47 protein-coding genes (2 of these 47 cut by a window edge) are annotated in these 57,671 nt (G+C 42.3%); 15 read left to right on the plus strand and 32 right to left on the minus strand.

Annotation, left to right across the window (positions count from 1 at the left end):
- On the minus strand, window positions 1-275 hold the start of the coding sequence (locus ACFPIK_RS12130) for a sensor histidine kinase (RefSeq protein WP_377915599.1). It extends 1,069 nt beyond the left edge of the window; the window shows 275 of its 1,344 coding nt (coding positions 1-275); its start codon is at window positions 273-275; its stop codon lies beyond the left edge, outside the window.
- Entirely contained in the window at window positions 265-1,647 is a 1,383-nt protein-coding gene (locus ACFPIK_RS12135) for a sigma-54-dependent transcriptional regulator (protein ID WP_377915601.1), read from the minus strand. The genes ACFPIK_RS12130 and ACFPIK_RS12135 overlap by 11 nt, the downstream gene beginning before the upstream one ends.
- A gap of 235 nt (window positions 1,648-1,882) precedes the next feature.
- Between ACFPIK_RS12135 and ACFPIK_RS12140 the strand changes: the two genes are divergently transcribed.
- Window positions 1,883-2,308, plus strand: coding sequence for an FKBP-type peptidyl-prolyl cis-trans isomerase (locus ACFPIK_RS12140; RefSeq protein WP_377915603.1), 426 nt, complete (start codon window positions 1,883-1,885; stop codon window positions 2,306-2,308).
- 338 nt (window positions 2,309-2,646) lie between these two features.
- On the opposite strand, the gene ACFPIK_RS12145 is transcribed toward ACFPIK_RS12140, so the two are convergent.
- The 4 genes from ACFPIK_RS12145 to rsfS form a co-directional block, all read right to left on the minus strand.
- Complete coding sequence (locus ACFPIK_RS12145; protein WP_377915605.1) at window positions 2,647-3,477, minus strand: hypothetical protein; 831 nt, start codon at window positions 3,475-3,477, stop codon at window positions 2,647-2,649.
- Window positions 3,474-4,250 (minus strand): UDP-2,3-diacylglucosamine diphosphatase, encoded by a 777-nt coding sequence (locus ACFPIK_RS12150; RefSeq protein WP_377915607.1) that lies wholly within the window; start codon window positions 4,248-4,250, stop codon window positions 3,474-3,476. The genes ACFPIK_RS12145 and ACFPIK_RS12150 overlap by 4 nt, the downstream gene beginning before the upstream one ends.
- A 63-nt stretch (window positions 4,251-4,313) precedes the next feature.
- The gene (ftsH, locus tag ACFPIK_RS12155) at window positions 4,314-6,395 is read right to left on the minus strand and encodes an ATP-dependent zinc metalloprotease FtsH (protein WP_377915609.1); all 2,082 of its coding nucleotides are present in this window, start codon (window positions 6,393-6,395) and stop codon (window positions 4,314-4,316) included.
- Window positions 6,396-6,462: 67 nt separating this feature from the next.
- Window positions 6,463-6,810 (minus strand): ribosome silencing factor, encoded by a 348-nt coding sequence (rsfS, locus tag ACFPIK_RS12160; RefSeq protein WP_377915611.1) that lies wholly within the window; start codon window positions 6,808-6,810, stop codon window positions 6,463-6,465.
- A gap of 60 nt (window positions 6,811-6,870) precedes the next feature.
- Between rsfS and ACFPIK_RS12165 the strand changes: the two genes are divergently transcribed.
- Window positions 6,871-7,635 (plus strand): biotin--[acetyl-CoA-carboxylase] ligase, encoded by a 765-nt coding sequence (locus tag ACFPIK_RS12165; RefSeq protein WP_377915613.1) that lies wholly within the window; start codon window positions 6,871-6,873, stop codon window positions 7,633-7,635.
- Window positions 7,636-7,711: 76 nt separating this feature from the next.
- Window positions 7,712-9,031, plus strand: a complete 1,320-nt coding sequence (ahcY, locus tag ACFPIK_RS12170) for an adenosylhomocysteinase (protein ID WP_377915615.1) — start codon at window positions 7,712-7,714, stop codon at window positions 9,029-9,031.
- Between the two features lie 48 nt (window positions 9,032-9,079).
- Here the strand turns inward: ahcY and ACFPIK_RS12175 are convergent, their stop codons facing one another.
- On the minus strand, window positions 9,080-9,880 hold the full coding sequence (locus tag ACFPIK_RS12175; protein ID WP_377915617.1) for a hypothetical protein: 801 nt from the start codon (window positions 9,878-9,880) through the stop codon (window positions 9,080-9,082).
- Between the two features lie 79 nt (window positions 9,881-9,959).
- Here ACFPIK_RS12175 and ACFPIK_RS12180 point away from each other — a divergent pair, with 79 nt between their 5' ends.
- Window positions 9,960-10,832 (plus strand): SDR family oxidoreductase, encoded by an 873-nt coding sequence (locus ACFPIK_RS12180; RefSeq protein ID WP_377915619.1) that lies wholly within the window; start codon window positions 9,960-9,962, stop codon window positions 10,830-10,832.
- A 50-nt stretch (window positions 10,833-10,882) separates the two neighbouring features.
- Here the strand turns inward: ACFPIK_RS12180 and ACFPIK_RS12185 are convergent, their stop codons facing one another.
- Window positions 10,883-11,935 carry a PAS domain-containing protein gene (locus tag ACFPIK_RS12185; protein ID WP_377915621.1) on the minus strand — a complete coding sequence of 351 codons (1,053 nt, stop codon included), beginning with the start codon at window positions 11,933-11,935 and terminating at the stop codon, window positions 10,883-10,885.
- A 77-nt stretch (window positions 11,936-12,012) separates the two neighbouring features.
- Here ACFPIK_RS12185 and ACFPIK_RS12190 point away from each other — a divergent pair, with 77 nt between their 5' ends.
- Complete coding sequence (locus ACFPIK_RS12190) at window positions 12,013-12,624, plus strand: hydrolase (RefSeq protein ID WP_377915623.1); 612 nt, start codon at window positions 12,013-12,015, stop codon at window positions 12,622-12,624.
- Window positions 12,625-12,661: 37 nt separating this feature from the next.
- On the opposite strand, the gene ACFPIK_RS12195 is transcribed toward ACFPIK_RS12190, so the two are convergent.
- Window positions 12,662-13,153 carry a DUF4494 domain-containing protein gene (locus ACFPIK_RS12195; RefSeq protein WP_377915625.1) on the minus strand — a complete coding sequence of 164 codons (492 nt, stop codon included), beginning with the start codon at window positions 13,151-13,153 and terminating at the stop codon, window positions 12,662-12,664.
- Between the two features lie 200 nt (window positions 13,154-13,353).
- On the opposite strand from ACFPIK_RS12195, the gene ACFPIK_RS12200 reads away from it, so the two are divergent.
- Window positions 13,354-15,618 carry a patatin-like phospholipase family protein gene (locus ACFPIK_RS12200; protein ID WP_377915627.1) on the plus strand — a complete coding sequence of 755 codons (2,265 nt, stop codon included), beginning with the start codon at window positions 13,354-13,356 and terminating at the stop codon, window positions 15,616-15,618.
- A gap of 27 nt (window positions 15,619-15,645) precedes the next feature.
- On the opposite strand, the gene ACFPIK_RS12205 is transcribed toward ACFPIK_RS12200, so the two are convergent.
- Complete coding sequence (locus ACFPIK_RS12205) at window positions 15,646-16,125, minus strand: Mpo1 family 2-hydroxy fatty acid dioxygenase (RefSeq protein ID WP_377915629.1); 480 nt, start codon at window positions 16,123-16,125, stop codon at window positions 15,646-15,648.
- Window positions 16,126-16,200: 75 nt separating this feature from the next.
- On the opposite strand from ACFPIK_RS12205, the gene ACFPIK_RS12210 reads away from it, so the two are divergent.
- The 3 genes from ACFPIK_RS12210 to ACFPIK_RS12220 are packed head-to-tail and all read left to right on the plus strand — an operon-like array spanning window position 16,201 to window position 19,440.
- Complete coding sequence (locus tag ACFPIK_RS12210; RefSeq protein WP_377915631.1) at window positions 16,201-17,328, plus strand: NAD(P)/FAD-dependent oxidoreductase; 1,128 nt, start codon at window positions 16,201-16,203, stop codon at window positions 17,326-17,328.
- A gap of 52 nt (window positions 17,329-17,380) precedes the next feature.
- A complete protein-coding gene (gene nhaC / locus ACFPIK_RS12215) occupies window positions 17,381-18,838 on the plus strand; it encodes a Na+/H+ antiporter NhaC (RefSeq protein ID WP_377915633.1) in 1,458 nt (485 codons plus the stop codon).
- On the plus strand, window positions 18,835-19,440 hold the full coding sequence (locus ACFPIK_RS12220; RefSeq protein ID WP_377915635.1) for a 3'-5' exonuclease: 606 nt from the start codon (window positions 18,835-18,837) through the stop codon (window positions 19,438-19,440). The genes nhaC and ACFPIK_RS12220 overlap by 4 nt, the downstream gene beginning before the upstream one ends.
- Here ACFPIK_RS12220 and ACFPIK_RS12225 read toward each other — a convergent pair.
- Window positions 19,427-20,041: an IMPACT family protein gene (locus ACFPIK_RS12225; protein ID WP_377915637.1), complete on the minus strand. Its 615-nt coding sequence runs from the start codon at window positions 20,039-20,041 to the stop codon at window positions 19,427-19,429. The genes ACFPIK_RS12220 and ACFPIK_RS12225 overlap by 14 nt on opposite strands.
- Window positions 20,042-20,124: 83 nt before the next feature.
- On the opposite strand from ACFPIK_RS12225, the gene ACFPIK_RS12230 reads away from it, so the two are divergent.
- Genes ACFPIK_RS12230 through ACFPIK_RS12240 form a run of 3 tightly spaced genes read left to right on the plus strand, consistent with a single transcriptional unit; the run spans window position 20,125 to window position 22,409 of the window.
- Complete coding sequence (locus ACFPIK_RS12230; RefSeq protein ID WP_377915639.1) at window positions 20,125-20,565, plus strand: sugar 3,4-ketoisomerase; 441 nt, start codon at window positions 20,125-20,127, stop codon at window positions 20,563-20,565.
- Window positions 20,555-21,466 carry a hypothetical protein gene (locus ACFPIK_RS12235; protein WP_377915641.1) on the plus strand — a complete coding sequence of 304 codons (912 nt, stop codon included), beginning with the start codon at window positions 20,555-20,557 and terminating at the stop codon, window positions 21,464-21,466. The genes ACFPIK_RS12230 and ACFPIK_RS12235 overlap by 11 nt, the downstream gene beginning before the upstream one ends.
- Window positions 21,459-22,409, plus strand: a complete 951-nt coding sequence (locus ACFPIK_RS12240) for a glycosyltransferase (protein ID WP_377915643.1) — start codon at window positions 21,459-21,461, stop codon at window positions 22,407-22,409. Before ACFPIK_RS12235 ends, ACFPIK_RS12240 begins: the two co-directional genes overlap by 8 nt.
- Here ACFPIK_RS12240 and ACFPIK_RS12245 read toward each other — a convergent pair whose 3' ends face one another.
- Genes ACFPIK_RS12245 through ACFPIK_RS12265 form a run of 5 tightly spaced genes read right to left on the minus strand, consistent with a single transcriptional unit; the run spans window position 22,410 to window position 29,461 of the window.
- The gene (locus ACFPIK_RS12245; protein ID WP_377915645.1) at window positions 22,410-23,681 is read right to left on the minus strand and encodes a M16 family metallopeptidase; all 1,272 of its coding nucleotides are present in this window, start codon (window positions 23,679-23,681) and stop codon (window positions 22,410-22,412) included.
- The gene (porV, locus tag ACFPIK_RS12250) at window positions 23,681-24,895 is read right to left on the minus strand and encodes a type IX secretion system outer membrane channel protein PorV (protein ID WP_377915647.1); all 1,215 of its coding nucleotides are present in this window, start codon (window positions 24,893-24,895) and stop codon (window positions 23,681-23,683) included. The genes ACFPIK_RS12245 and porV overlap by 1 nt, the downstream gene beginning before the upstream one ends.
- On the minus strand, window positions 24,892-28,122 hold the full coding sequence (porU, locus tag ACFPIK_RS12255) for a type IX secretion system sortase PorU (protein WP_377915649.1): 3,231 nt from the start codon (window positions 28,120-28,122) through the stop codon (window positions 24,892-24,894). The genes porV and porU overlap by 4 nt, the downstream gene beginning before the upstream one ends.
- On the minus strand, window positions 28,119-28,751 hold the full coding sequence (locus tag ACFPIK_RS12260; protein WP_377915651.1) for a CDP-alcohol phosphatidyltransferase family protein: 633 nt from the start codon (window positions 28,749-28,751) through the stop codon (window positions 28,119-28,121). Before ACFPIK_RS12260 ends, porU begins: the two co-directional genes overlap by 4 nt.
- A gap of 56 nt (window positions 28,752-28,807) precedes the next feature.
- Window positions 28,808-29,461, minus strand: coding sequence for an MBL fold metallo-hydrolase (locus ACFPIK_RS12265; protein ID WP_417281686.1), 654 nt, complete (start codon window positions 29,459-29,461; stop codon window positions 28,808-28,810).
- A 37-nt stretch (window positions 29,462-29,498) separates the two neighbouring features.
- On the opposite strand from ACFPIK_RS12265, the gene ACFPIK_RS12270 reads away from it, so the two are divergent.
- From ACFPIK_RS12270 to ACFPIK_RS12280, 3 genes are read left to right on the plus strand one after another with little or no spacing between them, the layout of a single operon-like run.
- The gene (locus ACFPIK_RS12270; protein WP_377915655.1) at window positions 29,499-30,563 is read left to right on the plus strand and encodes an NAD(P)/FAD-dependent oxidoreductase; all 1,065 of its coding nucleotides are present in this window, start codon (window positions 29,499-29,501) and stop codon (window positions 30,561-30,563) included.
- Between the two features lie 21 nt (window positions 30,564-30,584).
- On the plus strand, window positions 30,585-33,884 hold the full coding sequence (locus ACFPIK_RS12275; protein ID WP_377915657.1) for a biopolymer transporter Tol: 3,300 nt from the start codon (window positions 30,585-30,587) through the stop codon (window positions 33,882-33,884).
- Window positions 33,885-33,895: 11 nt separating this feature from the next.
- Window positions 33,896-34,774, plus strand: coding sequence for a YicC/YloC family endoribonuclease (locus tag ACFPIK_RS12280; RefSeq protein WP_377915659.1), 879 nt, complete (start codon window positions 33,896-33,898; stop codon window positions 34,772-34,774).
- A 41-nt stretch (window positions 34,775-34,815) separates the two neighbouring features.
- Here ACFPIK_RS12280 and ACFPIK_RS12285 read toward each other — a convergent pair whose 3' ends face one another.
- The 16 genes from ACFPIK_RS12285 to ACFPIK_RS12360 form a co-directional block, all read right to left on the minus strand.
- Window positions 34,816-35,484, minus strand: a complete 669-nt coding sequence (locus ACFPIK_RS12285) for an energy transducer TonB (RefSeq protein WP_377915661.1) — start codon at window positions 35,482-35,484, stop codon at window positions 34,816-34,818.
- A gap of 184 nt (window positions 35,485-35,668) precedes the next feature.
- Window positions 35,669-36,349, minus strand: a complete 681-nt coding sequence (locus tag ACFPIK_RS12290; protein ID WP_377915663.1) for an energy transducer TonB — start codon at window positions 36,347-36,349, stop codon at window positions 35,669-35,671.
- Window positions 36,350-36,415: 66 nt separating this feature from the next.
- Entirely contained in the window at window positions 36,416-36,787 is a 372-nt protein-coding gene (locus ACFPIK_RS12295; RefSeq protein WP_377915665.1) for a VanZ family protein, read from the minus strand.
- Window positions 36,788-36,796: 9 nt separating this feature from the next.
- The gene (gene gcvH / locus ACFPIK_RS12300; protein WP_377915667.1) at window positions 36,797-37,174 is read right to left on the minus strand and encodes a glycine cleavage system protein GcvH; all 378 of its coding nucleotides are present in this window, start codon (window positions 37,172-37,174) and stop codon (window positions 36,797-36,799) included.
- A gap of 53 nt (window positions 37,175-37,227) precedes the next feature.
- Entirely contained in the window at window positions 37,228-44,166 is a 6,939-nt protein-coding gene (gene sov, locus ACFPIK_RS12305) for a T9SS outer membrane translocon Sov/SprA (RefSeq protein ID WP_377915669.1), read from the minus strand.
- A gap of 201 nt (window positions 44,167-44,367) precedes the next feature.
- Entirely contained in the window at window positions 44,368-44,964 is a 597-nt protein-coding gene (gene ruvA / locus ACFPIK_RS12310) for a Holliday junction branch migration protein RuvA (RefSeq protein ID WP_377915671.1), read from the minus strand.
- A complete protein-coding gene (locus ACFPIK_RS12315; protein WP_377915673.1) occupies window positions 44,961-47,246 on the minus strand; it encodes an NADP-dependent malic enzyme in 2,286 nt (761 codons plus the stop codon). The genes ruvA and ACFPIK_RS12315 overlap by 4 nt, the downstream gene beginning before the upstream one ends.
- Before the next feature lie 21 nt (window positions 47,247-47,267).
- Entirely contained in the window at window positions 47,268-48,365 is a 1,098-nt protein-coding gene (locus tag ACFPIK_RS12320; protein ID WP_377915675.1) for a DUF4837 family protein, read from the minus strand.
- 104 nt (window positions 48,366-48,469) lie between these two features.
- Window positions 48,470-49,867 (minus strand): LysM peptidoglycan-binding domain-containing protein, encoded by a 1,398-nt coding sequence (locus ACFPIK_RS12325; RefSeq protein WP_377915677.1) that lies wholly within the window; start codon window positions 49,865-49,867, stop codon window positions 48,470-48,472.
- Between the two features lie 11 nt (window positions 49,868-49,878).
- The gene (gene gatA, locus ACFPIK_RS12330; RefSeq protein WP_377915679.1) at window positions 49,879-51,306 is read right to left on the minus strand and encodes an Asp-tRNA(Asn)/Glu-tRNA(Gln) amidotransferase subunit GatA; all 1,428 of its coding nucleotides are present in this window, start codon (window positions 51,304-51,306) and stop codon (window positions 49,879-49,881) included.
- Between the two features lie 19 nt (window positions 51,307-51,325).
- Window positions 51,326-51,523 (minus strand): twin-arginine translocase TatA/TatE family subunit, encoded by a 198-nt coding sequence (gene tatA / locus ACFPIK_RS12335; protein ID WP_377915681.1) that lies wholly within the window; start codon window positions 51,521-51,523, stop codon window positions 51,326-51,328.
- Window positions 51,524-51,634: 111 nt separating this feature from the next.
- Window positions 51,635-52,873 (minus strand): murein hydrolase activator EnvC family protein, encoded by a 1,239-nt coding sequence (locus ACFPIK_RS12340; protein ID WP_377915683.1) that lies wholly within the window; start codon window positions 52,871-52,873, stop codon window positions 51,635-51,637.
- A gap of 6 nt (window positions 52,874-52,879) precedes the next feature.
- A complete protein-coding gene (gene lolB1 / locus ACFPIK_RS12345; protein WP_377915685.1) occupies window positions 52,880-53,617 on the minus strand; it encodes a lipoprotein insertase outer membrane protein LolB1 in 738 nt (245 codons plus the stop codon).
- Entirely contained in the window at window positions 53,610-55,337 is a 1,728-nt protein-coding gene (locus tag ACFPIK_RS12350; RefSeq protein WP_377915687.1) for a tetratricopeptide repeat protein, read from the minus strand. Before ACFPIK_RS12350 ends, lolB1 begins: the two co-directional genes overlap by 8 nt.
- Window positions 55,338-55,431: 94 nt before the next feature.
- Window positions 55,432-56,940, minus strand: coding sequence for a lipopolysaccharide biosynthesis protein (locus ACFPIK_RS12355; protein WP_377915689.1), 1,509 nt, complete (start codon window positions 56,938-56,940; stop codon window positions 55,432-55,434).
- Between the two features lie 15 nt (window positions 56,941-56,955).
- Window positions 56,956-57,671, minus strand: the 3' portion of a protein-coding gene (locus ACFPIK_RS12360) for an enoyl-CoA hydratase/isomerase family protein (RefSeq protein WP_377915691.1). The gene runs 67 nt beyond the window's last position; the window shows 716 of its 783 coding nt (coding positions 68-783); its start codon lies off the right edge, out of view; its stop codon occupies window positions 56,956-56,958.

Consider the following 57,671-nt stretch of genomic DNA (forward strand, 5'->3'; position numbering starts at 1 on the left):
TTGAATTCGATATGCAGATCATCTGTCTCTGTCCCGTCAAACTTGACCGGATAGAGTTGGGTGTATTTGTCTTGCTTGATGTTGTCCAGAAAAAGACGCACTTTTTTAAAGGAACTCTCAGAATATCTAAGCAGAAAAACGATCTGGAATACAACCAAAATGAGGAAAAGGGAAATCATAAAGACTCCCCACTCTCCCGAAATGCCAAAGGCAAGGAAAAACAAGGATGCTGCCATCAAGGCAATCCTGCCCAGCAAGCCGACTTTATAATCCATATTTTTCCAGTCTTCTGTAAAGTGAAGCTCGGGTAAGACCGAGTTCCTTGGCGGCTTTGGAGATGTTTCCTCCGTTTTTGTCAATGGCCCGCTGAATGGTGCTACGCTCCATATCGTCCAAATTTAAGGTGGCAGCGGTGGGTGCCTTTTCGGAGGAAGGTTTGGCGGAAAGGAAGAAGAAATCTCTGGAATCCAGTTCGTTGCCCTCAGCCATGATGATTGCTCGCTCGATGGCGTGCTGAAGTTCACGGATATTTCCCGGCCAAGAATAGCGCTGCAACAGCTCCATTGCAGCCGGTTTGAAGCCGGTGAAATTCTTTCTGTATTTCTTAGAATACTGCTTCAGAAAATGAGTGGCAAGTTGTGGAATGTCATCCTGACGCTCGCGGAGTGGAGGAAGAAATATCTCCACGGTATTGATTCGGTAAAGTAAATCTTGGCGGAAGGTATGGTCCTGTACCATTTCGTGCACAGGCATATTGGTCGCGCAGATCAGTCGGATATCGACTGGAATGGGTTTGTTGGTACCGATTCTTGTTACCTCTCTTTTTTGGAGGACTGTCAAGAGCTTGGACTGTAAGGGCATAGAAAGGTTGCCGATTTCATCCAGGAAAAGCGTGCCTTGGTCAGCCACTTCAAAGCGGCCCGCACGGTCATCTTTGGCATCGGTAAAGGCACCTCGCTTATGTCCGAAGAGTTCGGATTCGAAAAGTGTCTCGGTAATTGCCCCCATATCCACTCCGACGAAGATTTCATCTTTTCGATGAGATCGGTCGTGTATTGCTCTGGCGATGAGTTCCTTTCCCGTTCCGTTTTCTCCCAAAATCAACACATTAGCATCTGTCTGTGCTACTTTGTCGATGATGGAAAAGATGTTTTTCATCGAAGCCGAGCTTCCGATAATGTCGGAGTAGGGCTTCTTAAGATCTGTTTGTAGGGCTTTTTGCTTTTTTTGAAGTTGGTCCACTTCATTGTAGCTTTCTTTCAGTTTTAACGCAGAATGGAGCGTTGCGATGAGTTTTTCATTTTGCCAAGGCTTGAGGATAAAGTCTGTAGCACCTTCTTTCAATGCTTGAACGGCCATTTCCACGTCGCCAAATGCTGTGATCAAAATGACCACGGCTTTTGGATCGATTTCCTTGATTTGGCTCAGCCAATAAAAACCCTCTTTACCCGAAGTGGTGTCTTCCCGGAAGTTCATGTCCAACAGGATGACATCAAAGCTGTTGTTGTTGATCAAAAAAGGAATCCTGCGTGGATCTTTTTCGATCATGACTTCTTTGGCGTGCTTTTTCAAAAGCATTTTCGCGGCAAAGAGCAAGTCTTCGTTGTCGTCGATGATCAGGATTTTTCCGAGGTTTTGCGCTTCCATGGTTGATTGTTTGGAGGTACTTGGGGGAAAATGATGCCAAGTGGATTTAAAGGCAATTTGGATAGATTTTTCGGATAAAGTGTTCGAATTTGTACGATTTTATACTGTTTTCGGACACACTGTCCGCTTTGATCCCACTTTTTGACTAGGCTCTCCTATTTTGAACCCCCAGCGGAAATCCTGCTGCAAATTGTGCGTTTATCTCTACCTTTGGGCTTCACAAAAAGACAAGCACATGCAAGCAAAGAAGGGGGACTCAGTAGCGGTCCACTACACCGGAAGGTTGGATGATGGGAGCATTTTTGACTCCTCTGTATCCAGGTCGCCATTGAGTTTTACATTGGGAGACGGAAATATGATCAAGGGATTTGATGCGGCCGTGTACGGCATGGTGATCGGAGATAAGAAGACCGTGACCATTCCAGCTGCCGAGGCATATGGAGAGCGTCGTCAGGATATGATGATTGATGTGCCGTTGAACCAAGTCCCACCACATATTCAACCAGAAATCGGGTTGCAATTAACGCTTCAAGGAGAAGGAGGTCATCCGATGCCGGTGACTGTGGTATTTGTGGATGAGGAAAAAATCACCTTGGATGCCAATCACGAGTTAGCGGGTAGGGATCTGATTTTTGACATTGAACTGGTCTCTATCAATTGATTTGATGAGTAAAAAAATGACAGCCGACCGGGGAAACTCGGTCGGTTTTTTTATTTTTTGCCACTAAGGCGCTGAGGCATCAAGAAAAAATTTCATTTGGACTAAATAGAAAAACTAAGTCAACCAGGTGTCTACTGTGGTTTTGAGAAAAGGGTTTTTGCCACTAAGGCGCTAAGGCATCAAGAAAAAACTTCATTTGGACTAAATAAAAAACTAAGTCAACACGGTGTTTACAGTGGTTTTAAGAAAAGAGATTGTGCTTAGAAAGCAATAAGGAATGTAGGATTGATACCGAAATGGACTGAGAAGGTTTTTCTTTCCTAGGCTTTAAAAACCAATCATTTCAAATTTTTCAGTTCTTGAGGCAGGTCAAAAATCTGTATCGCCGTATCGGTTTGTATTACCAAGATTTCCTGACCGATTTGGATGGATTTAGCTTGTGCAACTGGCACTACTCCATGATCTGACACTTCAAGTGTGCGTAGCGAAATGCTCTTGAGCAGATCTTCTTCCAACCAAAAAATCCGCTCTTTGTAAAATGTAAGCTTCTGATCTACTTGGATAGTTAGCTTTTGTATAAAATTCCCCTGATTGTCAAAAATGAAAATCCCCGAATCTGGAATGTTGAGGTAAAGTCGGTTTTTGATTTCCCTGATTTCGCGGACATTCAATGTGGGAGAATCTAATATCAGATTGAGGGGTTGGGATTGGATAATTTGCTTTTGCAGGTAATTGAGACTTTTTAGGGAAAGATCTGATTCATCCCAAATCCAGATGATGTTATTATTTCCTAAAGTAGCTGCTTTAGGTAGGGTGATATCATTTAGAAGAAAAGTGTTTTCCGCAAGTGGATTGAGAAAGCGGTCAAGTATCCGGTATTCCTGAAGGTCTGCTGAAAAGCTGAAGATGTTTACCGTCCAAGCGGCTTCAAGTTGCTGCAATTTTCCCTGCCGAGGAGGAGAAAAGAGGTTAAGTTGATTCCCTTTTTGGTCAAAAAGGAAGATATCACCTGTTTGGCTACTTACAAAAATCTGATCTCGAGAATCTAAAGAAATCAAATCAGGTTGGCTGATGGTAAGGATAGCTGTTGGAGTGGTCCAGCTGATTTTTTCCTGTGCGTTCAAAAGCCCGGGAAGTAAAATCATTACCAACCAAATCAGCTTTCTCATTTTTCAAAAGATTTTAATTTGGCTGTATTACCGTCAAATTCGAGGTAGGTATTTTGGCTCACCCATTCCCCGAGATTGAAGTAAGTTGCATTTTTCCCAACCTCCAGTTCAAGTGGCAAGTGGCGGTGTCCAAATATGTAGTAGTCGTGATGCACTCTTTTTTCTACCTCTTTGCAGTATTGCCAAAGCCACTCATCTTCGCCTAAAAAATGATTCTCATTTTTCGAACTATTCGTGATCCGGCTATGTCCTGACCAAGCTTTTGCAAGACGGATGCCCAAGTCAGGGTGAAGCCATTTGAAAAGCCATTTGGCAAAGGGATTTGTAAATAACTTTTTCAGGATTTTATAGGTTTGATCTCCCGGTCCTAATCCATCTCCATGGCCTACCAGGATTTTTTTACCTTCGACCGTGATCTCAATGGGATGGGTATAGACAGGAATTCCTAATTCCACCGTAAAGTAATCCTTCATCCATAGGTCGTGATTTCCTGTAAAAAAAAGCACAGGAATGCCTCGGTCACGAAGTTGGGAGATCTTGGAAATAAATGGAATGAATCCTTTTGGGATCACTTCCGCATATTCAAACCAAAAGTCGAAAATATCACCAACCAAGAAAACGGCAGCGGCCTCTTCGGAAATTTGATCCAGCCAGCGGATGATTCGTTTTTCTCTGGCTTTACTTGCTTGATGGCTGGGTGCTCCCAAATGAAAATCAGATGCGAAAAATAGTTTTTTACCGTGAAGGGGAAAGTCCAAAATGGGGGATAGCATAGACTAAAGATAGGGTCGGAGAACAAAAATAAAAAAGCCCCAAGTGGTTTGGGGCTCTTTGTATTAATTTTCTGTTTTTTCGTCTGTTACAGGAGGGGCAATTTCAGGAGTTTTCTCCTCTGCTGTTGAAGTTGCTGCCTCTGGTTCTGGTTTTGCTTCAGATTCCACTACTGCCTCCTCAACGACTTTATCTTTTTTATTGGTAAAGGCTTGATAGGTAGTTTCCTTTTCGAAAGGACGCTTGCCGATGAGTTTTTCCAAATCTGATTGGAAAAGGATCTCTTTCTCAAGAAGCTCTTTTGCTAAGGTTTCTAACTCAACTTTATGGTGTTTTAGCAAGTCTAACGTTCGGGTGTAGGCAAACTGGATCAACTTGCTAACTTCCTGATCGATCATCTCCGCGGTAGCTTCAGAATAAGGCTTGGTCATTTTGTATCCATCCGCTTTGCTGTCGTAGAAGGAGATATTTCCAAGTTTCTCATTCATGCCATACACGGATACAATCGAATAAGCCATTTTGGTAATGCGCTCTAAGTCACTAAGTGCTCCCGTGGATATTTTTCCAAAGATGATTTCTTCAGCAGCTCTACCACCAAGTGTCATACACATCTCATCGATGAGTTGCTCGGTTTGATAGAGGAATTGCTCTTTTGGAAGGTATTGCGCATAGCCTAAGGCTGCCACTCCACGTGGTACGATTGATACTTTAACCAATGGATCTGCATGCTCCAAAAACCAGCCAGCCACTGCATGACCAGCCTCGTGGTAGGCCACGATTTTCTTTTCTTCCGGAGAGATGATTTTGTTTTTCTTTTCCAATCCACCAATCACACGGTCTACTGCATCTTGAAAATCCTGCATATCGACTGCTGCTTTGTTTCTTCTTGCAGCGATCAATGCCGCTTCATTACACACGTTGGCGATTTCGGCGCCTGCAAATCCCGGAGTTTGTGCTGCCAATTTTTTAGCATCTACATCTTCAGAGATTTTGATTGGCTTCAAGTGAACTTTGAAGATTGCCTCTCGGCCTACAATATCTGGCTTGTCAATGGATATCTGACGGTCAAATCGTCCTGGTCTCAATAAGGCACTATCCAGTACATCTGGACGGTTGGTAGCTGCCAGTACGATGACGCCTGAGTCGGTTCCGAAGCCGTCCATTTCTACCAGTAGCGAGTTAAGCGTATTTTCACGCTCGTCATTTGATCCTGGCATTTGACCTTTGCCTCTTGAACGACCGATCGCATCGATTTCGTCGATGAAGATGATACAAGGTGCTTTTTCCTTTGCTTGCTTGAACAGGTCACGTACCCGTGCTGCACCCACACCCACAAACATTTCCACAAAATCAGAACCTGAAAGTGTAAAGAAAGGCACACCTGCTTCCCCAGCCACCGCTTTTGCAAGCAAAGTTTTACCGGTACCTGGAGGGCCTACGAGAAGTGCTCCTTTTGGAATTTTTCCTCCCAGCTTGGTGAATTTGGATGGGTTCTTTAGAAATTCTACAATTTCCTGAATTTCTTCCTTGGCTTCATCAAGGCCTGCTACGTTGTCAAATGTGATTTTTACTTTGTTTTCTGCATCAAAAAGCTGTGCTTTTGATTTGCCGACATTGAAAATTTGTCCACCTGGGCCAGAAGGACCTGCCATTCGGCGCATCATAAACCAGAAGAACACGAAAAGAAGGATCAGAAAGCCAAAGCTTCCGAAATAGTTGCTCCAGTTCTCTTCATTGGTGACAGAAGCTCCTATTCGCTCTCCTTCCGGTTTCTCACTTTCCAAGGCTTGGAAATCTGTCTGGAACTTGTCAGAGGTGGTGACTTGTAAGGAATAATGAGGTCCAGCTGGGTTGAAGAAAGAAGAATTGGCCTCTAGTTCGGTTTTGTATTTGCTGTTTTGGAGTGCAGCTGGTTTCAGCGTAATATCGACACGATTCATGTTGCGGACGATGACCACTTTGGCCACATCTCCTGCGCGATACATGTCTTCGAATCTTTTTTGGGTGATGTCTATAACGGCGCCTCGCTGTTGGATCCAAGTAAGTCCCAAAAGAACCATCACAGCAGCAATAATCAACCAAAGTTGAAAATTGGGCTTTTGTGGGGCTTTAGGGGTGAAATTTTTATTCTTATTTTTTTCGCTCATCGCTTTTTTGATAATTCTTTAAACTTATGCTAAAACGGATTAAACACCCGAAAGTTCATGGTTATATTTATCGGATCCGGGTGGTTTTGGCATCTCCCCATAGCTCTTCCAATCCATAAAATTCTCGCTTTTCTTTAAGGAAAATATGGGCTACCACATTGACATAATCCATGAGAACCCACTGTCCGTTTGATTTTCCTTCTACTTTCCAAGCGGAACTTTCACCCGCTTTGTAAACTTCTTCTTCGATTGATTTGGAAATGGCGTCAATTTGAGTGTCCGAATTTCCAGAACAAATCACAAAAAAATCAGCTACTGTATTTTTGATTGTTCTCAGGTCCATCACCAAGATGTCAGAAGCTTTTTTTTCTTCCATTCCTTTGACGATTACCTTGCTCAGCGCTTCTGCTGTCATAGTATTGAGTTAATTTTACGCCTCGGCTGATTTCTATTTAACTAACCGAACTGAAAATTAATGTATAAAATTCTTGCCAACACGATTTTTTTGGGGAAAGATGTTCTTTTCCTGCCAGAGTGTCACTCGACCAATGACATCGCTCTACAACAGATCAGGCAAGGTAAGGCAAGAGAGGGTAGTATTGTCATTTGTGAGCATCAGACTCAGGGTAGGGGACAGAGGGGAAATTCATGGGAGACCACAGGAGGAATGAACCTTACGTTCTCCCTGGTACTTCAACCTGCTTTTTTGGACCTGAGTGAGCAGTTTTATCTCAATATGATGGTTTCCAATGGTATCAGAAATTTGCTTCAACAATATATTCCCGATTTAAAAGTAAAATGGCCTAATGATCTGGTGGTTCCAGGAGTGGGTAAATTGGGAGGAATCCTGATCGAAAATGTGGTGAGTTCAGGTGGATGGGAGCATGCTGTGGTAGGAATAGGACTGAATGTAAATCAAAATTCTTTTTCTGTTTCTTCTGCCTGTTCTTTGGCGAGTGTGACAGGGAGTCAGTTCGATCTACAGGAGATTTTTAGACTTTTAATTGTCTATTTAGAACAATCCTATTTGGCGCTAAAAAAGAATAAGTTGATGGAGATCAAAATGGAATATTTGCAGCATTTATACCTGATGGGGCAATGGGTGCAATTTAGTGCTTCCGGTGCTCCATTTAAGGGAAAAATTATAGGGATTGATCCTTCGGGAAGCTTAATGATCGAATTGGAGGGCGGTAAAATCAAGGCCTTTGGATTGAAGGAGATCACATTCCCTAAATTTTAATCACATTTCCGAATCACGATTTTATCTGATAACTTTGCGGCCAATTCAAGATTTTAATTCTTTAACAATCAATCACATGTCAGAAATCAAATCTGAAAAATTTATCCAGTACAAAGTAAAAGACATCTCCCTAGCTGAGTGGGGAAGAAAAGAAATCAGATTGGCAGAAGCCGAAATGCCGGGTCTGATGGCCCTGAGAGCTGAATTTGGTCCTTCGCAGCCTTTGAAAGGTGCGAGAGTAGCAGGCTGTTTGCACATGACTATTCAGACTGCCGTGTTGATTGAGACCTTGGTCGCTTTGGGTGCTGAGGTGACTTGGTCTTCATGTAATATTTTTTCTACTCAAGATCACGCTGCGGCAGCTATTGCAGCGGCAGGTATTCAAGTGTATGCCTGGAAAGGCCAAACTGCTGAAGAATTTGACTGGTGTATTGAGCAGACGCTATTTTTTGGAGAAGAAAGGCAGCCATTGAACATGATTTTGGACGATGGAGGTGACTTGACCAATATGGTGCTTGATCAATATCCTGAGTTGGTCGCTGGGATCAGAGGACTTTCTGAAGAGACTACCACTGGGGTACACAGATTGTATGAGCGCATGAAAAACGGAACGCTTCCTATGCCTGCGATCAACGTAAACGACTCTGTGACCAAATCCAAATTTGACAATAAATATGGCTGTAAGGAATCATTGGTGGATGCGATTCGTCGTGCTACCGATGTGATGATGGCTGGAAAAGTAGCTGTAGTGGCCGGTTATGGTGACGTTGGAAAAGGTTCTGCTGCTTCTTTGAGAGGTGCTGGTGCCCGTGTAATTGTTACAGAGATCGATCCGATTTGTGCGCTTCAGGCTGCAATGGATGGATTTGCTGTCAAGAAAATGGCTGATGCGGTGAAAGAAGCTGATATTGTGGTGACTGCTACAGGCAACAAGGATATCATCACAGGTGAGCATTTCAAGTCAATGAAGGACAAGGCGATTGTTTGTAACATCGGCCACTTTGACAATGAGATTGATATGGCTTGGTTGAACAAGAACTATGGCCATACCAAAAACGTGATCAAGCCTCAGGTGGACCTTTACGAGATCGATGGTAAAGAAATTATCGTATTGGCTGAAGGTCGTCTGGTAAATCTTGGCTGTGCAACAGGTCACCCATCATTTGTAATGTCAAATTCCTTCACCAATCAGACCTTGGCTCAATTGGAGCTATGGGCAAATTACAAGAGCTATCAGCCTGGTGTCTATGTACTGCCCAAACATCTTGACGAAAAAGTGGCAGCGCTTCATTTGGCAAAGTTGGGCGTGGAATTAGATACCCTTTCTTCGGATCAAGCTCAATACATTGGTGTAGAGGTATCAGGTCCATTCAAGCCTGAGTACTACAGATACTAAAATCAAAAGGATTTATACTTGAAAACCCGGATGAAAGTCCGGGTTTTTTTATGGATTGAGTAGGAAAATTCGGCCATCAGGCAGAATAGCGGTTACGTTTGGATTACATCCAGTGGGGGTTTGGTAAGTGGTAGTGTAGACCACATCTCTTTCGATGCCTCTAGCTATTTTTATGGATTCTTTACCTGTCTGTGTCAAAAACCAACCTTGCCTGTAGCAGGCAAAGAGTTGTTCTTTTGGCTCAGTAATTACTAGATTAAAATTACGTCCAGCGGGATTTATACCTTCTAAATTTCCACGTGTGCTGAGCGCAAAAGGTCTAAAATTAGCCCTGGAAACAGAATGATTTGTTTTTCCTTTAATCAGGAAAGCGAGGTTTTTGGGTAATTCGATTTCTAAATTTTCAAAGCTAGCCTCTGTTTCATTGGATGTGATAGCCCTGAATTGCCTTGTTCCCGAAACCTTAATTCCTTCCACACTATATTCTTCATAGGTCATGATCCAAGTCGGTGAACTGGTATTTGAAAGAGTGAAGTCAAGAATGATTTTGCCTGTTCTTGTTTTGTTGTTTTCTTGTGTGCATTCGAGAGGCTTGGAATAATCTAAGGTGATGATTCTAGATTGCAAGCTTCGATCGATGGTCGGACATCCGGGGAGTTCGGCAGAACTGATTCGGAAATAATCCTGATAGGAAATGTTTCCAAGGTAAATACTTTCCGAAAATGCTTTCGAAAGCTTGAAATGCTGGAGGGCCTCTACACTTAAGTCAGTGGAAATGGTCCTGCTTTCTTCTTCGGTGCAGGAGGAGGCCAAAAGGACGAAAAAAAGGAAAATATACAACCGTGCCATAAGATTTGTCTGCTTATTGTTTCCTTTCAATTTCCGCGCCTGAATACTAACTTGGGAAAAATCCAAATAAGCTAAAGACATGAATTTTACAGACGGTATGTTGAAAGAAGGCTCACTTAAGGGTAAAAATATACTCATTACAGGAGGGGGCACGGGTCTTGGTAGATCAATGGGGGAGTACTTTTTAGAGTTAGGAGCAAATTTGGTGATCACTTCAAGAAAGCTGGACGTACTTCAGGAAACAGCTAAAGAGATGATGGCAAAAAAAGGAGGAGAAGTGTTAGCTCTCTCCTGTGACGTAAGGGATATCGCTCAAGTAGAGTCAATGTGGTCAGAGTCTGTAGCAAGGTTTGGAGAAATTCATGTGGTGTTAAATAACGCTGCAGGTAATTTTATTAGCCCTACCGAGCGATTGTCAGTGAATGCATTCAATACTGTTTTGGATATTGTCCTAAAAGGTACTTCCCAAGTTACTTTGACTGCAGGCAAGCACTGGATTGCCAATAAGCAACCGGGTGTGTTTTTAAATATTGTCACAACCTATGCATGGACAGGTTCGGGCTATGTGGTTCCTTCGGCGGCTGCCAAAGCAGGTGTACTGGCGTTGACAAGGTCCTTGGCAGTGGAATGGGCGAAGTATAGTATCCGATCTAATGCGATCGCTCCAGGTCCATTTCCTACAGAAGGGGCATGGAGCAGGTTGTTGCCAGGAGATTTGGTAAAAAAGTTTGACCCCGCCAAAAAAGTACCAGTAGGAAGAGTAGGAGAGCATCAGGAGCTAGCCAACCTTGCGGCATATTTGGTTTCTGACTTTTCTGCTTATGTCAACGGTGAAGTGATGACCATAGATGGAGGAGAATGGCTAAAAGGTGCCGGAGAGTTCAATAATCTAGATATGATACCTCAAGAGATGTGGGATATGATGGAGGCAACCCGAGGAAAAAAGCAATGAGCCCCAAAGTGATTTGGGGCTATCTGAAGTCAAAATGGCAAATCAGGAATTTAGGACTCTTGGTTTTTGATACCTCGTTCCCAGGTTTCATTTTGCTGGACAGATTCTTTAATACTCTTTTTCAAAGAAGTGTCCAGCATCTGGGTTTCTTTTTTAAGGATTGACAAGAGCTTTTTAGTCTCAAGGGAATTGTCCTCCAGGTCTAAGATTTCTAAAATGCCAAGGATATTTGCCACTCTTGCTCTAAGTGAGTGCGACTGATGAAAGGCTAAGTCTCTTAAGAAATAATGATGTTCTTTAAGCCAGATCTCTTGTTTCTTTTTTTCGGTAATATCGATCAGTAAGCCTTGAATTTTTATGGGCATACCTACTTCATTCCATTGGGTAGTCCTGCCAAAACCAATTACCCAAACGGTTTGCTTTCCCTTGGAAATTAGCCTAAACTCTTTTTTGAATGGCAAGTCTCCTGAAGAATGAGTATGGGCATCCAGACTTTTGACAAGACTTAAGTAGTCATCTGGATGGATGTGTTTTCTCCATGAGATTTTACCAGTAGCCTCTATTTCTTTTTGATTGTAGCCCAAAATATGGGCTAATCCATTGCTGATCGATTCTTCTTTTTTTGTCGGATCAAAATCCCAAAATCCTAAAAGTTTGTTTTCCAATAAGGTATTGAGTAGTTCATTGGATTGATTGGTTCCTTCGATAAACTCTCCAATTCCTAAAGAATAAGGTTTAAGTGGCTCCAGTGGATGTCCAATACCCAAACATGTCCCGTGTTCATGAGAGATGAAAAAAAATTCCCATTTAGTAAGTGAGGTAGTGTCTTCAGGGTGATTGATTTTTTGAAGCTCAACTGTAAATGAAAGGTGATTATTCTTCCATGCCTTTTGCCTTTGACTTTCGTATTTTGACCAATCTGAAGACAGAAAGCAATCTGGGAAGAAAATTTGCTTTTCTTTAGAATCAAAAAGTGACGGAACAGGGCCTATTCCGGAATGGGTAGAAAGCACTCTTCCGGACTTATCCAAGGTGACCTGCAGATAATAATCTGAGGACAATACCAGATTCTCTAGAAGCTTTATGGATTTTAAATCCTGCATTCTGCCTGTTTCCTTTAGTTGAGATAGATAACAAAAATATAAAAATATATTTCGAAATACATAAATATATATTTAAAATGCAAGAAAGTGTTTTGTATTTAAATCGACAGGAATTTGGAAAGGCCGAAAATTCGGGTAAAATACTTTCTCCTGAGGAAGCAAAAGGGATTTTGGATGATTGGGTCAAGAATGACCGACTCAAAGTGCACATGAAACAAGTCGCACACTTGATGGGGGCTTATGCAAAAGAGTTGGGATTGTCCGATTTGGAAGTAGCGATGTGGTACCAGTCTGGCCTGCTTCATGACGCAGATTGGGACCAGTGGCCAGATCAGCATTGCCGAAAAATCATCGAAGAACTTGAATGCAGGAATGTGGATCCGGCTATGATCCGTGCCATAGCCTCTCATGGCCCCCGATATTTTGGGGTGGAGCCTGTGTCACTCATGGATAAGATGCTTTATGCGTTTGATGAATTGAGTGGATTTGTACATGCGTACTCCCTAATGCGCCCGGAAGGATATGTGGGAATGGAGGTAAAAGGTGTCAAAAAGCGGCTCAAGGACAAGACTTTTGCTGCTCAAGTGAGCCGCGAAGATATTCAGGATGCGGCTGAGCGGGCAGCGATGACAGTGGAGGACTTGATCTCCTTTGTCATTTCGCACCAGGCCAATGCAGATTTGAGCTAAAAAAATGACCGCAGGCTGATGTCCTGCGGTCTGAGATTTAGATTTCTTCCTCCTGATTTACAGGCCGAAAATTCCCCGGAGGCAATTGATCTTTGACTTCATCTTTTTCAAAAGGAAAAACTTCAATTATTGAGCTTTCGGTGATGTCAGGCACACGAAAACTAACTAGCATATTGCTCAAACTTTCTTGGATCCGATCATAAGCTTGCTTTACATCTTCTGCTGTGACGATCATGTATTGAATCACTTTCTTTTCTTTTCCACTGTCCCCGTCAGCAATTAAGTATGTGACTTTGCACTTGTGCCAGATGTCGGCATCCTCGTAGTAAAACACGTCCACAATGTTGCTTTTACTGATGCCAGTTACTTGAAAATCACCTCTTATCTGAGATCCTAGTCGATCATATAAGATGGCTTCTGCCTCAGTAAAGGAGACAGCATCAACCAAATATTGCTCTGAAATGCTTTTCAAAAGACCATCTTCGGTCTCTTTCGCATATTTTACTTTACACAAAAACCAAATTCTCATGCTTACATTTTTTAACCTTCGAATCTACCTTATCTGCGCCTATCCCTCCATAAAAATGACAGATTAATTTTCTTTTCCTATAGGAAAATTCAGGCAGTCCTTGATAGCCAGTTATCTAGCTTTAAATGTTCATTTGATAGCCCCTCTTCATTTGGAATGCGAGTCCAAAATGAAGTAACTTATTTCGACAATAAACCCCTATGAAAGATCGGATTCTTTACAGCTTTCCTGTTCAGTTATTATTACTGCACTTAAGAAAAAATCTAGCCTTACTTCTGATTTGGGGACTTCTTATTTTGATTGTAAGCGAAAACTTTGGAGTGGTATTGGGTATTCCTTTTCTGTTTTTGGATCCGGAATATCTCCATGAGGTTTCTTGGTTAAGTTTTTTCTTGATGGGAATAGGCTTGGCCATGTTTACCATGGCGTTTCACATGACTACTTATATCCTGGAAGGCCGTCGTTTTAAGTTTTTAGCTGTTCTCAGACGTCCATTTATTCATTTTTGTGTCAATAATTCTATCGTTCCTTTTGCATTTTATCTTTTCTACACCATCAGATTTGTAGCTTTTCAACTCAATAATGACCTTCCATCGGATTGGGATGTTGTGTCCCTTTATCTTGGATTTGCTATAGGGAGTATCCTCGCGTATGCTTTGATATTCTCGTATTTTGGACTTACCAACAAGGATTTCTTTTTGATTTTTTCAGAAAGCGTGGATCAGCGTTTCAGAAAAGCCAGATCCGGAAAAAAAGGTTTGCTCAGCAAATTCAAAACATCCGAAAAAGAGGTCAATACAGTGAAGTATTACCTTAATCTCAAGCTTAACCTTTTAGAGGTCAGTCCTGATATTTCAAAGTTTGAAACGGCCCACCTCTTAAGGGTATTTAATCAAAATCACCTACATCTGTTCTTTATCCAGGTGTTTTTGGTTTCGCTAGTTTGGTTTTTGGGAATTTTCAAAGAGCAGGAGATTTTGCAATTTCCTGCTGCAATGAGTGCAATGCTTTTGCTGTCTATCCTGGTGATGGCAGTTGGTGCTATTAGCTTCTGGTTAAGAAAATGGGCTACGTTTGTGGTTTTTTCTTTGATCCTCCTTGCGAATTATTTTTCTAATTTTTCCTTTTTAAACAGGCCACATGAAGCGTTTGGATTAGACTATTCAGCCCATGCGGCCTCATATACCTTGGGTAGATTGGATTTATTGACTCATCAGGATACTGTCGAGAAAGACAAAGAGAATGTGATTCGGATTTTGGAAAACTGGAAAGCTAAATTTCCCAATGATTCTTTACCTAAGTTGGTGATCGTTTCGGCCAGTGGTGGCGGACAACGTGCCGCCCTTTGGACTTTACGCGTTTTACAGGAAATTCATAAAGTTACCCATGGGACTGTGACCAGTCGGTCGGCACTTTATACCGGTGCTTCGGGCGGGGTGTTGGGAGAAGCTTTCTTTCGAGAGCTCTATCTCCGCTCCCAGACTGATCAGTTATTTGATCCTTCGGACTCCATTTTTCTGGACCAAATTGCCTCTGATAATCTAAATCCGATCATTTTTACCCTATTGGTAAATGATCTTTTGATCCGAAATCAAAAATTTGACTACCGGGGGCGTGGATATCTTAAGGATAGAGGTTTCGCTTTTGAAGATCAGCTCAATAAAAACACCAAGGGCATTTTAGATAAGCCTTTAAAGGACTATCGAGAACCTGAAGCCAAGGCTCAAATTCCCATGATGCCGGTGACTGCCTTGATTACCAATGATGGCAGAAAGTTGGTCATTTCTCCTCATTCGATGTCTTTTTTGGGAGTATCTGCGGAAGGGATTTCCGGAAAAGCTGAGAAAAAACAATCCATTGATTTCCGAAGGTTTTTTGAAAATCATGATCCGGATAATCTACGTTTTTTGAGTGCTCTGAGAATGAGCGCTACATTTCCATTTGTCACTCCCAATGTGGAGCTTCCCTCCAATCCGGTCATGAAGACAATGGATACAGGCCTTTCTGATAATTTTGGAATACAAGATGCGCTACGATTTGTCTATGTGTTCAAAGATTGGATTGCTCAGAATACAAGCGGTGTAGTGATGATCACAATTCGGGATTCGGAAAAAAACACAGAGATCCCTGCCAAGGAATTGCCGCGAATTCTAGAAAAAGTCTTTACTCCCTTGAAAAATATTTATGTGAATTGGGATAATGTGCAGACAATTCAAAATGAGGTACTATTCAATTATTTGTCGGAATCGATGCCTTTTGGGGTGGAGCGGATAGAGTTTGAATATGCTCCTTCAAAAATCCTTACTGATTCGTCGAATGGTTACTCGGATAGTAGTCCTCGTGCTTCGCTTAACTGGAGACTGACGGCAAGTGAGAAAAAGTCGATTGTGTCAAGTTTGAATACTAGAGATAACATGCAATCCTTAAAAAGATTAGTGGAATTATTTGGTGACCAAAAAAAATAAGGGCCAGTCAACTGGCCCTTATTTTTTTCAATATACGATTCCTATCCGCTTGTAGATGAAGTGCATCAGCCAAGCAGGTCCAACCATAAGAAATTGCAAATCCTTAAAGAAGGAAGGTTTTTTTCCTTCGATTTTGTGTCCATAAAACTGGAAAATCCAAGCGATGACAAATATTCCAAGGCTGATAAAGGGGAGTTTGCCGGGGAATGTTAGTGCCAGGAAATTGGCAAGAGCTAGGCAAAATGCAGAGAACAAAAACATCCCCAAAGTCAAAGGCACAGAAAGAGATAGGTAGTAAAACAAAACCAATATGATGGCAAAAGTTGCCCAGTTTGCAAAATATCCCATAAATGGGAGCAGTTCGGCTAAAAACCCTGATGGGATACTAAATATCAAACCAACTATGCTGAAAAAAATGGCAGGAACACAGATCCAATGGATCAGTTTATTCGTGTTATTTTGGTGGCTTTCTCCATATTCTGAAAGCAATTCGTCAATTTTTCTCATGGTTTTTTGGGTTTAATTAAGCTAGATTCGGCACAAATTAACCAACTCGCGTCAAATATTAAATCTTCTCAAATCATGTTGAGTTATTGGGAGCAAAAAAACTTTTTAACCTATGACCTGATTGTGGTTGGCGCCGGATTTACCGGGTTGTCAGCTGGCATTCATTTCAAAAAGGAATATCCTAAAGCAAAAGTCCTTATTCTAGAAAGAGGAAATTTTCCAACTGGTGCGAGCACCAAAAATGCAGGATTTGCCTGCTTTGGGAGCTTGACAGAGATTTTGGATGATTTTTGGTCAATGTCGCCGGATGAGGTCGTTGAACTTGTAGAAAGAAGGTACCATGGACTGAAGCAGATCAAAAAGCACTTTGGTGAGAAAGCACTGCGCTATCAGCATCGAAATGGATATGAAATCTTAGATCAAGATTCCCTTAAGGCTGTCGAACAAATCGAGGAAATCAATCACTTACTGAAGAAAGTATTCAAAAAAGAAGTTTTTTCATTGGTCAAAAACCCACTCAAATTTGGCTTTTCTGACCAAGTTAAAGCGGTCATCAAAAATAGATTTGAAGGCGAGCTGGATCCCGCTGCTTATTTAAATTCACTTTGGGAAAAAGCGGGAAGTCTTGGAATTAAGATTCTCACGGGCATTTCTGTCGAAGAGATTGATCAAGAGTCAGGAAGTCTAAAAGCTATTGGATCCATTGGTCAAGAACACCTTGAATTCAGAGCAAGAAAAATTGCCGTCTGTACCAATGCATTTACCAAAAAACTGTGGAAGGATTGCCCGATGGAACCGGGGAGAGGATTGATTTTATTGAGCAAACCTCTTGGTTTTGATTTACCCTGGAAAGGGGTATTTCACATGGATAAAGGCTATGTTTACTTCCGGGAGGTCGATGGACGTCTTTTGTTGGGAGGCGCGAGGAATAAGGACATCAAAGGAGAAAACACAACTGAGTTTGGTGTCAATCAGGCAATCAGATCCCATTTAGATCGATTGGCCAAGGAAGTAATTTTACCCTATCGTGAGTTGGAATGGGACATGGAATGGACTGGAATCATGGCCTTTGGCCCAAAGAAATCTCCTATCATCCAGCAAATTGGTCCAACTACTGCAGTTGCCGTCCGATTGGGAGGAATGGGAGTAGCTATTGGCTGGCAGGTCGGAAAAGAGTTGTCTGAACTACTTTCAGAAATGTAATTGGTTTTTTTTCTTTAGATTCAAGCCTATTTCACATACCTATATTGACTGAATGAAAGGAATGCCCAAAGCTCCCAAAGTGTATGATGCACTGATTCCCTTAGTTTTTTTGATTGTTTTGTTGATCATCAATATCCGAATTTTTGGGACAGACGGTTTAGCTGGTTCTAATCAAATTGTATTGATTCTTTCTGCAACTGTTGCAGGCATTGTTGCGGTATTTAAACTGGGATATTCTTGGGAGACACTCCAAGAAGGTATTGTAAAGAGCATCAGCTCTGCCATGAGTAGTATTCTGATTTTGTTTTTGATTGGAGCACTTGCGGGTACTTGGTTGCTTAGTGGGATTGTACCTGCTATGATTTACTATGGACTTATGGTTTTGAGTCCTGTGATTTTTTTGTTTGCGGCATGCTTTATAAGTGCGATCGTCTCAATCGCCACGGGTAGCAGTTGGACCACTGTGGCCACAGTAGGTGTGGCACTATTAGGGATTGGAAAGGCTTTGGGATTTGAGGAGGGGATTATTGCAGGGGCTATTATCTCGGGTGCTTATTTTGGAGATAAGATGTCGCCACTTTCTGATACGACCAATCTTGCGCCTGCAATGGCAGGGACGGATCTCTTTACTCATATTCGGCATATGGCAAAAACAACCATTCCGACCATGCTTATTACCCTGATTCTATTTATTGTCATCGGACTAAACTACGAGACATCAGGAAGTGTGGAGGATGTGAAGACAATTTCTGCGGTGATTTCTTCCAAATTCAACATTAACCCAATGTTGTTTATCGTTCCAGCAGTGGTCTTGGTAATGATTATCAAACGAGTACCTGCATTGCCTGCGCTGTTGACAGGAGCTCTTTTGGGAGGTGTTTTTGCACTGATTTTCCAACCGGAAATTATCAAAGAAGTAGCATCAGAAGAGGGGGCATACTCATACCTGGGTTTCAAATCTGTCATGATGGCTCTCTTTGGAGAAATCGGAGTGGTTACATCCAATGATATCGTTAATGAATTGCTGGTCACCAGAGGAATGGGAGGGATGCTTAATACGATTTGGCTGATTATCTGCGCGATGGTATTTGGCGGAATTATGGAGGAAAGCGGGATGCTGAAGGTCATGGCAGAAGCTGTGATCCGAAAGGTACACCGAGTCGGTTCATTGATCGCATCCACTGCCGCCACCTGTGTCTTTTTCAATATCACTACCTCGGATCAATACTTGGCGATTTTGGTTCCCGGTAGAATGTATGCCGACGTCTATCGAAAAAGAGGATTAAAACCTGAAAATCTCAGTAGGACTCTGGAAGATTCTGCTACAGTTACCTCGGTGTTGGTGCCATGGAACACCTGTGGAGCTACTCAAGCCTCGGTGTTGGGAGTAGCCACATTGACTTATGCTCCCTATTGCTTTTTTAATATCATCAGCCCGTTGATGACCATCTTGTATGGCTATTTTAATTTGGGAATTTCCTATTACGAGCCGGAAGAAGAGTTGGTATGATCCCATTTAGCATTTCCAAAGAAGAGATAAACGAATTGCCATTAGGTCAATTTGAGGGAAAAATCTATGTGATTGATCGTCCTGACCAAGTGGAGGAAGCCGTGGATTTTCTGGAGGACCAACGAATTATAGGTTTTGACACTGAAACCAAACCTTCCTTTCGCAAAGGACAGTTTAATCATGTTTCGCTGCTTCAGTTGTCTACTTCTGAGCAAGCCTTTCTATTCCGCCTTCATCTGGTTGGGTTTCCTCCGCCTTTGAGAAATCTCCTGGAAAAAGAGAATCTGGTAAAAGTGGGAGCAGCTGTCCATGATGACCTCAAAGCACTCCGTAAACTAACCGATTCCTTTTACCCACAATCATTTTTTGATTTGAATGATGAATTGAAAAAAGTGGGTTTCCACAATGTGGGGGTTAGAAATCTCTGCGGCATGGTCTTGAAAATGAGGATTTCCAAGACAGAGCAAGTCTCCAATTGGGAGGCCGAAAAACTTACGGAAAAGCAGCTTCGATATGCAGCTACAGATGCTTGGGCTTGTTTGGAGGTGTTTCAGGTGCTTCGGCAAGAAGGATACTTGGATGAGCTTTTCAATCGGATTTAACCACCAAACTCTCAATTTCCTCAAGCTTTTCTTTCACCAAAACTAGAATACCTTTCCTCATCCTAAGTGTTATTTGACAGTCTAAGCCAAGGATCTGATTTTTGATTTCAAGGCTTTCTGATTTCACGATTTTCATGACTTCATTCATTTGAGGATAGCCAAATTGGATTACTAAATCCTCCATGACCCTTTTTTCGATGATATCACTGTCTTCAATAGCCATGGAAGCGGAGATTTTGTAGGCTTGGATTAATCCACTCACACCCAGTTTGGTTCCGCCAAAATACCGGACTACTACGATAAGAACATTCGTAAGTTGATGGGATCGAATCTGCCCCAAAATGGGATCGCCTGCAGAATGATTAGGTTCGCCATCGTCATTGGCCCTGAATTGAGTCCCTTTAGGGCCTAAAACCCACGCATAACAGTGATGACTAGCGTCAAAATAGATTTTTCTCAGGATTGCCAATTCGGTTTTGATCTCTTCTTCATTTTCCACCGGGAAAGAAAAATATAGAAACTTACTCCCCTTATCCTTGTAAAGTCCTGTACTCTTTCTCGAAATTGTTAAAAATGCGTCTTGGTCTAATGGTTTACTCATTTGGACTTTGATAAGGAGTCATGAAAATAGAAAATTAACTTTTGGCTAACCGCTTCTTAGTTTGATTTCACTTAATTTTAGGCATGGAGTATACTGATTTTACCCAAAAAATTAGCGTAGACTATCCTTTCCGATTGGATATACCGGGCGTGATAAGTCAACATGGTTCTGTTCATTTTTGGGAGGATCGGTCGCTTTTTCGAAATGGGATCCATCGTTGTTTTTGGATCACTGGGGTGGCGGATGGTGATGTCAGAGGCAGTCATGCTCATTGGCGGGAATGCCAAGTCTTGGTGGCGATTGCTGGAAAGGTGATCGTCAACGTATTGAGTGTCGATGGTAAAACACATTTGTTTAGCCTCGATAAGCCCTCGGAAGGGATTTATATTCCTCCACTTAATTGGGTAGAGGTGGTTTGTACAGATGGCTCGGTAGTTCTAGGACTTTCCGACAGGGAATTTTCAGAAGAGGATTACATCAGAGATAAGGATTATTTTGAAAGACTTCGAGAAAATGTCCGTTAAAATTCAGATATCAGAATCTCTTCCCTTGGATCACCCTTATTTTTTGTCGCATTCTGATTCGTCGGCGGATGTGCAGAAGTTGACCTTTCGTTTATTTAAAAAGGAAAAATTAAAAGCCATCTTACATGTGGTGATTCAACAAAATGGAGAGGCAGTTTCTCTTCCAAATTTGCCTTTCGGTGGAGTTTGGATTCCGGGTCAGATTCATTCCGACGAACTCCAATTTTTCATCAAAGAGATTCTAATTGAACTTCAGCGTCTGAAATGCTCTACAGTTAAAGTTATTCAGCCTCCCAAACCTTATGAAAAATACAGTGAATTCATCGGGAACGTGCTTTTCAAGGAGGGATTTAAACCTGAAGCAATACAAAGTCATCAGTTTTTTCTGGGTAAGAAAAAACTTAAAAGTGAAGTGAAGGCTTTTTCTGATAAGAACAAAAAAACTCTTCAGTCATTAGGTTTAAGCGTGAAAAAGGGGGCAGTCCAGAATTTTAATTTTTTGTATGACATACGAAATTGGAATTCTGAAAGAGGTTACCTGACGTTATTTGATGAGAATAGGCTAATTCATCAAGTTTCTGAGTTCCCTGAACGATATTTTCAAATCAGTCTCATTCAGGGAACTGAACCAATTGCACATTCCTTGGCTGTCAAATTGCTTCCCGAATCCATGTATTATTACCAATCGGCCATCCGTCCAAATTCCAATATTTCCAACGGAGGCGACTTGCTGCTTCAAAGTTTATTTCAGCTTGCGGCAGAGCAAAAAACTGAGTTTATTGACCTCGGAAGTTCAGAGGTCGATTCCGGGATTAATTCAGGTCTGATGTTCTTTAAAGCTCGGTTTTCCAATGATGTAAGTAATAAAGTCACCTGGACTAGGAGATTTTTCTATGAATGATGCAGAAAAAGTAACCGTCATCTGTATAGCCTACAACCATGAGAAGTGGATCTCGGAGACATTGGAAAGTGTCAAGCAGCAGGACTATTACTCCAAGGAGCTGATTGTCATCGATAATGGAAGTACGGATCAGACTTCTGAGCGAATCAAAGAATGGATAGATCAGCGGTCGGGCCATTTGGTAGTCGAGTTCCATTCTTTCAAAGAGCCTCAGCCCTACTGTCGGCTTTTCAATCAGTTTTTGAATCAAACCACCAGTCAATATTTGATCGATCTCTCTGGAGATGATTTATTGTATCCAGAGCATTTGTCTACCTCGATCAAAGAGCTTAGAGGGGCACCGTTTGCGGCGTTTGTATTTTCTGATGCCTATTTGTTGGATGAAAAATCACAAATCCGAACCTTTTACCCTAGAAACTCAGCAGGGGAATTAAAGGAAGAGATCGAACTATCCAATATTTATGAGACGCTGATCAAGCGTAATTTCATCTGCTCCCCCACGATGGTTTTTAATGCTCCTATTCTACGGAAGGAAGGAGGATACGATGAGACCTTGTTTTATGAAGACTTTGATATCCAACTCCGACTAGCAAGAAAATATCCGGTGGTATTTTCAGACCACATGGGTGTTTTGAAGCGACTCCATGGGGAGTCCATGTCATCGCAGCAATATAAAAGATACCAATCCCAAATGCTTCCAAGTACGGTAAGGGTTTGCTCAAAGATCAAGTTGATGAACTTGTATCCGGAGGAAAACAAAGCGTTGGCTGATCGAATCCAATATGAACTTAAGCATGCCCTATGGTCTGCAAATTTTGACTCAGCCCGTGAACTGGTCCAAATGGGAGAGGAGCTTGGAATGAAGGGTTTTTCCTTTTCTCTTTATCGATTATGGGCAAAGAAAGCCTGGGATATTTCTTGGCTTTACCTAAGACTCACCTGATTATCCAACCGAAACTTCTATAAATCGAGGGTTTGAAAAGTAGGTCTGGCCGATCCTGAGTAAATCTTGCGGAGTGACTTTTTTTAAATAATCCAATTTTTGACGATAATAGGATAAATTAAGCCCTGAGTGATGTACCGATTTGAACCTATCCATCAGATCAAAAGAAGAGCTGAATTTGCTGAGCATTTGACCGACTAGGTAGTTTCTTAAAATTTCAAGCTCATCTTCCGAGACAAGTTCTGTACTTAGCCTGTTGATTTCGATATAGACTTCTTGGATCACTTCGTTGAGATGGGCTTTTTGGACATCTGCACCAATCACCCAATAGTTATAATCTCCAAGTTCGACCAACGAAGAGCTGATTCCATAGGTGTGTCCCTTGTCTTCCCGGATATTTTTGACCAGTCTAGAACCGAAATACCCTCCCAAAATGGTATTGAAAACAGAGAGGGCATGGAAGTCTGGATGCGATTTTGAAATTGACCAATCTCCGATTCTTAGACTACTCTGAAGGGCATCCTTTCGTGCCTCATGGATTTTTAGAGTGGTTTGTACAGGTCGATCCAGTCCTTCATCTGTCACTTCCCGTGAGGGGATTTTTTCTAGCCATTTACTTAGATGGTTAAGCTGGCTTTGATCTAAATCACCGGAGAGGAATATTTCGCAATTCTGCCAAAGGTGATTTAGGTAATAATCTTTCAGCAGGTCGGAGGTAATGAGATCAATATGTTCTTCATTTACCTCCTGGCCATAGAGGTGTTCTGCCCCGAAAAGAGCGGTCCTAAATAATTGACTTGATCTCGAAGAAGATTTTTCTTTTTCCAGTTTCAAACTTAATCTTCGTTGAGATTTTCGTTTTTCAAGGTTTTCTGATGGAAAAGTAGCCTGAGTAAAAAGTGAGATGAATCTGGGAAGAACTGCCTCCATGTGCTTTTTGGTACTCAATAGGCTAAAGCCCTCATGGGTATAGGAGAGAACAGGCTGGGCTTCGGTAGCATGAAAGTCGAAAAACTCAGACAATTCCTCTTCTGAAAAATCTCTTGTCCCTTCTAAAATCATTTGAAGTGTGAAAGAGGGGATCAGCACATGTTCTTGGGGGATGCGACCCCGTGCACTTTTCCCAATTACCTCCAGCTTCACGGCTTCTATTCCGGGAGTTTTGAAAAAATAAACACTGATTCCTGTGTTAAGACTAAACTTAACCGGAGAGATTAATTCGAAATCTGATGGAATTTTAAATTCAGGTGCCTTAGATCTGTCTAATGCCATTAATTGGAGGTAATCGAATAGCGAAGCGAAAATCTTAACGTCTCAGCAAGGGGATGATTTTGTACCTGAGGAACCAAGTATGAGAAATCTAAACCTAGACGTTTCATATTAAAACCTAATCCCATGGTGAAATAGCGTCTTCCACCTTTGGTTTTATCTTCATAAAAATAACCTGTTCTTAAGGCAAATTTCTCGGTGTAGAGGTATTCCATTCCAAATGATACAGTGAACTCACTCATCTCCTCTTGAAATCCTCCCGGAGCATCTGAGAACGAACCAAACATCCCTGAAATGAGTGCTCGATTAGGATCTTGACCAGCAGCAATGATTAGATTTCCGTTTTCGTCGGTTGCCAAGGTACCATCCTGATTGGTTCTATAAATTGGTGGTGTCGGAACCATCAGTTTATTTGCGTCTAGGATGAAAGTCAATGAATTGAGCTCATTGAAGTTGATTTTATAAGCTGTACCGATTCTAAGGTTGGTGGGTATGTAATCGAGGTCTTCTGCGCTATTGTAAGTGATTTTGGGGCCTAAATTGGTCAAAGTTACACCCCAGGACCAAGTTCCCTCTTTTGAACCAATGAAGGTTGGTTTTTGATAGTATAGTCCAATATCTGCACCCACGCCAGTGCCCGGTCTTGCTTCTGCTCCACCAACTGATGAAATAGAGCCTGACAAATTAGAATGAATGAATCTTGCTGAAATACCTAAACCCAAGTTTTGGGATAATTTTCTGGAATATGTCCCACCGATGGCAATATCTCTCGGATTAAACTCTCCGATGGGATTGCCTCTTCCGTCGGTCAATTCGATGTCACCCATATTGAAATACCTGACATCGAATCCCCAAGCGGAATTTTCATCGATTTTTTTGAAGCCAGACAAATAATTAAGGGACATGTCATTCACCAACTTGCCGAGCCAAGGTGAATAAGAAAGAGAAAACCCCAAGTCATCTTTGATGAAAGCTAACTTACCTGCATTCCAATGAGCTGAATTCGCATCAGGCGAGGTAGCTACCCCTACATCACCCATGGCAGAATGTCTGGAATCAGGAGCAAAATTAAGGAAAGGGACAGCTGTGGTGATTACCCTTCGGTCAGGATCCTGACCCGAAATGATCACACTATTCTGTGCAAAAGAAGAAAATCCAGCCAAGGCAAAAACTATCGAGAGTATGCTTTTCCTTCCTAAAATGGCCTTTTTATTCATTGAATCACCAGTTTTCCGCTTACAGAATCTGAGGTGAAATCCGATTCTGAGTAGAGCGATAAGTTGTAAATATAAGTTCCTTTCCCTGGATATTTTGATTTGCTCTGGAAAAAAATCCAGTTCCAATCGTTGATCATTTCCTGAGCTTTGACTAAACGTCTGGACTCCGAAAAAAGTATCTGACCAGAAAGTGAATATACTTCTAAAGTAGCCATTAAGTTTTCTCCCGGCCGGTTATGAATAAAATAAAAGTTGCTTTGATCTGAGCTGGGGTTTGGATAAACCAAGTGTTCAAGAATTTTTATTTGCTCACTTCCTCGTACTTCGATCCTAAACTCCAGCTTACTGCTGTTTCCTACATTATCCCAAGCCAAAATCTCCACTTCATTGGATCCTTCTTCTAAGCCTGAAATAGTGAATGCTGCCTCACCGTGTTTGAAATCACCACCTTTCGCACGGTAAAATTCATTAATCAAGATGGTTTTAATTCCATTAACCCGCACCCGAAGAATCTTTTCAGGATTTAAAGCTGAGAGATGTATCCCGCTGATGTCTTCAAATTTGGCAGTGACTCGAATCTGTTTTGAAGAAATAGTGAACGATGTCTTGGATTCTCCCTTTACCTCTACGAGAATGATGGGACCCGCCTGATCTGATGATGGTGCATCGATCGTTCCGTCAATTTTTGCTTGAAGTAGACCTCCTGCATAACTTTTGGTTTTCTCGTCTATAGCTGATATACGAAGGTTTAGGCTAGTCTTTTCTTTTGAGACTTCTTTGGGGATGATCATACGTGTGGTGAATTTCCCGTTATTGATTTCTCCTTCGCCTTTAAACAGAAGGTTGTTTTCCTCTTGAAATTCAAATTCAGGATTTTCGTCGCCTAAGGTTTTTTGGTTTTCCGGGCTGCCCCAAAGTTCTACTTGTAAGTGACCGTTGAAATTGGAGATGGAAGAACCCACCAAGGGTTCAATAATTTCCCCTGTCACTTCTACTTGATCCAATGAACGTAGCGTATCAATAGGATTTTTAGTATTTACCTCTATGATGGAGGAGATTTTTATTCCTAAATCTGGAACCTTGAGCCTCAGACTTGGATCTCCCAAAAGTGAAAAATTCCGATTTAATGGTCCGTTTTGGCTCTTGATTTTGGTGTTGAGATAGATGCTTCCGAGGTCTTGATAGATTCCGTTTTCAGTTTTAAAAATCTCCTGGGTAAAGGCCTGATTCAGTTTGAAATTAATGCTGCTAAAGACAGGCCTTCCAGTGGTCAATAAGCCCATAGCCCCTTTTCCTTGCGCGAAAAGTAGTTCTTCTGCGGCGGACCTCAAGAATGGACTGTCGTGTCTGCCAAATTCGCAGGTCGCTGTCACCCAAAGTGCGAGCTGGTTTTGGGTAGTCCAATTTTCCAAATCAGGCACTTTGAAAATTTCCTCCGCAGTGAGCGTAGTTTCGTTGCCGTGCCCGATGTAGTTGACAAAAAGTGATCCTCTGTCGAGCGATTTTTCAAGTGCTTGACTTATAGCTGTCGAACGCTGTCTTGTTCCATTTTTCACCTGTTCGAATCGATCGAGGTAAAGTTTTTCACTACGGAAAAATGGATGATTTTGAGTTAAATAATTTGCGTGAACCTCTGCATCACGCATGTGAATGGCATTGTCGCCATCGTCTGCTAGGAAAGTCAGGACACTGGATGGGAGGAATTTTTGGTCTAGATTTTCGTAGGAGATAATTTTATCTACCCAGGTATTGACTTCCCTGAAATTGATCGCAGGTATTCTGCCGATTCCTATTTGTAATCCTTCATCACCAGCTGTCGACTCTTCCCATTCGCCTTGTCCCCAATCAATCAGCGCTAAATAGTCATCCGAACTGTAGGTGGTCAAAGGATCCAAGCTACTATTGCTGGTGTAGATGGGGATGAGATTTGGCCTTCCCTTGAGTTTGTTTTTGTAATCGAAAGTCCCTTTGCCCAGAATCAGGACATTTTTGAGCTTTTTTCCAGCGTGAAAATTTGCTGCTATAAAATTCCGAATGGCGGTCACGTCCCGATTGCCATATCCGAACCAATCAAAAATGTCTTGGACAAATACCACATCAGTCGAAATACCTGACGCTACCTTATGAGCTTTTAGGCGCTCAGCAGCTTGTTTGAATTGGGGAACAGAGATAATTACCAGTTCAGCGTTTGAAGGAGTAAGAGGAGTTGAAGCTAGGGTTTGGAAGTTTTTGAGTTCTGGTACATTGGATTCCGTAAATACAACCCAGCTTTTTCCTAAGCCTGAATTTCCAATCCCAAAAGCTTTTGGATTATAAAAATCACTGATCTCCCAGATTTTCTTGTTGGGAATTAGTTTCACCAAACCATCCTTTTTTCCATGGAAAATCCCCTCAGGAAGTTGGTCTCCTGAATAAGGAATGCCTACTGTCACATAGTCCAAATACCCTGCGCCTGAACCCTGAAAGGTAAATCGGAGCTGATTTAGCCTTCCATTTGGAGGAGAAAATTCAAGGTTAACGGTTTCTTCACGACCCTTGAGGCCATAAGTAGTCGATGGGATTGGATTAAAGCTTGTCTCCCTGATCAGCTCATCTCCGGTGAGGATTCTCAGTTGAGAGGTGCCGGAGGATTGGGCCATCAGGTTAGATTTTAAAAGCCAAGGGGCATTTGAGGAGGAGTTGATTCCAAAATTGACAGCCAATCCTTGCCCTTGTCTAATGGGGTCGGAATACCAAGATCGACCCGAGTTTAGGACATTTGTTTTTTCCTCTTTTAGCCATTGAAATGAATACCAGACATCATTGGAAGGATTTGATGAATTTCCTGGGATTTCACTAATCCGCCTTGGATTCAAATTCCTTCCAATCAGATAGTAAAGCGTATCCGTGTAGAAATGATGAGTAAACTCAATCTCTGTTTGCTCATCAAATCTTGATTGGATTGGTCCTTCGAGGTAAAAAAATAGAGCATTTCCGGATTGCCAAGCTGGGATTTCTTGATGGGAAAGCTGAGCGGAATCCAGTTTTTGAGGCAACATACCAGGATAGCCATAAAGTGAAATCTCAGAAAGATTCCGGAAGCCTAGTTGTCGAGCTTTAGTTTCTGTGATTTTGTACACGCCACTCTTGATGACTCCAAACTTTAACAAGGAAGATTGTGCAAATGAAATCGGGCTAATTGCCCCAAAGAAAAATAGTAGAAAATACAGATGGACCTTCTTCCTCATTCACTTCCGATGGCTTGCTCTAAAATCGATAAAGCAATATACGCCAAAATCAAAAGTGGGATACCTGCCAGCTGCATCCAAGCAAAACAAACCAAGCTGATGCCAACCAGAGCAAACCGCATCTTATTATTTCCAAGCTTAAAATCCTTGAATTTGAGAGCGATTAAAGGAAGTTCTGAAATAAGCAAAATCGCGAAAATCCAAGCAAGCCCGACGATTACCCAAGGAGATGTCAGAAAATCGCCAATTGACTCCATTTCCAATCCCAAATGTGGCAAAGCCGAAATAAACAATGCATTAGCCGGAGTGGGTAATCCAATAAAACGATCAGTTTGTCGGGTGTCCAAATTAAACTTTGCCAATCGGTATGCGGAAAGCATGGGGACGATCAGTGTAAGATAGGGAAGCCATGGCAGTTCAGCCTGATCTCTGACCATCGTAAACAACATGATTCCAGGCAGCACTCCAAAAGAAACCACATCTGCCAGTGAATCCAGTTCTTTCCCTATTTCGCTTTGGACTTTCAGTAATCTGGCTACAAAACCATCCAAAAAATCAAAACCCGCTGCAATTAAAACGAAATAAGCACCGTAGAGTAGTTGTCCGTCAAGCACCCAGATGATTCCCATCACACCTGAAAATAAATTCAGGAGTGTAATAGTATTGGGTATGTGAGATTTGATTTTCAATGGAATGCTCTTTCTCCTACGAAAGGATTGTAAATTTTTTCAAATCCAATGGTGGTTTCCGGGCCATGTCCTGGGTAGACTACGGTCTCATCAGGTAAAGCAAAAAGTTGGTTTTTGATTTTATTCAAAAGTAGGTTATGGTTTCCTCCTGGTAAGTCAGTTCGTCCGATGCTTCCTTTAAAAAGCGTATCGCCTGCAATGCATTGTTTGCTTTCGGCGTGGTAAAAAACGACATGACCCGGGGAATGTCCCGGAACAAAAATGACAGAGAGTTTTTCTTTACCAACCCAAATTTCCTGGCCTTCTTCAAGATACTTTTCTGCTTCTGTCGATTCATATCCTTGAAAACCATAATTCGGGGCATAAACTTCCACCGATTTCAACACGGATGTTTCATTGGGGTGGATTTGAAGGGGGATTCCAAATTTTTTTATAGCCCATGCATTTCCCAGCACATGGTCAATGTGACAGTGCGTGTTGAGAAGTTGGGTTACTTTCAGGTTTTCCGATAGGATAAAATCTTCCAATTCCCTTTTTTCAGCATGCGTGAAACACCCCGGATCGATCAAGGTTGCTTCTTTTGATTCGTCATAGATCAAATAGGTGTTTTCCTGAAAAGGATTGAAGGTGAATAACTTAATGTGAAGCATTGGAAAAGTCTTCGTGACCTCAGCAAAGTAAGGAATTATGAGTTTAATTTGGGACATGGAAATTGATTTTTTAATCATTGGACAAGGTCTTGCTGGCACAGCAATGGGGTATCTTCTTCAAAAAGAAGGTTATCGGATATTGGTTTTTGACACACCGGATCAAAATCAAAGCAGTAGAATTGCAGCGGGGCTTTATAACCCGGTCACGGGAAGAAAAATGGTCAAAACCTGGCTGGGAGAGGTGTTGTTTCCACATATTGAGCCCTTTTATAAAGAGTTGGAAGCTCAGACAGGGAAGAAGTTTCTCAATTCGGAAAAAATCTACCGTCCGTTTCTTTCTGTTGAAGAGCAAAATGAATGGATGGGACATTCGAGTGATCCTGAAATCCAACGATTTGTAGAGGCAATTTTTACAGAAAGCCAATACAAGGAGTTGAAAGATCCCTTCGGTGGAGTTTTGCTGAAGATGGCGGGTTGGTTGAATATCAATGAACTGCTTGAGAGCATGTCTTCCTATTTTGGAGAAAGAGTAGTATTCGAAAACTTTGAAGAAGATAAGCTGAAAAAGACCTCCGCAGGTTGGGAATACAAAGGGATTCATTCCAAAAATCTGGTTTACTGTAGTGGTCTTGGAGCCATGAAGTCACGTTTCTTCTCTTTTTTGCCCTTTGCACCAGTTAAGGGGGAAATCCTCGAAGTGAAGCAGGACTTTTTTCCTGATTACATAGTCAATCGGGGAGTTTTTAGAGTCCCATTGGAAAATGGAACAATTCGAGTTGGGTCCACCTACACATGGCACGACTTGGATCAAGGACCAACCGATTCCGCCAAAAAGGAGCTGTTGGAAAAATTGGAGGAACTAGTAAAGGTGGGAGTTTCAGAGGTAACCTCGCATAAGTATGGGATTCGGCCCGCTACCAAAGATCGAAAACCATTTTTGGGTAAACATCCGACGGATCAAAGCGTTTACATCTTCAATGGTTTTGGGGCCAAAGGTGTTTCCTTAGTTCCTTACTTTAGTCTGATGATGAGAGACTTTATTCTACACTCAAAGCCTTTGCTTAAAGAAGTGGACATCTCTAGGTATTTTAAGTATATTTAAAACTTATCAATTCTGTCTCGAATGCGAATTCTGGTCTTTCGATTCCTGTTTTTAGTTACGTTTTTTCTTGGGATATCTGGTGCTGAGGCTCAGTTTGACCAAGAGCGATTTGGAAAAAACAGGGTACAGCACAAAGAAATCAACTGGTATTTCTACTCTTCCAATAATTTTGAAGTCTACTACTACGATAGAGGTGGACCCAATGCCAAAATGGCTATTGATTTTTTGGAGGCAGAGTTTGATAAAATCACCCAAAACATCGGATACGTCGCTTATACAAAGCCAAAAATTTACATTTACAATTCTCCGGAGGAGAGGCTCCAGAGCAATTTAGATCTGAATGCTCAGCAATACACCGAAGAGGGTCAGACCAAATTTACCCGACTGATTGCCGAAGTAGCCTATCGTGGCCGTATGGATCAGTTTAAGGAGGATGTGATTTTTGCTACAGCCAAGGTCATTATTCGAGAGATGCTGTATGGTGCTTCAGTGGCTGATGCTTTTCAGGCTAATTTGATCAATGATTTTCCGGATTGGTATGTGGATGGGGTTGCGCTTTACCTGGCCAAAGGTTGGAGTAGAGAAATGGATGATTTTACCCGCCAGTTTTTAAAAGATAATACAAGTCCTAAAATCCATAACCTGACAGGAATAGAAGCAGGATTGGTTGGTCAGTCTATATGGAATTACATTTCTGAAAAATACGGTCGAAGATATGTCTCCAGTATTCTCAATCTTTCCAGAATCAATAGAAATGAGGAAAATAGTATCGCCAATACCATTGGGCTGAACATCAAGACTTTTTTCAATGACTGGCAGCAGTTTTACTTGAAAGTCAACGAGCCGGTTTACAATTCCTTCAAAAATGTAAATTCCAAAAATGCCATTGCTTCTACTTCTTCCAGAGTAGATGGAGCGATATCTGATGTCAAGTTCAGCCCTGATGGTCTGAAGCTGGCTTATGTGCTCAACAATGCCGGTAAATTCAAAGTGATTGTTAGAGATCTCTCTTCAGGCTCTGAACAAACTGTCTATCAAGGCGGGGCAAAGTATGAAGAACTTCCTCCTAATTTGAGTTCACCAATTATTGCTTGGAGAGATTCAGCCAATATTGCCATTGCATCTTTCAAAAGAGGGTTTACTACGCTGCGTCAGCGCTCCATTGACGGCACATCTCAGGATAAAATTTTTCTGAGAAACATCACTCAGATTTTGAGTCTGGATTTCAATGATTCAGGTCGAAATATGGTATTGTCCGCGATTTCTAACGGGAGAACGGATATTTACACGTTAAACGTAAGAGGTCAGGGTAAGCGATTGACCAATGATATTTTTGATGACCTTACCCCGGTATTTTTAAATGATTCAACGATCATTTATTCCACAAATTTTACAGAGTTACCCGATTCAGTGCTCACCACCACACCGGATATCAAAGTATTGCCAACCCAGTTCAATTTGTACATGGCTCAAGTCCTAAAGGACACCACCACATTTTCCAAGTTGACCAATGCGAACAGTAAAAACTTGATGCCCCGAAAGCTGAATAGTAATTCCATTCTTTATTTGAGTGATTTGAGTGGGATCACCAACATCATGCGGCATAGCATAGGAAATCAAATTTCCAGTCAAATCTCAGCTTATGACAAGAGCGTGGAATTATTTGATGTGACGAATAGGATGAACAAAATTGCCTACGCTGTCCGTAATGGAAAAGAGTCCTATCTGTTTGTGGAAGGTTTCAGTGGCGTGGATCAGTTTACACCCAGCACCCCTCGTGTGCAGCTTGCTCAGGCGAAGGATCTGAACGAAAGACTTGCGGCGAGAAGATTACTTGAAGCAAAAAATTCTCCTTCACCAGTTCCTACCCCTCCAGTTTCGCAGCCCGAATTTGCATCACCCCCAGTTCAGGTGGATACGTTGGCCAAAAAGACTTCTGCTATCAGCTTGGATAGATTAAGATTTGAATCCAAAAAAGGGGTCAATACGGAGGATTACACTTTTGATTCTCTTCCTTCCACAAATCCAACTCAACAAACAGAGGGAGCAAATAGGACAGATGGAAGATCTAATCTCTTGGAAGCATTCAGAAAGCAGAGCCTTTTGAAGAAAGTTTCTGGTCCCAGACAGATGGAACCTCAGTTTTTCACCAATAACATCAATACCCGAGCAGTGGTTGATCCTTTAAGAGGATTCGGTATTAGCCTCAATGGGAAAATGACCGATATTCTCGACAACCATGTATTTATGGGTGGAATCATGACGTCTTTAGACTTTAATTCAGGAGGTGATGTGTATTTTGAATATGAATACTTAAAGTCAAGACTTGATTTTAGAGGCAGATATGACCGTAAAACGGTAAGGCTTACAGAAGATGATATCACTTTTCAGAAGTATGTCTTGACAAAAGTTGAAGCTGGAGTTTCTTATCCTTTCAATATCCATTCTAGAGTTTATGCTGCTCCTTTTCTGGCAAAAACCCAGTATTTTAACCTCAACTCAGATTCAATTACTTACGGAAAGGTGCCTGAGCAAAACCGGTTTGATGTAAATTATTTGGGGGGAAAGGCTGAATTCGTTTATGACAGAACTGAGCCTATGGGACTTTACACTTTCACGGGCACCAAAGGAAAGATTGGCTTTACGCATTATCAAGGTTTGAATCACGGAGATCGATCCTTCAGCAATTTTTACCTGGATTTCCGTAATTATCAAAAAATCCATAAAAACATCGTGTTGGCTTCAAAGCTCTATTATGGATCATTTATGGGAGCAAATCCTCAGAATTACCTGGTAGGAGGAATGGATAACTGGCTTTTCAATGAGTTTTATAATCCGCCGATCAATAGACCTGAGCCATCTCCTGTAAGGAATCCATCAGGGGTAGAAAACTCAAATGTCCTTTTTGCAGACTTCGTTGATCTTCGTGGATATGATTATGATGAAATTAGAGGTAGAAACGTGTTTACATTTACTACTGAACTCAGAATTCCGGTATTCTCTTACCTGACTCGGGGAAGCATTACATCCAATTTTGTGAGAAATTTCCAATTGGTAGGATTCTATGACTTAGGTTCTGCTTGGAATGATGCAGCACCTTGGGAAAGGGTAAATGATCAAAATACAGAAGTGATCAACACTACAGGTTCCCCCTTTGTCATAGTTTTAAATAATTTCAATAATCCATGGCTTCAAAGTTATGGTGCTGGTCTAAGAACAGTTCTACTGAACTACTATGTCAAATTTGATGTAGCACGCCCCGTTCGAAATTATCAGACAGAGGATCTCAAGTTTTATTTTACCTTGGGATATAATTTCTAATCCACCCACTCATGATTAAATCCATGACTGGCTACGGCGTAGCCGGCTTTGAAAATGATCGGATGACTATTCATGTAGAAGTTCGATCATTGAATTCCAAATTTTTGGATCTGTCACTTCGTAGTCCGAGACAGTTTTCTGACAAAGAGCCTGAAATCAGGGCAATGGTCCAGCAAGTATTGGATCGAGGTAAAGTCAGCCTTTCTATTGAGTTTGTATCCAAAGAGGGGCAAGATCTGCCTGTCTCGATTAACGAAGAGCTTTTCCAGACTTACTATCAGCAATTCAATAAATTGTCTGCCTTGGTAGGAGAAAAACCTGCAGACTTATTCAAGCTTGCTCTTCAAGCCCCTAATGTCATTACTTCGGTTTCGGGTGATAAGGAGGATGTGGATGCTTGGGATCAGGTCAAAAAAGTCATATCCTCAGCCTTAGAGAAGTGTGAAAAATTTAGAAATGATGAAGGAGAAGTATTGGGCCAAAAGTTGAATGAAAATATTCAAATCATCATTGAAGGTCTTGAGGCCATAAAAGTACTTGATCCCATTAGAAAAGATCGCATCAAGAATAGGATTAAGGGGCACTTTCAGCAATGGCTAGAAGAAAACTCTTTTGATGCCAATCGCTTTGAGCAGGAGATGATTTATTACTTCGAAAAGATCGACATCACCGAAGAATTGGTTCGTTTGGAAACACACCTTAATTACTTCCTAAAGACAATCGATATTGAATCTGCTCAGGGTAAAAAGCTTGGATTTATATCTCAGGAAATCGGGAGGGAAATAAATACGATTGGATCCAAGGCGAATGACGCTGAGATTCAGAAGTATGTCATACGCATGAAAGATGAGCTGGAGAAAATCAAGGAACAATCATTGAATGTACTATAAAAGCAAAAGGGCCAATTTAAGGCCCTTTTGCTTTTATTAGGTTAATTCAACTTGAATTTGATAGGAATGGTCATTCTTGATCTAACTGCCCGGCCACCATTTTTTCCAGGATTCCAATTCGGTGAGTTTTTAATGACATTTAGGGCCGCTTGGTCTAAACCCTCACTTGCTGATCGCACGATTTCCACGTCTTGGATTGATCCATCAGTATTTATCACAAATCTTAGGATCACGGTGCCTTCAATCCCAAGCTTTTGTTCCTGACGGGGGTACTTTAGATTGTCCTTTAGGTAAGTATACCATGCTTCCATTCCGCCTTTAAATGAGGCCATTACTTCAGTGAAGTCCACAATTTCCGGAGCTGTTTCCTTGGGTGGCTCCTCCAGCTCGATTGGTGCTATCGGATCATTACCGGGTAGATCAATATCAATAATGGGGAATTCCTGTGGATTGAGTTTTATTGTATTATCGATTTCCTTGATTTGTGTCGGCAGTACCGGTGGAGCAGGGGGTGTGATTATCGTAATTGGTGGCAAGAAATCTTCTTCCCAATTGCTGTTTTGATCTGTGATTGTGATCAGAGGAGTATCCTCATATGCTTTCCATTCGAAAGCCACCAACACTGCGCCGATTGACATAGCCAATCCTAAATGGGTTAAGGCACCTTTCCATTTTGAAAGATCCTTGGAGGGATTTTTTTTGTGTTCCATGGCAGTAAGGTTTTTTGTATAGAGGAATATACTCTTTACTCCTTGGATTCACTTACTGATGTAACATATTTTAACTAATTAAAAAGTAAATATTTATTCTGATGACTTTCGAAAACAAAATGTTTATAAACTGTAAGAAGAAATTGGCAAAAAAAAGAGGCTGTTTTAAACAGCCTCTTTCGAATTAGCTAAGCTTAAATCGGATCGGAAGTCTCATACGAGTACGTACTGCACGTCCTCTTTGCTTTCCTGGTTCCCATTTAGGAGCATTTTGTACAACTTTTACAGCTTCTTCGTCACAACCGCCACCGATTCCTCTCAAAACTTCTACGTCTTGAATAGAACCATCTGTGTTGATAACGAATACTACGATTACGGTACCTTCAATACCCATTCTTCTCGCTTGAGTTGGATATTTAAGGTTTTTGGAAAGGTACTCATTCCAACCTGACATTCCACCCGGAGGATTAGGCTGTGTTTCCACCACGTCAAAGATTTCGTCTGCCTTTTCTACAACAGGAGCTTCAGCAATTACTACTTCCTTGATAACCGTAGTTTCTTTCACGTCCACGTCAAAGTTAACTTCGATCTTTTCTTCGATTTTTACCTCATCAGGAATCTCCTCAATGATAGGCTGTTCCATCGGTGGTGGTGGCGGTGGTGGTGGTGGCTGTTCGGTGATAGGCACATCGAGCAATTCTTCGAAGTTGTCATTCACGTTACCCAGGTCTTTAAGCCCCGAGTCATCGTAAGACTTGTATTCGAAGGCAGCAAGTGTGAGACCTACAGCAACTGCCAAACCAAGGTTGGTGAACATACCTACCTTCTTGGTTAAGTCAGCACTAGGAGTCTTTTTTACTTCCATGGCGAATTTGGTTTATACAGGTTAATTCTTTCTTATTTAAGTAACAAGTGTAATAATAATCGTAGATTATTCCAAAATGAATTTAATGGACGGCCATCTTAAATATGCCAAAAACCCAATAGATCCTCCAAAAATATTGACTATCAAATCCATCCATTCAAATGCTCGATTGGGGATTAATAGCTGTGCAGTCTCTAGGAAGATCCCTATTAAAATTCCAAACATGGCAAAGTTGAACCAGAGCCGCTTATTTGTTGGAATTTTCCCTGACTTGTCTACCCCAATTCCACACCATAGGTAGGACTGAGTGATGAAACAAAGCAGATGGATGAGTTTATCCTGGAAATCAAACAGATTCACATCCGGTAAGCTTTTTCCTGGAGTCAGCATTGCCAGGGAAAGGAAGATTAACCAAGAAACCGCTAGGAATAATCTCACGAGTAAAAATTACTCTCCAATTAATTCTTTGTAAGAATCGGCATCCATTAAGTCGGAAGGAAGATCTCCACTAATTTTCACCTTTACCATCCAGCCGTTTTCATATGGAGATTCATTTACCATTTCAGGTGATGATTCCAATTCTGAATTGAACTCAAGAATTTCTCCAGTCAGAGGCATGAAGAGGTCAGAAACTGTCTTAACAGCTTCCACTGTTCCAAATACTTCGCCGGCTTCAATGGTCTCACCGACCGTCTCTACTTCTACATAGACAATGTCACCCAATTCTTTTTGAGCAAAGTCTGTAATGCCGACTGTAGCAATGTCTCCTTCAATTTTGACCCATTCGTGGTCTTTGGTGTACTTAAGTTCTTGTGGGAAATTCATATGGGTATTTATTCAGTTCGTCAAAATTAAAAGGAATCAAATGAGATTGAAATCTATTGGGATAAATTAAATCTGAGCTGGCCTCCAAACGCCGTGGAGGATCTGCGGAATGCAGTAGTAACTCTTGGATCATTGATAGTTCGCTCAAAATAGATCGTCAGGTTAAGATTTCTGTTGATGACATAGCTCACCGTAGGTCTAAACTGCAAATTGAAGTTGCCATTGGTTACAGTCGCTTTCTCTTCAATTTTGCGTTGGATTTGTTGCGTATCTACTACTTTGGCATCCAGTCTCATTTGGAGGTCATTTTTTAATACTTTCTGCGATCCATCTATTTTGAAAGGTATTTTCATGCCTGCTTTGGTATAGGATAAGGTCAATCCAAAGTCATTGCTTCGCTGCTCAGTTACCTGTGAGTTTGAAAAGTTCATCCCAAGATTTCTTTCCCTGTTGTAATTCACAACGATATTCATGCGCTGTTTTGTCAATAAATCGATGCCAATCAAAGGAGCAAAACGTTCTGAAAGTACCACCTGATTCAGTACATAAATCGGAATAAACTGACCCTCTAAATTGGTCAGATTTGGACGCTGAATGCGCTGTAGGGAATTGAATAGCTCGAGACCTCTTTGGTATTGAAGTGAATTTGAGAAATTGCTTACATCATAGGTTGAAGTATAAGCGTGTGTAATATTAATACTGCTAAATATTTCACTGAGACCCTTTAATCGCGATAATCCTCTGTAGTCAAATCTCCAATTAGGCAATGGAGTTTTGGGGAAAGGATTAAGGCTTGATGTGGAGGGATCTTTTCCTAAATATGCTGCTAGGAAAGACGGGATTAACACATCCTGTCCATTGATTCCAAACTCACCAGGCGCCACTGACTGCCCTTCCAATCGCTGCTGTATGATCGACCTGTAACGTTCAAAATTTGAAAATAGCTCTGATTCATTCCTAGAGTTGTTTTTGGCAAAGGTGGTTCCGATCATCATGGTAGTGATGCTATAGGATCCCATTCTACTTGGACTCAAAGATTGGAAGTCTCCAGGTGTGTCTAGGCTGTTTCTGAAGATTTCACTGTAATCACCCATCTCTCTTTTTCTTGCTTCAAGCGTGATTCGGAAATCTCGTATGGGTTCAGCAAGCCCGGTAAAGCGCATATTCATGGCTCGATTTTGCCTAAAGCTTTGAGTCAATTCAGGGCTTGGAGCCATGTTCCCGCCCAAGGCAAGCTGGTTTCTGATTGCCGGATTTTGACTACCAAATACAAAGGCCCATCCTGGATTTTCCCAGGCTCTATCCATTCCAAGTAGCCCTGTATTTGGCATAAATCCAGGTAGGAAGGTGCCTTCTACCACTCCATAATTGAAAGTGACCTCCTTCAGCATCATTAGGAACTTAACCAAGCCATTTGTAAATGGTGTGCCAATAGTATCTGTAGCATTTGTACTAGGTCTTCCTGGAATACTAGGACGTTTTGGAGCGTTTAGTGCAGCCAGTTTTTTGTTCTTATTGTAAAGTTTGATGAGATCCAATTTGCCAGTGATGTTTTGATCTCTGGTGTTTTGGATCACATTTCCCAAGGAATCTCTTTGTCCGATTGCCCCAGTCTGCCAAGTGTAATTGGTTACATATCGGTAATCTGCCTGAATCCAATCCGTGAGTGGCAATTTGTTGAAAGGAATCGTGTAGTTTACTGTTGCGGAGTGATTGTAATTGGTGGTCCTGCCAAATCTCCAAAAGTTAGCCTTCACGGAATCGATTTTTGCTTGGGTATCCAAATCACCCTCTGGCTCATCCACTACAGCCGCTGCTCGAGATACAAAATCCATTCTCAGGTTATTGGTCAAGTCCCAGTTTACCGTGACAGAGCGGTTTAAGAAAAATGATTTCTGGAAAAGCGGGTCTACTCCTGAGGTACCTAGTTGATCATTTCGGTATTGAGACCGCATAAATCGTCGATCCACATCCATTCTAGCCAAAAACTGAGTAGGAGCAAGGTTAAGGTTAAAATCCTTGATCAATTTCAGGTAAGGGCTGTTCATGCCTTCTGATTTTTGGAATGGGGCAATTTTAAGCTCCTTCGGGGAGAAGCTGTAGGTGACGTTTCCTCTGTTGGTTTTGAAGTTATAATCTTGGAGCTGTGCATTAGTCTGTGTTACCGTTCCCACTGCATAAGAGAAAAACACATTGGACAAGTCATAGAATCGACTAGGAGCTTCCGGGTTTTTTTTGATCTTTCTTACATTGTTAAAGCTTAGATTACGCCTATTCAATTGATCCAAAGCAATATCTCGGTAGGCTTCTTTTTCAGTATCGGATTCAAATTTTCCTAGAGCCACATCAAAAGGTACATCTGGATTCAGCGGATCATATTCAGGTCTTGTGCTGGCATTTTCTACGGAGAAATACATAGGAATGCTAATACCAAGTGCTTTTGGTAGAAGTTTGTCCACTTCTACATTGGTAGAGATATCGTATTGGGTGGTAGCTTGTCGAGACCGTTGTGAAAGTTTGGTTTCCAGTCCTCCAAATCCAATAGAGTTATGTCTGATGGAAGCAGATACGACTGCGAGATCAGCAATTTTGGTATTCAAATAGGCATTTGCCGCCCATCCATTGTTTTTGGTGAATCCGGTGACGCGCAGTTCATTTGCCCAAATGCAGATGTTCTTTGCTGAACCTCCGCCCGTTCCGGGATTACGAACCCCAATCATCATACCCTGCACCATACTCAGTTCGGGACGACCGACCACAGTGACTTTGTATTGACGGATGGATTTTGAAAATGGCAATGTCAGAGGAGACTGAGTGTTATCCCTATCTACTTTTACACCTACAATTTCCTGAATAGCAATGTCCAACTCATTTTCTTCCGGCCATACAATTCGGGGATCATTAGATCCTAAAGAGGAGATTTTGAGCGGGATTTCGATCTCGTAATAGTTGTCCGTATAGTCTGTGCCCAATCTCAAAAAGGCCGATACTTCCCCATCCTGTGCATCATCGCTGTTGGCATGGAAAAACATCTTGATTCGCTCGTACTGTACCAGATCAATTGTCAGGTTTTTGAATACAGCACGGGCATCTTTTGGAGCAAGGTCCTCTACACAGATTCGAAGTGATTGCTCATTCAATCTTCGCTCTACGGTAGAGGTATTGTCCCGATCTCGTTGGATGCCTGGAGGAAGTACATACGGGCTAGATTTATCACTCCCCTGTGCGTTTTGCTCAATGTTGACTACATCCACGGTGACGTTGGAATTGTCCGGTTCAGGAATTTCAAAAAATCCTCGCTCAAAAAGTGACTCTTGGAATACCCTCCATTGGCTTCCTACCATTCTGAATTCCGCCATTCTCAATACTACCGGTTGGGCGAAATCAGTCAGGTAGGTTCGAATCCATCTGATTGACTTGAATCCTGTGATATCACCCTGCACTCGGTCAGGCTGTCTTACGGGTATCCTGAATAAATACCAATTGACTTGCTCGCCGGCTTCAGTGTGGGTTACTTTATCTACGATGTAGTTTTCACCTACGTTAAGCTGCCCGGGTCTGAGGTCAATTTCATACTCGTAATAATTCTCCAGCTCATTGATGGTGTTGTCAGCATTAAGATCCTCATTGTCTGGATTGTTGGTTCCTGAGGGAGTATAAGGCAAGCTAGGATCTGCAGAAACTGGAGTGTTCCCTTCAGTACCGTTAAATTTCTTGTATCTCTCTAGAATTTTGGTGTTTGACTCATCAAATTTCGAGTCAAGGTAATATTGAAATGCATCGGCAGAGACGTCTTGTTCAATTGCGTTTTTGACTGCCGGAGACACAGTCAATCTGTCCAAAAAGCGTGATTTGAAATAGGTTGGTTCGTCTTCGTTTTTTAACCCATCCAACCCTACATCCTGATTGACTCGGGATGACGTAGAGTTGTCAAATGCAGGAATTAGAAACTGCTGTCTTGTTATCCTTCCCCATTCATTTTGGTTCGTTCCCACAGGATCACCATCTGCTGGTAGTCCGTTTTCAAAAGCATGACTTCCGTCCTTCAGGACATCTTCCGAAATATCTCCAAGGTTGAGAAAAAGCTTTCCGCCCGTAGTGTTGTTCTGGTTGAAAATTCCGTCCAATACTTTACCGTTTTCCCCAGGCAGAAAAGGATCCATCATCCAAAATTCAATGTATTCGATGTTGGTTCGGTCAAAATCCACCTCGGTTGTAATGGCTCGCGTCACTCCTCCATAGTTTGACCTTGGATTGGGAAGCAAACCCTCGGCAGTGAGATTTGGATTGTAGTTGTACATTCCTCGCTCATGAGGAAAATAAGCCATCTCAAATAATGGCTGAGGAACTACAATTACGTCCCGATCTTGGTTTTTGAAAATTTCCTGAGGAATTACTCTGCGGACGTAATGATTGCGTCGGTCTTGAGAATTGATGTTTGAAGGTACACCTGGTCCACTTTCTCGGTAGAAAATATTATCAATGTTGTACCAGGCTAATCTCGCTCTTCGATAGGCTTGACCTAGATTGTCCTCGGTCTGATTGCTGAGGTCAAATCGATTATCCGGAGTTTTTGGAGTGGAGCCAAGTTTCCAAGTTTGGTTTGCTTGAGCTCCTAAGAAAAATGGAGTAACTGCCGCTTCGAAGTCATCGATGTAGGAGGCAGCATCCCCATTGACCGTGTTTGAGGTTCCTGGGATCAAATGGGCAAATTCTGCATTAAACTGAACCAGTGATTTTTCTTTGGTGTCGGTAAATGGAAGTGCATCGGCCAATTTGGTCAATAGGCGTGATTCGTCGTTGAAGTTGACATCCAGCCCCCACAGGCTATTTCGAAGGGTCTCATTTCCGGTGGCAATTCGGGTGACATTGGGTCGCTCATTTAGATAAAGGAATGTACCTCCGACATTTAACTTTTTGCTCGCAAGGTAATCGAGTCTGGTTCCAATGAGGCTTCGGGTCTGAAACGATACCAAATCTGCCTTTTCAAAGCTTACATTGATTTGCTTACCTGACTGAAGGATCGCATCATTGATAATGACCAATCGACCGACATTGTAATCCACCGTGTAGTCTACGCCTTCTGTCAAAGGGATGTTACCTGCTTGCACAATCACACTTCCAGGTGAAATGTTCAAACCTGGAAGTTGAATTTCACTGGCTGAACCTGCTGTCAACCTACCCTTGATGAAAAATTTATTCAGCCTTGTGACTAACTCAGCATCGGCCTGTGTGGTCCGGTAAAGGGTGTCATAGACGTACTTGTCTTTGAGTACCAGTTCTTCGGGATTGAATCTTCTCGATAGGTTTGAGCCAAAAGGTTCTAGTACCGGGAAAATCAAAAGACCTCTATCGGAAAGCATGGTAATTCCCTCAACGAAGTCGAAGTTGCCGTCGGGAGATGGGTCATTTTGAGGGTTGAGATTGTCCAATCCCGTGAGTCGGATCAAAGGGATATCCTTGACATTGGCGCCTTCGAGAAGAGAAGGGTTATCGAGACCTGTGCGGTCATCTCGGTAGATTACCTGCAATTGGAACCCGTCCCTCATAATCTGACTGGCATTGAGGCTGTAGACGTTTTTCATCATCAGATCCCAAGTCGGTACTCGTGTGTTGATCCGTGCGGGTCTGAGAAGCTTTAAGAAAATCAGCTCATCCTCTTTTCTGGTCTGATAATCTTCCGTCAATTCCCCGACTTTGAACACCTGCCCATTATAGGTGTATTCATAGGAAACTGCCAATACCTCATCGTTTTGAAGCCTGCGGAAAAGGGAAACAAAACCTAGTTGGGCATTAAAAAAGTATTCCTTCGGATCAAGTTTTCTAGCTCCATTTATTTGTTCAAAATCTACTCCTTTTCTGAGGCCCAATGAGGATTCCAATGCTCTGGAACCCGTGTCAAAAGGTCTGAAGCTAGGATTGGAACTGATATTGGAATAGAGCTGATTGGCAGCATTTCCTGCAGGGCTTCCCGGATTACCTGGTCCGATAGATGGGTTGGTGGGGTTCAGCAACACGCGTCCTTCCCCCAAGTCCATGAAGGCTGCAAAATTTCGGAGCGTTTCCGTGTTGGTCGCCCTGTTCATGATGTAAACTTCCACCCGGGTAATATTGACGCCGGAGAGAACCTGAGGAAGGCCTCTTAGCCAGCGTTCATAATTTTCCCTGAAAAAGTGACTCAGGAAAAAGTGTCTGTTTTCGTCATATCGAGAACCCTGAATGTCAAAAGACCTTCCTTGGCCATTGGCATCGATCACCAAGTTGTCCCTTCGGCCTCGCTGGGTGGAAGCAACTGCGGTCACGTTGAGTTTACCGAATTTCATTTGGGTTTTGACCCCAAAGAGGTTTTGCGCGCCTTGGATCAGTCGGTTTTGAACAGGCATGCTGACATTACCCAACTCTACTGATTGGAGAATGTCCTCGTCAAATCCATCATACTCCAGTTTGAGCTGATTCTGGAAGTCAAAGGAGTTATTGGAGTCAAAGTTTGCCCCCAATTTCATTTTTTGCCCCAAGTTTCCATTGACTGCCATCTGGATCTGCTGCTGGAAGTTAAATCCTCCGTTTTGCTGCTGTCTAATGGGGAGGGTAGGATTGTCTACTCTTCTAAAAATTGCCCCAAAATCCAGGTTCACATAACCAGTAGGAGTGATATTGACATCACTACCGCCGAATATTCGATCAAAAGTCGGGCTTACGGTCATCGGCGGAATCAGGTTTCTACCTTCCACGGCACTTTCTCCGTCCATGCCTCTTGCTCTGGTTCTCCAGTATTCTTGCCTTACGCGATATTCCTGAAGTTGGGAAAATTTGTCAAACTCGTATTCCTGCTCATTTCCCATTCGGGTACTGTCAAGCTGGTCTACGATGTTGTATCTCAACGTAGAATCTACTTTCACCTCCACCTGTTGATTGACCGGAGGGCTTGGGATAAAAGGCGATCGTTGTACTAGAAATGGGTTACGATAAGGATAAAGAGGATTTGTCCTCATATTTTGCCAAAGCAAAAATGAGGGAGAAAGTCTCCTTAAGTTAAGAGAATCGGTTCGGGATCTAGTATCCGATGTTTGTTGGGCTTTGGCAGGTGATAAGGCCAATCCTATTGCCAAACATAACAAATAGATTTTTAGAACATTCCGAGATTTCCCCCAGCAAAAAGTCAATAACTCCTGAAAGTTCAATCCAGCTTCTGATTAAGGTGTCTTTAAAGATGCTTTAATTAAATCTTCTAAGGAAATTTCTCCTGTGGTTTTTTTCAACACTTGGGCTATATTTTTTTCTGCTACAGCCTTGGGGAAACCCAAAGTAATTAAAGCTTGCAACGCCTCTTCGCGGATTTTATTGCTTGATTTGAGGAATCCAAGCGGTGTGGTCAGATCACCCGATGATGATTTTCCGACTTTATCTTTCAGTTCCAAAATAATTCGCTGAGCTGTTTTTGCTCCAATACCTTTGACAGCCTGAATTGTACCCACATCTCCAGAAAGAATGGCATGTTCGATTTCTTCCGATGACATAGATGAAAGAATCATCAAGCCGGTGTTTGGTCCTACACCATTGATGGAGATCAGAAGCAGGAAAAGTCGCTTTTCTACTTCCTCTTTAAATCCATAAAGGGTATGGGCGTCCTCTTTGATATGCAAAAAGGTGAGGAGTCTAATTTGCTCCTCATCTTTAATCTTTGCATACGTCTGTAGCGAGATTTTTACCTGATAGCCCATTCCTCCGACATCTATGATGACATAGGTTGGGTCTTTGAATACCAATCGGCCACTCAGGTACGCAATCATAGGTTCATTTTACTGGTTTGAGCATCCACGACGGCAATGGCTACCATGTTTACAATTTCGCGGATCGAGCTACCCAATTGAAGGATATGAACAGGCTTATTCATTCCCAACAGGATGGGTCCGATAGCTTCAGCATTTCCAAGCTCTGCGAGGAGTTTGTATGCAATATTTGAGGATGCCAAATCCGGGAAAATGAGTGTATTCACAGCTTTATCCTTATGGGCAAGGGCCGAAAACGGATAAATTTCACGTTGGATTTCCTGGTTCAGTGCCACATTGGCCTGCATTTCACCTTCGATGATGACGTCGGGATATTTTTCTTTAGCTAGTGCGGTCGCTTTTGCCATTTTTGCAGGAATGTCGCCTTGGGCCGAGCCAAAATTAGAGTAAGAGAGCAAGGCAATGCGAGGTTCCATGTTGAAGAATTTCACAGCATTTGCAGTAAGGCCGATGATGTCGACCAATTCTTCGGCTGTCGGATTGAGATTCACTGTAGCGTCTGCAAAGAAATAAGGTCCACGTGGGGTGTTCATGATATACATCCCTGCTACTCGATTTACTCCTTTATTGACGCCGATAGTCTGTAAAGAAGGAAGGATCGTTTTTGGATAATCTCTCGTCAAGCCTGAAATAAATGCATCAGCTGCACCTGTCTCTACCATGAGCGCACCGAAGTAGTTTCGCTCTCTTACCAGTCTATTGGCATCATAGATAGTCATGCCCTTTCTTTGACGCTTGTTGTAAAGGATTTTTCCGAAAGATTGGATTCTCTCCTGCTCTTCTGCATCTACCGGATCGATGATGGTGACTCCACCCAGATCGAGCGAATTTTCAGCAATCAAGGCTAGAATTCTCTCTTTATTTCCAAGAAGAATTGGGATGGCGATTTTCTCATCACGGATGATCTGTGCAGCCTTTAAAATTTTCAAATTGTCAGCCTCGCCAAAGACCACTCGTTTTGGATCCTTTTTGGCTCGACCAATGACTATGGACATCAGGCGCTGATCAATTCCTATTCGCTTTTGAAGCTCCAATTCATAGGCATCCCAATCTTTAATCTCTTTTTTGGCCACACCGGATTCGATTGCAGCTTTTGCCACAGCCGGCGCGATGGTAGTGATCAATCTTGGGTCAACTGGCTTTGGGATAAGGTAAAATCTTCCAAATCCTAAGTTAGTTTCCCCATAGGCTTTATTGACGATCTCAGGGACGGGTTCTTTGGCAAGTTTGGCTATCGCTCGAGCTGCTGCTAACTTCATCTCCTCATTAATTACGGTCGCCCGAACGTCCAATGCTCCCCTAAAAATATAAGGGAAACCAAGCACATTATTGACTTGATTAGGATGATCTGACCTTCCTGTAGCCATGATCACGTCTTGCCTTGCAGCAATAGCAGTGTCATATGCAATCTCTGGATCTGGATTAGCTAGCGCAAAAACGATGGGGTTAGGCGCCATGCTTTTTATCATCTCTGGGGAAATGATATTTCCTGCCGAAAGTCCCAAGAACACATCTGCCCCGGGTAGAGCTTCGGCAATGGAGTTGATATTTTTATCTGTGGCAAATTCCTGGTGAATGTCAAGTAGTCCTAATCGGTCTTTTTTGATGACACCATCTTTATCACAAACGATGATATTTTCCTTTTTTACTCCTAAACTGACATAGAATCTAAGACAGGAAATCGCCGCAGCACCCGCTCCGCTTACCACCAACTTGATGTCTTCGATTTTCTTTTCTACGATCTCCAGTGCATTTAGTAATGCTGCGCCAGATATAATTGCGGTACCATGCTGGTCATCATGCATTACAGGGATTTTCATCTCCTGTTTCAAAGTTTGCTCGATTTCAAAGCACTCTGGGGCTTTGATGTCTTCGAGATTTATTCCTCCAAAAGTCGGTTCCAAGGATCGGATAATCTGAATCAGCTTTTTGGGATCCTTTTCATCTACTTCAAGATCAAACACATCAATGCCTGCAAATTTTTTGAATAATACACCTTTTCCTTCCATTACAGGCTTGGATGCCTCTGGACCAATGTCTCCTAGTCCCAACACGGCTGTTCCGTTGGAAATTACTGCGACTAAGTTTCCTTTAGAGGTGTATTTGTAGATGTTTTCCGGATCTGCGGCGATCTCTTTGCAGGGTTCTGCTACTCCAGGAGAATAGGCAAGTGCTAAATCTAATTGGCTTGAAACCGGCTTGGAAGGTATTACTTCGATTTTTCCAGGGGTACCCTGGCTGTGATAGTTGAGGGCATCCTCCCTTCTGATTTTAATCGCCATACATGCGTAGTTATACTGGGTCTAGGCACCCTGACTTCCCGTCCAACTCACATTGGTGTTTAAAAGTATGGTCTGAATTTCCCTCAAGGCATCTCTGTGCACTTCGTTAGGGAAAAAGACGAAACCTTCCATGTAGTAGAGTTTGCCTTTTTTCTCATCTATCATCAGATAGCCGAGATAGGTCCCTCCCATACTCAAGTTGTTGGTTTTCCAGGTGCCTCTTATTTCGACCGTAAAATTATCATTTATCACCATGTTTCTGAATGATGGTGGGATTTGTTTTTCACTCGTCATGAAGGATCGAGGATCGGCAGGATCACCAAAAATATGCTGACTCGCCACTGAATCTCTAAGCTTCAGAATGTTCTCAGGAAAAGTCTGCTCTTCATTATTGTAATCTTGTTCAAAATAAAAAATGCTGATATCAGGACGGTTTTGATTAGGAGTCGGTTGTCTGAGCCACAAAAAGCTCTTTTCGGATTTGGCAATTTGATAGGAGACTGGGGGGGCAATTTCGATGCCTAGGTTCAGTCTTGCCTCATGCTGCGCTGCAGAATTTTTTCTCGCCAAAAGAGCCTTTCCTAATCGCCCTCTTTCCCTTACTTCGAATAGGTTTTGGAGCTTGTCTTTGTTTTTTCTTAGGTTGGAGATCAATTCTTCCTCAGTATTACCAAATAGGTAGAGAACTTCTTGCCCTTGCGCGTACTCATCTTCCATTCTTAGTGAATAAATCGACGGGTCAGCCGCAGCTTTTTCTTTGGATTCCTTCGAAAATTGAGAATTGATTACCTGACTTCCTCCTCGCTTATCGTCAAAAGTAGTGACATAGATCAGGTTAGTGTACATTTTCAGCATGCGGGTCATTGCCCTTGGATCCACTCGGTGGACCTTAAACATTGCTTCAGATCGGATCATCCCTGGGAGGTCTGCTTCAAAAATATCTCTCAATTCATCTCCCAGAGGCCCTGCCCATTTGGTGGAGTCGATGGCTAATACAATTTCTCCAATTGAACCTTTTGCCTTTGGTTTTGAGCTGTTCTTTCCACTTGAAGATTCTTCTCCGCATGAAAAAATCAGAAAGGCAGTTACTGCAAAAAGGAGAGTTTTGATTGCTTTCATGGGTTGTGATGAATTGGGTGAATGTATTGAAAACTAAATTTGCTCAATTATTTTTTAAAAACCGTACAATCAGGTGGTTAAAAATTCTAATGCGTAGCTACCAGTTAACCAATAATCAATCTCTGACCTGGTTTGATGCTGTTTGAGTTCAGATTGTTCAGTCTCTTTATCTGTTCTACTGAAAGGGAGTGTTTTTGAGAAATGATCCAGAGTGAATCCCCAGGTCTCACCGTATAGGTTTTAGGGCTATTTGAGCTGTTTTCTGCCAATCTTTCTTGATTAGGTTGACTTGGAGCTTTTCCTGAATAGATGTAAAGTGTCTGACCTACTTTGATCAAGTTGGAATTTAGATTATTCCATTCTTTAATGTTAGAAACCGATACGTTATGTCGGGATGCTATTGTACCCAATACATCGCCTGATTTGACTTTGTATGTGATTCTATCCGAGGAAGAGGGGGCTTGCTCTAATGGCTTTAGCTCAGCAATCAAAGGTGAAGGTGTAGCTAGGCTTGCAGATTTGGTACCTAGGGAGTCACTAAGCCAAGCTAAATTTTCTTTAATAAATAGAGATTTGGCTTTGGGGATTCGAATAGCTATGGATTGATTGGTTTCAGGAATAGTTCTTCTTTTAATAGAAGGGTTTAACTCTTCCAAATCTCTAATGCATAGGTCAGTCAGTTCTGCTAAGCGGTCTAAACTAAAAGCTCGGTCAAATCTTACCGCTTCGTATTCAATAGGGTAGGTGGGTTCTTCCAGGTTAAGATTATGCTCTTCTAGGTGATTAAGGACATAAAGCATGGCTTGAAACTGGGGTACATAGCTTCGGGTTTCTTTGGGAAGATGGTTGTAAATGCCCCAGAAGGTCTTTTTCCCTCCTGATCTTCGAATTGCCTTGCGTACGTTGCCTGGGCCACAATTATAAGCCGCCAATGCCACCTCCCAATCTCCAAACATCCTGTATAGTGATTTGAGATACTTAGCGGCAGCCTCCGTAGACATTTCCGGGTCCATGCGGTCATCGATGTCCTGATTCACATGCATCCCATACATTTTACCTGTTGCAGGCATAAATTGCCAAAGTCCCATTGCACCTACCCGAGATTTAATTTTTGGATCCAAACCCGATTCTACAATGGATAAATACTGAATTTCAGTTGGCATTTCATGTTTGGAAAGAGTTTGCTCAAAAAGCGGAAAGAATTTCTCTTTCCTAGCCAAGACCATCTTGATGTAATCTCTGTTCCTTACGGTATAATATTGAATGAATGAAAAAATACGGTCGTTTAACTCAAATCCCATCCCATTTTGCATGGATTTAATCCGACTTTCTATCTGCTCGTATGTGAAATCAGGGATGTATTCGTAATGGTAGTTGGGAAGTATTTCCTCATTTACTGCTATAGCTGCTTCAATAGGTTCCTCTTGGGAAAAAGCATTTTGCAGGGGTAATATGCAGGCGAGAACCGCAGATCCAAAAACTCTGAACAAATGCTTTTTCATAAAGTTCTGGGTTAAGAAGTTAATTCCGACAAGTAGTTGCTAAAAGCATACAATTCTGCTTCCTTAAACGAATTGGCGATGACTTGCAATCCAATTGGCATTCCTGTTTTATCCTTTCCATTTGGGAGAGAAATCGCAGGTACACCTGAAACCGAGGCCTGTACCGTAAATAAATCTTCGAGGTACATGGCTACAGGATCACCGCTATGCTCTCCAAACTTAAACGCTGTAGAAGGCGTAGTCGGCATGATAATATAGTCAAATTCATTCAAAAGATTTTCAGTATACTCTTTTATCAACCTTCTGACTTTCTGAGCTTTTGTAAAATAAGCGTCATAATAGCTGGCAGAAAGCACAAAAGTCCCGAGCATGATTCTCCTTTTTACTTCTTCACCAAAGCCTTCACTACGAGTCAATTTATACATGGATTCCAAATTGCGGGCTTTTGGAGATCGGTAGCCGTATTTTACTCCATCAAATCTGGAAAGATTGGAGCTGGCCTCTGCTGTAGTGAGAATGTAATAGGTGGGCAGAATGTACTTGATCAGTGGAAATTGTACTTCTTTTACCTCGTGGCCTTCTGCCTTTAATTTATCTAAGACCGAAAGAGTATTTTCTTTGATTTCAGGCTGGAGTGCAGTAGATTCTATAGTCTCCCTGAGGTATGCGATTTTTGCTTTTTTGTCGAAATGAAGAAGTTCGCTATAGTGAAGTACAGGCTTTCTGGAGGAGGTGCTGTCCATTTCATCATGTCCAGCCATAATTTCCATGACCAAGGCATTGTCTTTGACAGTTTTTGAAAAAATACCGATGGTATCAAAAGAGGAAGCATAAGCAATCAACCCCCATCTTGATACGCGAGAATAGGTAGGCTTCATGCCTATCACGCCGGTGAATGCTGCCGGCTGCCTTACTGATCCTCCAGTATCTGTCCCTAGAGATACGGTGCATAGATTAGCCTGAACGGCTACAGCCGACCCCCCCGAAGATCCTCCTGGTACCCTGGATTCATCCAGCGCATTGAGTACCTTGCCATGAGCGGAGTTTTCATTGGAGCTTCCCATACCAAACTCATCACAATTCAATCTGCCGATGACGATGGCGTCTTCATCGATAAGTCTTTGGACTGCAGTAGTGGTAAACTGGGAAACATATCCTTTTAGGATGTTGGAAGAGGCATTGGATTCATGGCCTGCATAGTTGAGGACATCTTTGATTCCGATGACCATACCGGCGAGTTTTCCGGCTTTGCCTTTGGCGAGTTTTTCGTCAATCCGATCGGCTTGTGCTAAAGCGGAATGGGCATAAACTTCGACGAAGGCGTTGAGATGCGCCTTCGTCTGGATGTTTTCTAGATAATGACTGACAATTGTTTTACAGTCAGCTTCTTTTTTTTCGAGCGATTTTTTGATTTCGTCGAATGAACTAAATTTTTCCAATGTCTATTGGCTTACGGGATTACTTTTTGTTGTCTTTCAGCCCATCTTCAAGATCTTTCTGAACTTCTTTGGTGGCATCCTTGAATTCTCTGATACCACGACCCAATCCTCGAGCCAATTCAGGGATCCTTTTAGCACCAAACAGAAGGAGGATAACGAGGATGATCAAGATCATAGAACCTCCGCCCATGTTTTGAATGAAACCTAATGTAGTCATGATGGTGTGTGTTTAAGGATATAAGAGTTACAAATATACAACTGTGGGTCGCTTGACAAAGGTTCCTGACCACAGCTGTTAATCTTTTTTATGAACATACGATTTTCAGTGCTATCTGGATGTAATCCAACCTGACGGATCCATGATCTGAAGGCCTTTCCAAACTTGGAAATGGACTTCTGCATTGCCTTCTGGATTACTGGCTACTTGGCCTACTACCTCTTTGGCCTTGATTGTTTGACCAACTTTTACATTGACTGATTTAAGCCTACTGTAGAGGGTGAAATATTCTCCATGTTTTACAATTACAGTCAATCCATAGCCCGGTAGTGTTGATATTTTACTCACCGTCCCTTCAAAAACAGCCCTGACATTAGAGTTTGGCTGCGTTCTAATTTCAATTCCGTCACTGTCTAGGACTATGCCTTTCAAAGTAGGGTGAGGGTAGGTGCCGTAGCCTGTAGTCACGAATCCTGTTTCCACTGGCCAAGGAAGTTTTCCTTTATTTCCTGCAAAGGAACTGGAAAGTGCTGCTGCCTCGGGTGTCATTGGCATAGCAGTTCCGGCTTTTTTGGTAGTAGTACTATTTTCCTTTTTGGACTCGGCTTCTGCACGACGGATTTCATCCTCAATGGCAGCTTTGATCATTCTATTCAGTTGATCCTGCTGCTTTTTGGCTGCAGCAATTTGGCGTTGGATATCCCGCTCTTTTCTGGAAAGGGTATTTACCAAGCCCTGCTGCTCTTTTCGCATTTTCTCCAGCTTTTCCTTTTCGGCTTTTTCTTCATCGAGCACCTTCACTTTGGTGAGTTTTCGCTCATCCAAAAGAGCCCTTTGATTGGATAAGTCTGTACTTAATTTCTCTATTTGGGCAGCTTGTTGCTTTCTGCTGTCGCTATACTGCTTGAGGTATTTGAGCCTCATGTAGAGCTGATTGAAATTGGATGAACTGAATACAAAGGCAATAATGGAAAGGCCTCTGTTTAACTTGGAGGAATTGTAAATCATCCGTGAATACTCTGCCTTCAAATCCTTGAGCTGTACCTCAAGTGATGCAATTTTATTCTCAGTATCTGAGATTTCGTTATTGATCAGTTTGACTTCTCGATCTATGGTGTTGACCAATCGGTTTTGCGTCTGAAATTGACGAGTGAGTGCATTGAGTTCCCCGAGTGAGGTTTTCTTGGTTGCGGTAGTCTGCTTTAGAATCGCGTCAAACTCTTTTAATCGGGTTTGAACCTCTATTTTCTCTCTTTCCAGCTCTTCTCTGGACTTTTTAGTCTGAGAAAATGCAGGGAAAAGCGTCAGAAGACCATAAAAAATAAATACAAGGCAAGAAATCCTTCTCATGGTGACTTAAAAGCGGAATGGAAAACTCAAAGGTGCAGAATTGGGATCAATGGAGGTCCAATTAACATGGATTCGTGTGTTTTGTCCACCCTCCGGCAGTTGATAGGCAATCTTAAATAATACCTCAATAGGGAAGGGCTGATTGTTTATGTCCTGAAATTTGGGAAAACTTGCCAACACCGTTCCTCTGTCATCCAAGGAGTTGCTTGAAAACTCAGCCACTTTGCCATGGCTAGTTTCTACCTTGGTGAAATAGCGGACCTTATCTCTTACCTGAGTCAATTCAAATTTTTTCCCTACCCGTACCAATCTGTCTTCGTAAGTCACAGGAAAAGGGACATTTGCCCAAATGACATTTTGAAACAAGTCCAGCGATAAGCGGAGACCAAAAAGATTTTCAAACTCTTTATAGGTCAGGTTGACATCATCTCTGCCAACACGGTCTCGGATTTGGATTTTGTCTTGGGTAAATAAGCCTCGGATCGCTTCCATTCCCATGCCCGGAGACATGGTAAACCAAAGTACGCTGTCTTTTTTGGCTCGTACAGTCAGAGTACCTCGGGTGATTTTTCCTGATTCTTCTTCAATCACGATTTTTGCCTTGGCACTCAAGTAGTCGTACTTGGCAGCGAGTGGAGTAAATTCCTCCATTTTACCGTCTCCTTCAAATAGGATGGTTTTTTTTGCACATCCTGCCAAGATCAACATTCCGGCTAGAATCAAACCTGTAAAAAATCTACTCATAGTATTTTCCTTCTTTGATTTTCTGAGAAAGCTTATCCGAGGCTTCAGAGGATCCTTCTGCTTTTTTCCACCAGGTAATTGCCTCTTGTATTTTTCCTAAATGGTATAAAATATCTCCGTAATGCTCGAGCATCACGCCACTTGGATTGTTGTCATTTTTGATGGCGGCATCCATCTGCTGAGCTGCCTCTTGGTATTTACCCATCTGAAATAGAACCCAACCGTAAGTATCGAGGTAAGTGGAGTTTTTAGGATTTTTCCTGACCACCCGCTCTGCCATGGTTTTCGCTTTTTCAAGTTCTCTTTTATCCAACGATAAAAAATAAGCGTAATTGTTCAATACTTGGTCATCGTTTGGATTCAACTTGAGCGCTCGTTCGAAATTCACAAAAGCAGAGTCTTTCTGTCCCAGATTGTAAAGGCTGTTTCCAAGTGAGCCAAAACTTACCTGAGCTAATTGTTGGTTTTTTCCGGCATTGAGAGCCAAGGCTTTTTCCAGAGAAACCACTGCGAGAGAGTCTTTTTTTCGAGCAGACTTTACCACCCCATCGTAAAACCAGAATTCTGGCGCCTCCGGAAATTCATCCACTCCCATGGTGGTGTAATTTTCCAGTTCTTCAAAATTGGCATTTTCCCCAAAGGAACTCAGTATGACTTCTTCCAACACAGGCGCATTTTTAGGCTGGATGGCAAGCGATTTTTTGAATAGGGTCAGGGCCTCCGGAAGGTTGCTTTCGGATTTTTTGCGCTCGCCCAATGCAGCAAACACAAAGCTGTTGTTGGGATTGGTTTCTGCCAGGATCCCCTCCAACTGATTGAGTAAGGCATCTCGCTCGCTGGTTTTGAATTCTTGGAGGATAGACAAATAGGTCTTTGTTTTCACCTCAGCATCCAGATCCTGGCTCTTGAAAGCTCTGATCAAATAGTCAGTGGCTTTTTGAGTTTGTCCTTTTTCTTTAAGGAGGGTGTAGGCCGCCATCTGAAGTTCGGCCTGGTCAGGATATTTTCCGATCTCTTCTGAGACCAGACTCAACGCCTCATCCAGCTTGGCGTTGTTATAGAGAATTTCTACCAGATTGAGTACGTAATTGGGATTGCCGGGAAAGGCATCGATCAGCTTATTTCCTTCCTCGATTGCCTTGGGGAGGTTGTTTTTCCGAAGATAGATTCGCTGCTTTTGCACCGTGAAAGGCTCCCGGATACCGTAATATTCCTCCGCTCGGTCAAGTACAACCAACGCTTTGTCAAATTCATTGGCACTGAGGTATATGGAAGCAAGATCCAGATTGTACTGCTGATTTTTGTCCGATTCGGTTGTCAATCTGTCCAGAATCGCCGCTGCTTTGAGAGGCTGTTTGAGATTGGAATAAATCTCTGCGACCATGAGCGCATAGTATTTATTGTCAGGATCTCTGTTGACTGCTTTTTCTGCGAAAGGAAGCGCTTTTTCTGCCTGATTATTACGAACGAGTACCTCAGCAAGCTTGTAAGAAATGGCAGGTTCATCCGGAGATAGTTCCTGCGCTTTTTGCAAGTAAAAAAAAGACTTCTCCAGCTCACCCAGTACCAAAGCTTTTTCTCCTTCAATGAAATAGCGGGTAGCTTTGGTCTGGTTTTCCTGCGCTTTAGCTTCTTTCTTGGATAGCTTGGTCTGCGAAAAAACCGAAATCGGATTTCCTACTGAAATGAATAAAAGAATCAGAACGGGGATTAATCTCACTGGATTGGGGAATAGCAACACCGAGTCACAAACATAATGCCTTTTGTTTAAAAAGGCCGAACTAATCCCGAATACGGGAGCCTTAGGTGGAAGTTTAGGCTTTCTTTTTTTTGAGGGAAAATAGCGAGTTCAATTGATCTTTTTCCAGCAAAACCACTAGGCCAAGGAAGATCAATACGGCTGTATTTTTTGCGAAAAAATTCATCTCCTGAGACTGTAGATCTAGGTAAAATCCTCCGTAACTCAAGGCAAAAGCCAAAACCAAGTAGAGGATTGCCTTCCCGGTCTGATAGGGTATGGGGTAAAACTTTTGACCATATCCAAAGCAAATCACTGTCATCACCAAATAGCAGCCTAAGGTACTCAAAGCTCCTCCCATAAATCCCCAAACTGGCACCAATCCTACGATAATTGCCACGCTGACCAAAGCTCCAATGAAAGTGATCCAAAAGCTGTAGCTGGTCTTATCTGTAACCTTAAACCAGATGGAAAGATTGAAATACACCCCAAGAAGCAAGTAGCCCATCAACAAAACTGGCACAATGTAAAATCCGGTGGCATAGGCAGCTCCTTTCAGAAAAAGCGGTCCGATCCAAAAAAGATTGACCGAGATAGCGATCATCAGAAGGGAACAAAATAAGATAAAGGCATGCATCACTTTGGCGTACAGCTGAGGTGAGTTTTTATCGGTAGATTGGCGGAAAAAGAAGGGTTCTGCTGCGTATTTGAATGCCTGAATGACTAGATTCATCAGAATGGCCAATTTGAAATTGGCGCCGAAAATACCTGCGGCTTCACGGGAAGTCACGCCGGGGAAGTAATTGACCGGTAATACATACTCAAAGAGTAATCGGGAAACCAGTTCATTAGTCACCCCGGCGAGTCCCATAAATAGGAGCGGAAGGGAATACTTCCACATGGGTTTAATAATCTCTTTTTCAAGTGTGAATCTGAAAAATCCGGCTCTCCACCAGACAAATGGGATGATCAAACCATTGGCCAAGAGATTGGAAAGCAGGATGTATTCTACTCCCCAATCCTGCTGAAATCCCAAAAATCCCTGCTCTAGATTGCCTGATTCAATCCAGCCCGGAATCCAAATAATCAGAAGTAAATTGAAAAGGACATTGAACAGGATGTTGATCAGTTTGGCGCCAGCAAAAGCAATAGCACGATTTTCCAGGCGCAGTTTTGCAAAAGGAATGGCCAAAATCGCGTCAAATGAAAGAATCAAAGCTGTCCAGCGGAAGAGATAAGCTTGGTCGGGATAATTCATGACTTCAGAAAGCCATGGAGCCAACAGGTACATACCTGACCCAAGGATCAGCGAGGAAGTGATGAGAAGCGATTGGGAACTGTGATATACTTTCGCCGGGTCAAGATTTTTCCTTGTGGAAAATCGGAAAAAGGCAGTTTCCATCCCATAGGTGAAAACAATGTTGAGGAAGCCAATCAGGGCATAGATTCCGGTAAACGCCCCAAGAGCTGCCTTGTCTAGGTAGGCTGTGTAGACAATGATCAGTAAAAAATTGATGGACCGGCCGAGGATGCTGCTCAGTCCGTAGATGGCCGTCTGTCCGGCAAGTTTTTTCAGTTGGCTCATCGAATAGGGAGTGACTTATTCTCCTCTGAAAACCGGCTTTCTTTTTTCCAGAAATGCAGTCGTTCCTTCCTTGTAGTCTCCCGACTTCACACAGCGGGCAAAAGAATTAGCTTCGGTTTGGTAACCGTTTTCTTCGGCAAATGCGGCATTTACACAGTCCACAATCATGCCAATGGCTAGTGGTGCTTTGCTCATGATTTTGGTGAGGATTTCCTCAGCCTTTGCAATTGCTTCCTCTTTGGTAGGAAGGACATAATTGACCAACCCAAGACTTTTGGCTTCATCTGCTCCGATCATGTCTCCGGTCATCATCAGCTCGTTGGCTTTCCCTCGTCCGATCAGGTGCGTGAGCCGTTGGGTACCTCCATATCCGGGAATGATGCCTAGATTAACTTCCGGCTGACCGAATTTCGCATTGGCAGTAGCTATCCGCATGTGGCAGGCCATGGCCAGTTCGCAGCCTCCACCTAGAGTATAACCATTGGTCACAGCGATGACCGGCTTGTGGCAGTTTTCAATCATTGCAAAAATCTCCTGTCCGTTCTCTGCAAATTTTCGCGCGTTTACTTCGTTAAGGGTAGCGATTTCGCTGATGTCAGCACCGGCTACAAAAGCCTTTTCACCTGCACCGGTTAAAATGACCGCCTTCAACGATTTGTCGTCAATTACCTGTTCGAAGATCATTTTCAGTTCTTCCAGGGTACCGAAATTCAAGGCATTCATTTTATCCT

Origin of the sequence: Algoriphagus aquatilis (assembly GCF_042657405.1) — a bacterium.
Taxonomy (GTDB): domain Bacteria; phylum Bacteroidota; class Bacteroidia; order Cytophagales; family Cyclobacteriaceae; genus Algoriphagus; species Algoriphagus aquatilis.

Bases quoted from the DNA above. Each gene is read 5' to 3' on its own strand.
- ACFPIK_RS12195 (WP_377915625.1), bottom strand. From the start codon at position 13,153: ATGAGAATTTGGTTTTTGTGTAAAGTAAAATATGCGAAAGAGACCGAA.
- ACFPIK_RS12340 (WP_377915683.1), bottom strand. From the start codon at position 52,873: ATGAGAAGGATTTCTTGCCTTGTATTTATTTTTTATGGTCTTCTGACG.
- ACFPIK_RS12175 (WP_377915617.1), bottom strand. From the start codon at position 9,880: ATGGCACGGTTGTATATTTTCCTTTTTTTCGTCCTTTTGGCCTCCTCC.
- ACFPIK_RS12245 (WP_377915645.1), bottom strand. From the start codon at position 23,681: ATGGCATTAGACAGATCTAAGGCACCTGAATTTAAAATTCCATCAGAT.
- ACFPIK_RS12240 (WP_377915643.1), top strand. From the start codon at position 21,459: ATGAATGATGCAGAAAAAGTAACCGTCATCTGTATAGCCTACAACCAT.
- ACFPIK_RS12200 (WP_377915627.1), top strand. From the start codon at position 13,354: ATGAAAGATCGGATTCTTTACAGCTTTCCTGTTCAGTTATTATTACTG.
- gcvH (WP_377915667.1), bottom strand. From the start codon at position 37,174: ATGAATTTCCCACAAGAACTTAAGTACACCAAAGACCACGAATGGGTC.
- ACFPIK_RS12270 (WP_377915655.1), top strand. From the start codon at position 29,499: ATGAGTTTAATTTGGGACATGGAAATTGATTTTTTAATCATTGGACAA.
- ACFPIK_RS12235 (WP_377915641.1), top strand. From the start codon at position 20,555: ATGTCCGTTAAAATTCAGATATCAGAATCTCTTCCCTTGGATCACCCT.
- ACFPIK_RS12190 (WP_377915623.1), top strand. From the start codon at position 12,013: ATGCAAGAAAGTGTTTTGTATTTAAATCGACAGGAATTTGGAAAGGCC.
- porU (WP_377915649.1), bottom strand. From the start codon at position 28,122: ATGAGGAAGAAGGTCCATCTGTATTTTCTACTATTTTTCTTTGGGGCA.
- lolB1 (WP_377915685.1), bottom strand. From the start codon at position 53,617: ATGAGTAGATTTTTTACAGGTTTGATTCTAGCCGGAATGTTGATCTTG.
- ACFPIK_RS12185 (WP_377915621.1), bottom strand. From the start codon at position 11,935: ATGCAGGATTTAAAATCCATAAAGCTTCTAGAGAATCTGGTATTGTCC.
- ftsH (WP_377915609.1), bottom strand. From the start codon at position 6,395: ATGAGCGAAAAAAATAAGAATAAAAATTTCACCCCTAAAGCCCCACAA.
- ACFPIK_RS12265 (WP_417281686.1), bottom strand. From the start codon at position 29,461: ATGCTTCACATTAAGTTATTCACCTTCAATCCTTTTCAGGAAAACACC.
- ACFPIK_RS12320 (WP_377915675.1), bottom strand. From the start codon at position 48,365: ATGAAAGCAATCAAAACTCTCCTTTTTGCAGTAACTGCCTTTCTGATT.
- ACFPIK_RS12315 (WP_377915673.1), bottom strand. From the start codon at position 47,246: ATGGCGATTAAAATCAGAAGGGAGGATGCCCTCAACTATCACAGCCAG.
- ACFPIK_RS12230 (WP_377915639.1), top strand. From the start codon at position 20,125: ATGGAGTATACTGATTTTACCCAAAAAATTAGCGTAGACTATCCTTTC.
- ACFPIK_RS12145 (WP_377915605.1), bottom strand. From the start codon at position 3,477: ATGAGAAAGCTGATTTGGTTGGTAATGATTTTACTTCCCGGGCTTTTG.
- sov (WP_377915669.1), bottom strand. From the start codon at position 44,166: ATGAGGACAAATCCTCTTTATCCTTATCGTAACCCATTTCTAGTACAA.
- ahcY (WP_377915615.1), top strand. From the start codon at position 7,712: ATGTCAGAAATCAAATCTGAAAAATTTATCCAGTACAAAGTAAAAGAC.
- ACFPIK_RS12290 (WP_377915663.1), bottom strand. From the start codon at position 36,349: ATGGAAGTAAAAAAGACTCCTAGTGCTGACTTAACCAAGAAGGTAGGT.
- ACFPIK_RS12260 (WP_377915651.1), bottom strand. From the start codon at position 28,751: ATGGGAATCATCTGGGTGCTTGACGGACAACTACTCTACGGTGCTTAT.
- ACFPIK_RS12150 (WP_377915607.1), bottom strand. From the start codon at position 4,250: ATGCTATCCCCCATTTTGGACTTTCCCCTTCACGGTAAAAAACTATTT.
- ACFPIK_RS12285 (WP_377915661.1), bottom strand. From the start codon at position 35,484: ATGGAACACAAAAAAAATCCCTCCAAGGATCTTTCAAAATGGAAAGGT.
- ACFPIK_RS12165 (WP_377915613.1), top strand. From the start codon at position 6,871: ATGTATAAAATTCTTGCCAACACGATTTTTTTGGGGAAAGATGTTCTT.
- ACFPIK_RS12325 (WP_377915677.1), bottom strand. From the start codon at position 49,867: ATGAAAAAGCATTTGTTCAGAGTTTTTGGATCTGCGGTTCTCGCCTGC.
- ACFPIK_RS12275 (WP_377915657.1), top strand. From the start codon at position 30,585: ATGCGAATTCTGGTCTTTCGATTCCTGTTTTTAGTTACGTTTTTTCTT.
- ACFPIK_RS12225 (WP_377915637.1), bottom strand. From the start codon at position 20,041: ATGAGTAAACCATTAGACCAAGACGCATTTTTAACAATTTCGAGAAAG.
- ACFPIK_RS12135 (WP_377915601.1), bottom strand. From the start codon at position 1,647: ATGGAAGCGCAAAACCTCGGAAAAATCCTGATCATCGACGACAACGAA.
- ACFPIK_RS12205 (WP_377915629.1), bottom strand. From the start codon at position 16,125: ATGAGAAAAATTGACGAATTGCTTTCAGAATATGGAGAAAGCCACCAA.
- ACFPIK_RS12210 (WP_377915631.1), top strand. From the start codon at position 16,201: ATGTTGAGTTATTGGGAGCAAAAAAACTTTTTAACCTATGACCTGATT.
- tatA (WP_377915681.1), bottom strand. From the start codon at position 51,523: ATGACTACATTAGGTTTCATTCAAAACATGGGCGGAGGTTCTATGATC.
- ACFPIK_RS12220 (WP_377915635.1), top strand. From the start codon at position 18,835: ATGATCCCATTTAGCATTTCCAAAGAAGAGATAAACGAATTGCCATTA.
- nhaC (WP_377915633.1), top strand. From the start codon at position 17,381: ATGAAAGGAATGCCCAAAGCTCCCAAAGTGTATGATGCACTGATTCCC.
- ACFPIK_RS12140 (WP_377915603.1), top strand. From the start codon at position 1,883: ATGCAAGCAAAGAAGGGGGACTCAGTAGCGGTCCACTACACCGGAAGG.
- ACFPIK_RS12280 (WP_377915659.1), top strand. From the start codon at position 33,896: ATGATTAAATCCATGACTGGCTACGGCGTAGCCGGCTTTGAAAATGAT.
- porV (WP_377915647.1), bottom strand. From the start codon at position 24,895: ATGAATAAAAAGGCCATTTTAGGAAGGAAAAGCATACTCTCGATAGTT.
- ACFPIK_RS12180 (WP_377915619.1), top strand. From the start codon at position 9,960: ATGAATTTTACAGACGGTATGTTGAAAGAAGGCTCACTTAAGGGTAAA.
- rsfS (WP_377915611.1), bottom strand. From the start codon at position 6,810: ATGACAGCAGAAGCGCTGAGCAAGGTAATCGTCAAAGGAATGGAAGAA.
- ACFPIK_RS12355 (WP_377915689.1), bottom strand. From the start codon at position 56,940: ATGAGCCAACTGAAAAAACTTGCCGGACAGACGGCCATCTACGGACTG.
- ruvA (WP_377915671.1), bottom strand. From the start codon at position 44,964: ATGATTGCGTACCTGAGTGGCCGATTGGTATTCAAAGACCCAACCTAT.